This window comes from Cellulomonas sp. P5_E12, assembly GCF_054049315.1.
This window is the reverse complement of record NZ_JBFUMP010000015.1, coordinates 1-53,057: the sequence shown is the minus strand read 5'-3', so window position 1 is coordinate 53,057 and position 53,057 is coordinate 1. Positions and strand designations below refer to the sequence as shown.

Genomic DNA, 53,057 nt, shown 5'->3' with positions numbered 1-53,057 from the left:
GACATCGCGCTCGGCGACGACCTGCCGGCGTGGGTGGCGATGTTCCGGCACCGACCGCGGGTGGTCGTCCTGGCGCCGTCGGCGGCTGCCCTGCACGCGCGCGAGGCCGGACGGACCAAGACCGGCTACGGGACGTGGACCGTCGAGGAGCTCGACCGCGGGCTGCGCGACGGCACCCCGCGGATCGGGCTGTGGCTCGACACCTCCGACCAGACGGCGTCCGAGACCGTCGACGCGATCCTCGCGGGGCTGGCGCGGTGACCGCGCGGACGAGTGCCGGGATCCTGCTGTTCCGGCGGACGGCGGGTCTCGAGGTGCTGCTCGGGCACATGGGCGGACCGTTCTGGGCGCGCAAGGACGCGGGCGCGTGGACGATCCCGAAGGGGGAGCCGTCGCCCGGCGAGGACCCCTGGGTCACCGCCACCCGCGAGTTCGCCGAGGAGCTCGGGGTGCCCGCGCCCGACGGTCAGCCCATCCCCCTCGGGGACGTGAAGCAGGGCGGCGGCAAGGTCGTGACGGCGTGGGCGCTGGAGGGCGATCTCGACGCGTCGTCGATCGTGAGCAACCTGGTCGAGATCGCGTGGCCGCCGCGGTCGGGGCGGACGCTCCTGGTGCCGGAGCTGGACCGGGCGGGCTGGTTCGCGCCCGACGAGGCGCGGCGGCTCCTCGTGACCGCGCAGGCCGCGTTCGTGGACCGGCTGGAGGACGCGCTCAGGTGAGGTGATCGAAGGCCCCGTCGACCCAGCCGATGTGGCGGTCGGCCGAGCGGCGGACGACGTCCTTGGCGTCCGAGGCGATGACGTTGGTGAAGTTGCCGTAGAGCCGGTCGAACTCGAAGCGGTCGACGTGGTCCGCGACGCGGCGGGCGACCGCGCCGGACAGCGGCAGGTGGTTCGGGTAGCTGCGCATGAACGCCACGGACGAGCGGTCGGGGTTGGCGAAGACCGTGTCGCCCGTGAGGAGGACGCCCCTGCCCTCGGCGCCGGCCGACCAGTGCGCGATCGCACTGCCGGGGAAGTGGCCGCCGGGCTGGGACAGGGTCACGCCCGGCAGGATCTGTTCCTCGCCGGACCAGGTGCGGATGACCGGGTCGGGGCGGTTGACCCACCCGGCGTCGGCCTCCGCGACCAGCACCTCGGCGCCGCCGAGCGCGCGGCTCCACTCGACCTGCGCGCCGAACATGTGCGGGTGGCTCGCGGCGATGAACCGGACCGTGCCCGTCGCCGCGATCGCGTCGACCACGTCGTCGTCGAGGAAGCCGATCGGGTCCCACAGCAGGCTGCCCTCGGGCGTGACCAGCAGCTTCGACTGCTGGCCGATGCCGGCGGACGGGGTGCTCGTCACGGCGAACAGGTCGGGTTCGAGAGGGGCGATCGACGCCTTGTAGCCCTCCGCCCGGAGCTCGTCCAGCGTGGTCCAGCGCTGACCGGTGGCGGGCACCCACTGGCGTTCGTCGGCGCAGATCGCGCAGACGTCGAACTGCTCGGCGCTCTCGACGGCACACGTGGCGCAGATCCAGAAGGACATGTGCGTCACGCTAGCCGGAGGTAGAGGTCCCTGAGGAGGGCGATCTCCGCGCCGTGGTGGACGACCTCCTGGTTCATCCACCAGACGGTGTCGAGGAACAGGTCCTCCGGGTCGGAGCCGTTGGGATAGGTGCTGTAGCCGACGGTGTCGAGGGCGGCATCGTCTGCCCCGAGGAGCGTCGAACGCCACGCGTCGAGTGCCGCGGCGAGGTGGGCGATCGCGCCGGCGGCGGTGCCCTGCGGCTCGTCGGCCGCCTCGGTGTGCGTGTGGGAGCCGTCGGTGTGGTCCGCGCGCCCGGCCAGCGTCTTGGTCAGGTGGTTGATCCGCCAGCCGATGCTCGTGACCGGCGGCGGCCACGGGTGCGGGCGGCCGCCGTCGTGACCCCACTCGCCGGACCCGACGAGCCTCGTCGCGCCGAGCCCCCCCGGTCCGTCCACCTGCCGGCGGATCGTCCAGGCGCCCGGGACCGGCTCCCACAGGAGCTCGGCGTCGGTCAGGGGCGGGACCTCGACCTGCTCGCCGTCGCCGCTGTCCACGGTCGGGCCGGTGAGGCGGTGCAGGAGGCGCTCGCTGGCGAAGTCGTACTCGGCCAGCAGGGGGGCGAGGCGTGGGGGGACGGTCATGCCCTGACCGTTCACCCTGGGCTCGTCCGCCGCAACAGGATTCAGGACAGGCCCAGGGTCTTGAGGGTCGCAGGGTCGAGGGGCACCGAGTTGTCCGGGGTGGCGACGGCGCGGCCGTCCTCGACCGCGTAGAAGCCTTGGGCGATGTTCACCGGGGTCGGGGGCGCGTCGTCCCCGGGGTCGTCCAGCAGGATCACGTACTCGTCGCCGACCTCCAGCCCCAGCTGCACGACGTCGTCGCAGCGGGTGTAGGCGATCTCGAGGGACGAGCCGGGGGTCGCGTCGCCCTTCGAGGTCGCCGCGACGTCGACGGTCGCGGCGGTACTCGGGAAGCCCTGGGAGTCGTCGTCGGCCATCGCGGTGAACGTGCCCCGCACGATGAGGTCGGCGCTGGCCTCGAGCTCCGCGGTCGTGGCGTAGGAGGGGTAGTCGGCGGCGCACGACGCCCCGGACCCGCCCGGCACGCATGCCGAGACACTCAGGACGAGAACCACGGGGACGAGCAGGGCGGCGGTGCGCCTCACGCCGGCTTCACCACGCACCACTCGTTGCCCTCGGGGTCGAGCAGGACCTGGAACGAGCCGGCGGTGTCCACGTGGATCTCGCCGACCCGCGTCGCGCCCAGGGCCTCGGCCTGGGCGGTCGCCGCGGCGATGTCCGCGACCTCGACGTCCAGGTGGACCCGGTTCTTCACGACCTTGCCCTCGGGGACCTTCTGGAACGCGACGCGGGTCCAGCCGGGGGGGTCGACGTAGTGCCAGTCGTCGTCGCGACCTGCGGGTTCGCCACCCAGGACGTCGGCCCAGAACCGCGCGAGCGCCGGCGGGTTCGCGCAGTCGAAGACGACCTCGTCGATGCGTCCGATCATGCGGCGACCGTAGCGGTCCCCTCGAACTGCGTCCGGTAGAGCTCCGCGTACACGCCGCCGCGCGCGAGCAGCTCGGCGTGCGTGCCCTGGTCGATCACCCTGCCGGCCTCGACCACGACGATCGAGTCGGCCTGGCGGATGGTCGACAGGCGGTGGGCGATGACGATGCTCGTGCGGCCGACGAGGGCCTCGTCCAGCGCGGCCTGGACCGCGGCCTCGGACTCGGAGTCGAGGTGGGCGGTGGCCTCGTCGAGCACGACCACGTCGGGGGCCTTGAGCAGCAGGCGGGCGATCGCCAGGCGCTGCCGCTCGCCGCCGGAGAGGCGGTAGCCCCGGTCGCCGACGACGGTGTGGATGCCGTCGGGCAGGCTGGCGACGAGGTCCGCGATGTGCGCCTGCCGGAGCGCGCGCTCGATGTCGTCGTCGGTGGCCTCGGGCCGGGCGTAGCGCAGGTTCTCCGCGATGGTGTCGTGGAAGAGGTGCGCCTCCTGGCTGACGACGCCGACCGTGGCGCGCAGCGACGCGTGCGTGACGTCGCGCAGGTCGGTGCCGGCGACCCTGACCGAGCCGCGCGTGGGGTCGTACATGCGCGTGACCAGCTGCGAGATGGTCGTCTTGCCCGCGCCCGAGTGGCCGACGAGCGCGACCATGTGGCCGGCAGGCACGGAGAAGCTGATGTCGCGCAGCGTGTCGTCGATCGGCTCGTGGCGCAGGGTCGCGACGGACTCGAGGCTGGCCAGCGAGACCTCGTCGGCACCCGGGTAGCGGAAGCCCACGGCGTCGAGCTCGACGCTCGCGCCGCGCTCCTGCACCTGCGGCCGCAGGTCGACGGCGTCCGGCTTCTCCGCGACGGTCGGCTCCAGGTCGAGCACCTCGAGGACGCGCTCGAAGCTGACCAGCGCGGTCATCACGTCGACCTGGACGTTGGACATCGCGGTGAGCGGGCCGTACAGCCGTCCGAGGTAGGCGGTGAGAGCGACGACGACGCCGACGGTGAGCTGCCCGCGGATCGCCATGACGCCGCCGAGACCGTAGACGATCGCGACGGCGACGGACGCGAGAGTGGTGAGGCCGACGCGGAACCAGGTCGAGTACAGCGCGCGCGTGACGCCGATGTCGCGGACGCGGCCGACGTGGGCGGCGTAGTTCGCCGACTCCCGCTCCGGGTCCCCGAAGATCTTCACCAGGTGCGCCCCGGCCACGTTGAAGCGCTCGTTCATGATCTGCGCGGCGTCGGCGTTGAGCTCGTAGCTCTCGCGCGTGATCTTCGCGATCTTCTTGCCGAACCAGCGGGCGGGAAAGACGAAGGCGGGCAGCAGGACCAGGCTCAGCAGCGTCAGCTGCCACGACATGCTCAGCATCGCCGCGAGCACGAAGACGATGGTCAGCGAGTTGCTCACGACGTTCTGCAGGGTGCTGGTGAACGCCTGCTGCGCGCCGAGGACGTCGCCGTTGAGCCGCTGCACGAGCGCGCCGGTCTTGGCGCGGCTGAAGAACGCGAGCGGCATGCGCTGCACGTGGTCGAACACCGCGGTGCGCAGGTCGAGGATCAGGCCCTCGCCCACCTGCGACGACACCCAGCGGTCGGCGACGGACAGGCCGGCGCCGATGATCGCGAGGGCGGCGACGGCCGCCGCGATGCCCAGCACGAGGGCCGTATTGCCCTTGGCGATGCCGTCGTCGATGAGGTTCTTGAACAGCAGCGGGGTCACGGCGCCTGCGGCGGCCTCGAGGGCGATGAGGACGACGAAGACCGCGAGCTTGGCGCGGTACGGGCGCGCGAACTCGAGGATGCGCGTGAGGGTCTCGCGCGTGAGCTTGTGGTCCGAGACCGTGCGGTCCTTGGCGAAGCTGCGCATGTTGGGGCTTCCGGTGGCCATCGACACGGGCCCACCTCCTTCGTGGTGCCGCGCTGTGGGGTCTCCGCGCGGCCGATGCTGAGGTTAACTCACTATGTGCCTGGTTCACAACATGCGGTAACCTCACCGCCGTGGACGATTCGGGGGAGCTGCTCGAGCTGCTCTACGGCGTGCTCCGGGGCGTGCGGCGCGATGCCGCCGACCGGCTGGAGCTCCAGGGCACCACGCCCGGGCAGCTGCGCCTGCTACGGACGCTCGAGAAGTGCGACGGGCCGCGGCGGCTCGGGGAGCTCGCGGCGGCGTTGGACGTCGCGCCGCGGTCGGTGACCTCGAAGGTCGATCTCGCCGAGGAGGACGGCCTGGTCCGCCGGCTGCCCGATCCGACCGATCGGCGGGCGACCCTGCTGGAGCTGACCCCGTCCGGGCGTGCCCTGCTGACGGCGATCTCCGCGCAGCGGCACGAGGGCGCGGCGGAGCGGCTGGCGCGGTTGTCGCCCGACGAGCAGGCGGAGCTGCTGCGGATGCTCCGGGTGGTCGCGGGCCCATAGCGGGACGATCGGCCCGGTGGGCGGGCGGCGCACACGCCATCATGGGGTCGTGCCCAGGACGCCGGACGACGACGAGCTCGAGCTGATCCGTCGTTCCGGCGTGGTGCTGAAGGTCGGGCGGCTGAGCCTGTCGGCGGGCACCGGCGCGTACCGGGTCAAGGCGTCGATGGCGCGGGTCGCCCGTGCGCTCGGGATCCAGCGGCACGAGGCACACGTGACGCTCACCGAGATCACGACCACCTCGCACCGCGGCGCGAGCTTCCGCACCGAGGTGACCGAGGTGCGCAGCATCGGCGTCGACGTCGATCGGCTCGCGGGCCTGGAGCGCCTGGCCGGTCGGCTCGACACCGCCGGGACTGCCACGGTCGAGAACGTCACCGCCGAGCTGGACCGGATCGCCAGCAAGCCGCCGCTCTACCCGGTACCGCTCAACGCGTTGTGGGCAGCCATCGCCTGCGCGGCGTTCTCGTTCCTCAACAACGGGGGCGTCGTCGAGATCGCCGGCGTCTTCGTCGGGGCGTACCTGGGACAGGCGCTGCGGCGCACGATGCTGCACCGCAGGTTCAACCAGTTCGGCGTCACCATGCTCGCCGCGACCGTGGCGTGCCTCGGCTACCTCGGGTTCGTCACGCTGCTGCAGGCGGTGGGGGTCACGGGCGGCCGGCACGAGGTCGGGTACGTGTCGGCGGTGCTGTTCCTCATCCCGGGGTTCCCGTTGGTGACCGGCTTCCTCGACCTGGCCAAGCTGGACTTCTCGGCGGCGGTCGCCCGGTTGACCTACGCGCTGATGATCCTCACGTCGGCCGGGCTCGCCGTCTGGGCGCTGTCGCTCGTCGTCGGGCTCACGCCCGACCCGCCCAGCCCGGCGGCACTCAGCGGAGGGCCGTTGATCGCGCTGCAGCTCGTCGCCAGCTTCCTCGGGGTGCTCGGCTTCGCGCTCATGTTCAACAGCCCGTGGCGGATCGCGCTGGCGGCGGCGAGCGTGGGGATGGTCGCCAACGTGCCGCGCATCCACCTGGTCGAGGCGACGGTCCCGCCCCAGGCGGCGGCCGCCATCGCCGCGCTCGTGGTCGGGCTGCTCACCGCCGTCATCGCGCCGCGGCTCGACGTCCCGCGCATCACGGTGTACGTCCCGGCGGTCACGATCATGGTGCCCGGCGTGCTCGTCTACCGGGCGGTGTTCCACCTCTCCAACGGCGAGACCGTCGAGGCGCTCGACTACGGGGTGCAGGCCGCGCTCGTCGTCGCCGCGCTCGCCATCGGGCTGGCCGTCGCCCGGATGCTCACCGACCGCACGTGGGCGTTCGAGCGCTGATCAGACCTGCTGGGCGCGCTGCAGGCGGGCGTAGCGGCCGTCGGCGGCGAGCAGGTCGTCGTGGGTGCCGACCTCGACCACGCGGGCGTCGTCGAGGACGACGATGCGGTCGGCGGAGCGGATGGTCGACAGGCGGTGCGCGACGACGAGCGTCGTGCGGCCGCGCATGAGCCGGGCGAGGGCCTCCTTGACCGCGGCCTCCGACTCGGGGTCGAGCGCGGACGTGGCCTCGTCGAGGAGCAGGATCCGGGGGTCGCGGACCAGGGCGCGGGCGATGGCGATGCGCTGGCGCTGGCCGCCCGAGAGCCGGGCGCCGCGCTCGCCGACGACCGTGTCCCAGCCGTCGGGGAGGGCGTCGACGATCTCGGCGGCGTTGGCGTCGACGAGGGCCGCGCGCACGCGCTCGTCGGACACCTTGGGCATGCCGTAGGCGACGTTGTCGCGGATGGACCCCTCGAACAGCACCGACTCCTGCGGCACCACCGACACGTGTGTGCGGACCGAGCGCAGGTCGAGGTGAGCGGTGTCGACGCCGTCGAGGAGCAGGCGTCCGCCGGTGGGCCGAAGGAAGCCGAGCGCGAGGTTGAGCACGGTCGACTTGCCCGAGCCGGAGGGGCCGACGAACGCGACGGTCTGGCCGGCCTCGATGGTCAGCTCGATGCCGTCGAGGGCGTCGGCGGTGGCGTCGGGGTACCGGAAGTGCACGTTCTCGAGCGTGAGCCGACCCTCGACGTGCTCGACGCGACGCTTGCCCGAGTTCTCCTCGAGGTCGGGCTCCTGCATGACCTCGGCGATGGACCGGACCGACTCGAGACCCTTGGCGCCGATGGGCAGGAGCATGAGCAGGTTGGTCACCGAGCCGGTGATGAGCGCGAAGTACGAGCTGAGCAGCACCACCTGCCCGGCGGTGATGGTGATGAACCCCGTGATCGACACCCAGGCGGCGAGCACCAGGCACAGGACGCCGAGCAGCTGCAGGCTTACCCAGCTGAGCGACGCGAACCGGCCGTTGAGGACGTCGAGCCGGTAGCCGGCGGACCGGACGCCCTCGGCGCCGACCGCGACGCGCTCCTCGGCGGTGGCCTCCAGGCCGTGCGCGCGCGTGATCGGCATGAGGGTCGCCATCTCGCCGACGCGCGCGGAGAAGTGCTCGACCTCCCGGCGGAACGACTCGTTGCGCTCGCGCGACCGCTGCGCGAGCACGGCGCGCAGCAGCACGGCGAGCGGGATGGTCAGCGCGTAGACGGGCAGGAACTCGGGGACGGCCAGCGCCGTCATGACGATCGCGCCGAGCATCACCATGGTCGCGCTCAGCAGAGGATGCGCGATCTGCTGGAGCATCACCTCGACGTTCTCGACATCGCGGACCACCTTGGTCTGCACGATCGAGGCGCTGACCCGGGAGTGGAAGCCGATCGACAGGCTCTGCAGCCGGGCGGTCAGCCCGTTGCGCAGGTCGGCGCCGATCTGCCGGACCGCGCCCATGAAGAGCTTGGTCCACTGCACGTGGTTGGGGTAGTTCTGCAGCAGCGCCGCGACCGCGATCGCGGCCCACAGCCAGAGCTCGCTGGTCGGTCCCCCGGCGACCACGACGTCGATGACCTTGCCGGTGATCACGGGCATGAGCCAGAGCGGGATGTCCTTCAAGGTGAAGAACGCCACGGCGCTGAGGACCCGGCGGCGGTGGGCTCCGAGGAGCCGGAACACCGAGCGCACCGGGTGGGCGCCATCGATGTCGATCACGGCGAGGTGAGGGTGGGGGCCGTCGGTCACGGGTTCCATCGTGACATCCGCACCGGGCGGTGGATAGCGCCTTCCCGGTGGAAGAACGGATCGATTCGACACGGTGGTCGCGGGGGCGCGGTGGTGGGCTCCGTCGCGGTCGACGGATGTCCGGATCGCGCTACGTTGGCGTTGCCGAGGATCGCCTGGGTACCGCCCACCGCCGAGAAAGGGCTCTCCGCGTGCACGAGCCGCCCGGGAACCCGACCGCATGACCGTCTACCGCGACGCCCTCGGCGTGCCCCATGTCCGCGAGTCGGACCACCTGACGCTGGCGTACGAGCAGGGACTGGTCACGGCGCGCGACCGCGGGTGGCAGATCGAGGTCGGGCGGTGGCGGGCCGAGGGGCGGCTGGCCGAGCGGGTCGGGGCCGACGGGGTCGAGTGGGACCGGTTCGCGCGGCGCGCGCGGCTGGCCGACACGGCGCAGCGCGCCTACGCGGCGCTCGTCGACGGGGACCGCGCGTTCGTCGACGCGTACGTGGCGGGCGTGAACGCAGAACTCGTTCGACCCGTCGCCGAGCGGGCCGCGCTCGACGCGCAGTTCGGGACCGTGACGCCGCACGAGCCGTGGCCGGCCTGGGCTCCCCTCGGGATCATGCTCGTCAACCACGCCCTCTTCTCGATGTTCCCGCGGCTGCTGTGGAACGAGCACGTGCGCCTGACGCTCGGCGAGCCCGCGATCGACCTGTTCGAGGCGGGTGAGACCGCCTCGTCGGGCTCCAACGCGTGGGCGCTGCACGGGTCGCGGACGGCGTCCGGGAAGCCGCTGCTGGCGGGCGACCCGCACCGGATGATCGAGCTGCCGGGCGTGTATCAGCAGGTCAGGCTCGCGTGCGACGAGTTCGACGTGCTCGGCCTGGCGTTCCCGGGGGTGCCGGGCGTCCAGCACTTCGGGCACACCGGGACGGCCGCGTGGGGGATCACGAACGCGATCGCGCACCACGTCGAGGTCTTCCGCGAGCGGCTCTCCGACGACGGTCTGTCCGCGCTCGGGCCCGACGGCTGGGCGCCCGTGGCCCGGCGCACCGAGACGATCCGGGTCCGCGGTGGGGCGGCGCAAGCCGTCGAGCTGGTCGAGACCGACCGCGGGCCACTGGTGCTCGACGGCCTGAGCGTCCGGTTCCCGGCGCGCGTGGCCTCCGACGTCGGGTTCTCCTGCCTGCTGCCGCTGCTCCGGGCCCGGTCGGCGGGCGACGTCGCCGATGCGCTGCGGGGCTGGGTCGATCCGGTCAACCGCGTCCTGGCCGCCGACGTGGACGGGGCGGTGCTGAGCTTCGACGCGGGCCTCGTCGTGACGCGGTCTCCGCAGGATCGCCGGCTGCCGCACGACGCCTGGTCCGACGCCGCGCGACCGGCGCCGTGGCACCGGCCGGCCGATCCCGCGCCCGTGCTCGACGTGGCTGTGGACGCGAACGAGAAGCCCGCCGCCGCGGAGCGGGACCTCGGCCGCGCGTACGTCGCGCCGCACCGGGCGCGACGGATCCGGGCGCTGCTGTCCGAGACCCGCGCGTGGACGGCCGCCGACATGGCCGTGGTCCACGGCGACACCCTCCTGGGCAGCGCCGACGAGCTGCTCGGGTGGGTGCGTCGCGCCGAGGACCTCTCCCCGCCGGCCGCGGCGCTGCGCGACCGGCTGCTCGCCTGGGACCGGCACATGGCTGCCGATAGCGCCGACGCCGGAGCGTTCGCGGCGTGGCGGACCGAGGTCGCCGGTGTGCTCGCCGCACACCCGGCCCTCGCACCACTCCACCGGGCGCACGGGCGCGGCGTGCTCTTCGACCCCTCGCTCGCGGTGGCGGCTCGTATCGCCGACGCGCTGCCGCAGCTCCTGGCGGCGGAGACCTTCGGGATCGACGGGGTCGCGGTGGCGCGGGAGGCCCTGGATCGAGTCGCGACCTCAGCGGACGAATCCTGGGGCGACCGGCACCGCCTCCAGCCGGTCCCCGTGCTGTTCGGGTACCCCGGACCCGTGGTCGAGCCGGTCCCGCTGTCCGGTGACACCGACTGCGTGCGCTGCACCGCGAGCGTGCCTGGGGTGAGCGATCGGTCGTGGCGCGGGTCGGTGGCGCGGTGGGTGTGGGACCTCGAGGACCGCCGCCGCAGCCGCTGGGGTGTGCCGTTCGGCGCCTCGGGCGACCCCGACAGCCCGCACGCCACCGACCAGCTGGACACCTGGATGGCGGCGGGGTCGGTCGAGATCGTCACCGACTGGGACCAGCTCGAGGAGGAGCTCGGAGGTGACGCCGTACGTGAATGAAGACGTCGTCGCGCGGGCTGCAACGACGTCTTCGCGCACGTCCGTGGTCAGGGCAGCCAGGATCCGTCGCGCATCAGCCAGCGGCCGGCCAGCTCGTCCTCCTCGCGCCAGACCTGGATGGTCCGCGGGGTGAGCCGGAAGTACGGGTACGGGGCCGACAGCGCGCGCGGGTCGAACCCGGCCTTCGCGGCGAACTCGTCGCCGAGCTCGTCGGAGACCTCGGTCAGCACCTCCACCGTCGCCTGCACCAGCACGACGTCCCTGGTCAGGCCGATGCCCGCCTGCACCGACGGGTTGGCGGCGAGGTTCCGGGCGGTCGGGCTGGTGGCCGTCGTGGAGAGGATCAGCCCCTCGTCGTGCCACAGGAACGAGAGCGGCGTCAGGCGCGGCGCGCCCGTGTCGGTGTCGGTCGTCGCGACCCACGCGTCGACGTCGTGGCCGAGGCGGTAGAGGGCGTCCTGCCGGCGCTGCTCGCGGTTGCGGGTCACGGTGCCTCCTTCACGCGTTCCAGCAGGAGCAGGGCGATGTCGGTGACCTCGGGGACGCCGACGGTGTGGGACGCGGCGACGCCGTCGGAGAGCATCACCGTGCAGAACGGGCAGGCGGTCGCGACGACGTCGGCGCCCGTCGCGATCGCTTCCTCGGCCCGGACCGTGCCGATCCGGGTGCCGATCGACTCCTCCATCCACACGCGCGCACCGCCCGCGCCGCAGCAGAACGACTGCTCCCGGTTCCTCGGCATCTCGGCCAGCGCCAGGCCGGGGATCGCGCCGAGCAGCTCGCGCGGCGGGGCGTAGACCTGGTTGTGCCGGCCCAGGTAGCAGGGGTCGTGGTAAGTGACGGTTCGCTCGTCGGTCGAGGCCAGCGGGGTCAGGCGGCCGTCCGCGACCAGCGTGTTGAGCAGCTCGGTGTGGTGGACCACCTCGTAGCGGCCGCCCAGCTGGGGGTACTCGCGGGCGATGGTGTTGAAGCAGTGCGCGCAGGTCACGACGATCCGCTGCGCGCCGACCTCGTTCAGCATCTCGACGTTGGCGCTCGCCAGCATCTGGAACAGCAGCTCGTTGCCCGCCCGTCGCGCGGGGTCGCCCGTGCAGGACTCCCCGTCGCCGAGCACCGCGAAGCTCACGCCTGCCGTGTGCAGCAGCTCCGCGACGGCCTTCGTCGTGCGGATGGCCCGGTCCTCGTACGCGCCCGCGCAGCCGACCCAGAAGAGGTACTCGATCTCGGCCGCCGACTCCACGTCGACGCCGACCACCGGCACCTCGAAGTCCAGCCTCTTGGCCCAGTTCAGCCGGTTCCGCGCGGGCAGCCCCCACGGGTTGCCCTGCCGCTCGAGCTTGGTGAACGTGCCGCCCAGCTCCTTGGGGAACGCCGACTCCATGAGCACCTGGTAGCGCCGCATGTCGACGATGGCGTCCACGTGCTCGATGTCGACCGGGCACTGCTGCACGCACGCGCCGCACGTGGTGCAGGCCCACAGGGCGTCCGGGTCGATGACGCCCGAGCCCAGCAGGTCGAGGCCCTGGTGGGTCTCCGCCTGCAGGTACGGCGCCGTGGCGGCCGCGTGGTCCCGCAGCGCCAGCGTGACGAGCTTCGGCGAGAGCGGCTTGCCGGTCGCCCACGCCGGGCACTGGTCCTGGCAGCGGCCGCACTCGGTGCAGGTCGAGAAGTCGAGCAGGCCCTTCCAGGTGAAGTCCTCGATGGCGCCGACGCCCAGGCGGGCGTCGTCGGGCAGGTCCTCGAGCGCCTCCAGGTCGACGGGCTTGCCGGCGAGCTGCATGGGCTGCAGGGGTCCGAGCGCGACGCCCCCGCCGGGCTCGCGGCGCGCGTACACGTTGACGATCGCGAGGAACCGGTGCCAGGCGACCCCCATGGTGGGCTGCAGCCCGATGACGACGAACCACGACATCGACACGACGATCTTCACGGTCGCGACGACGACGATGGCGGCCTCCAGCGTCGTCGTCGCCACCCCGCTCCACGACGACCCGTACCAGGCGGTCAAGGGGAAGTGCCACGCGTCCTGCGTGCCCAGCGCGTACTCCAGGCCGCGGAGCACCAGCACGCACAGCACGACGACGAGCACGGTCGCCTCGACGAAGAAGGCCTGCGCCTGGTTCGACCCGAAGAACCGCGACCCGCGCTCGGTGGACCCGAGCCGGATCCGCAGGGTGATCAGGACCAGGATGCCGACGAGGGACGCCCACGCGATGGCCTCGATCGCCCACTCCAGCGGCAGGAAGTCGCCGATGAGCGGCAGCGTGAAGGACGGGTCCACCACCTGCCCGTACCCGGTGAGCAACGTGAGGAACAGCACCGCGAAGGAGACCATCACGACCCAGTGCGCGACCTTGACCACCGGTCGGTGCTGGAACCGCCCGTGCCCGAACACCTCGCGCGCCAGCGTCGCCAGGCGCGGGCCCACCGGGGCCCACCGGCCTGGGGAAGGCCGCCCGATGCGGACCGTCCGCACGATGGCGCCCGCGCCGCGCGCGAAGATCGCGACCCCGACGACGGTCGCGACGATCACGATGACCAGGCACACCACCTGCAGCGCATCCACGCCGCCACGGTAGCGGCGCGACGCCCCGCAGCCCGGGACTCTCGTCGGCGGCGCCCCGTGGGAGGAGCCGTGGGAAATCCGTTGGTAGAGTCTTGACCAAATCTTCAGTGCATCTCGGGGGCGCTTTCTCCAGGTTCTCGACGCGTGCCCGCACCTGCGCCTGACCATCGAGAACGACCGACCGACCCGACCGACCACCCGCCCTACAGGACGGAGCCGGACGTGCTGCTGCTGCTCGCCGTCAACCTGGCCGCAGCCGTCGTCGCGCCCCTGCTCGTCCGGTGGATGGGCCGCAAGGCGTTCTGGGTGCTGGCCCTCGCACCTGCCTCTGCGGCCGTCTGGGCGCTCAGCTGGACGTCGCAGGTGCAGGCCGGGAACGGGCCCGTCGAGCAGGTCGAGTGGATCCCCGTGCTGGGGCTGGAGCTCACGTTCCGGCTGGACACCCTGTCGTGGCTGATGACCCTCATCGTCGGCGGCGTCGGCGCCCTCGTGCTCGTCTACTGCTCGGCGTACTTCAAGACGAGCGCGTCGGGCCTCGGACGGTTCGGCGGCGTGTTCGTCGGGTTCTCCGGGGCGATGCTCGGCCTGGTCACGGCCGACGACATGCTGCTCATGTTCGTGTTCTGGGAGCTGACGACGGTGACGTCGTACCTGCTCATCGGCCACTACAACGAGCGCAAGGCGAGCAGGCGCGCGGCCATGCAGGCCATCGTCATCACGACCGCGGGCGGGCTGGCCATGCTGGTCGGACTCGTGCTGCTGGGCGAGGCGGCGGGCACGTACCGGCTGTCCGAGGTGATCGCGAACCCACCGCAGGGCACCCCGGCGGTGACCGTCGCGATCGTCTGCCTGCTCGCCGGCGCGATCACCAAGTCGGCGTTGATCCCGTTCCACTTCTGGCTGCCCGCGGCGATGGCCGCGCCCACGCCGGTGAGCGCGTACCTGCACGCGGCGGCGATGGTGAAGGCCGGCGTGTACCTGGTCGCGCGGTTCGCGCCGGCGTACTCCCTCGACCCGACGTGGCACTGGATCATCGTCGTGCTCGGCTGCGGGACCATGCTGCTCGGCGGGTACCGGGCGCTGCGGCAGCACGACCTCAAGCTCATCCTGGCGTTCGGCACGGTCAGCCAGCTGGGCCTGATCATCCTGCTGGTCGGGCTGGGCACGCGGGCGACGGCGCTGGCCGGGCTGGCGATGCTCGGCGCGCACGCGATGTTCAAGGCGGCGCTGTTCCTCGTCGTCGGCGTCGTGGATGCCGCCACCGGGACGCGCGACCTGCGTCGGCTCTCGGGCGTCGGCCGCGAGCTCAAGCTCACCGCGCTCGCGGGCGCGCTGGCCACGGCGTCGATGATCGGGCTCCCCCCGTTCGCGGGGTACGTGGCCAAGGAGGCGGGCCTCGAGGCGCTCGGCGACGACACCCTGATCCTGGTCGCCGTCTCCGTCGGCTCCGTGCTGACCGTCGCGTACGGTCTGCGGCTGTGGTGGGGCGCCTTCGCGACGAAGCCCGCCGTGGTGCCCGAGTCCCTCGAGGAGTCGACCGAGCCCGGGACGTCCCTCGGCGAGGCCGCGCACGACGACGCCCACCCGGCCGCCATCACCCACCCGTCGCTGCTGCTGGTGTGGCCGGCCATGATCCTCGCGGTGCTCGGGCTGGCCGTCGCGCTGCTGCCGCAGCTGGGCGAGCACCTGCTGCGGCCGTACGCCGACACGTACCCCGAAGGTCCGCCCGGGCACCTGGTCATCTGGGCAGGGTTCACGCCGACGTTCGTCCTCACGCTCGCGATCCTGCTGGCCGGCGCGCTGCTGTTCGTCGTCCGGGACCGCGTCGAGCGGTGGCAGTCCGGGGGCTACCGCGGGCCGGAGGCGGACGTGGTCTACCGGCGGTTCATGCGGCGGCTCGACGACGTCGCGGCCGACGTCACCGCGGTCACGCAGCGCGGTTCCCTGCCGCTCTACCTGGGCATGATCCTCGTCGTGTTCGTGCTCGCGGTCGGCACGACGACGCTGGTCAGCACCACGTTCCCGACCAGCTTCACGGTCTGGGACAACCCGGCGCAGCTGGTGTTCGCCGCCGGCACGATCGTCTCCGCGCTGCTGGTCGTCCGCGCGCGACGGCGGCTCAAGGCCGTCATCCTGCTGGGCATCGGCGGCTACTCGGTCGCCGGCCTGTACCTGCTGCACGGGGCCCCCGACCTCGCGCTCACGCAGGTGCTGGTGGAGACCGTCACGCTCGTCGTGTTCGTGCTCGTGCTGCGGCGGCTGCCCCCGTACTTCTCCGACCGGCCGCTCGCCGCCAGCCGCTGGGTCCGGCTGGCGCTCGGGCTCGCGGTCGGGCTGACCGTGGCCGGCGTCGCGCTCGTCGCGCCCGGCGCCCGGATGCACCTTCCCGTGTCCACGGACTTCGCCGAGGAGGCGGTCCTGTTCGGCGGGGGCAAGAACATCGTCAACGTGACGCTGGTCGACATCCGCGCCTGGGACACCATGGGCGAGATCTCGGTGCTGCTGGTGGCGGCGACCGGCGTCGCGTCGCTGGTCTTCCTGTCCCGACGAGCCGGCGCGATCTACCGGGCGCAGGACGCGCGCAAGGACCGTGCGGTGTGGGGCGGCACCGAGGACCCGATGGCCGAGCTGCGCCGGCCGGGCGGCGACGAGGCGCTGGTGGACGCCGGCGGGATCGTGGCCGACCGCGACGAGTCCGCCGTGCCGTCGAGCGCCGCCCGCGGGCAGGAGTGGCTGCAGGCTGGCCGGACGCTCGCGCCGCAGCGGCGGTCGGTCATCTTCGAGGTCGTCGTCCGCCTGCTCTTCCACACGATGATCGTCTACTCGGTCTTCCTGCTGTTCAGCGGCCACAACGCGCCCGGCGGAGGGTTCGCGGCGGGCCTGGTCACCGGGATCGCGCTCATCGTCCGGTACCTCGCGGGCGGTCGGTACGAGCTGGGCGAGGCCGCCCCGGTGCAGCCGGGTCTGCTGCTCGGGCTCGGGCTGTTCCTGTCGGCGGGCGTCGGGCTGCTCGCGCTGCTGGCCGGGGGCGAGGTCCTGCAGTCGTGGATCATCGACATCCACCTGCCCGTGATCGGGGACCTGCACCTGGTGACGTCGCTGTTCTTCGACATCGGTGTGTACCTGGTGGTCGTCGGCCTGGTGCTCGACATCCTGCGCAGCCTCGGGGCCGAGATCGACCGGCGCGCGGAGACCGGCGAGGACCCCGTGGCCGTCGACGCCGCCGGCGGTGCGATCGACAGCGACCGGGACGTGCCGTCGCAGGTCGAGGCGGGCGCCAAGCCCGCCAGCTGGGGCGGGGGCGTGCCGTGATCGACATGAGCCCCAACATCGTCCTCGTCGTCACCATCGGCGTGCTCTTCGCCGCGGGCGTGTACCTGCTGCTCGAGCGCAGCCTGTCCCGCGTGCTCATCGGCGTCATCCTCATCGGCAACGGCGCGAACCTGCTGTTCCTCGTGGCCGGCGGTGCGGCGGGCCGGCCGCCGATCGTCGGCGCGACGCCCGAGGGACAGATGAGCGACCCCCTGCCGCAGGCCATGGTGCTCACCGCCATCGTCATCACGCTCGGCATGACAGCGTTCCTGCTGGCGCTGGCGTACCGGTCGTGGCAGCTGCACCGGCACGACGAGGTGCAGGACGACGTCGAGGACCGCCGCATCGCCCGGCTCGCCGCGCTCGACGAGCTGGCGGTGACGGACTCCGACATGGCGTTCGGGGTCGAGACGCTGGACGAAGAGGCGGCGGAGGCTCGCGACGAGACGGACGAGGGCGCGCCCGCTCGCGCGCACGGGGGGACGTCATGAGCGACCTCACCTGGATCGTCCCGCTGCCGGTCGTCATCCCGCTGTCCGCGGCCGGCCTGGCGCTGGCGCTCTACCGCCGCCCGAACGTCCAGCGACTCGTGTCCGTGGTCGCCCTCAGCCTGGTGCTGGTGGCCAGCGTGACGCTGCTGATCCTTGCCGACGACGGCCCGCTGGTGGTCGACGTCGGCGGGTGGGCCGCGCCCGTGGGCATCGACCTGGTGGCCGACCGGCTGTCGGCCCTCATGCTCACCATCTCGAGCGCGGTCACCCTCTGCGTCCTGCTGTACTCGCTGGCACAGGGCGGCGAGGACGACGAGGAGTCCGCGCCCGTCTCGATCTACCACCCGACCTACCTCGTGCTGACCGCCGGCGTGGCCAACGCGTTCCTGTCCGGCGACCTGTTCAACATCTACGTCGGGTTCGAGATCCTGCTGGCCGCCAGCTACGTGCTCATCACCCTCGGCGGCACCGGCGAGCGCATCCGCGCGGGGACCATCTACATCGTCGTCGCGCTGCTGAGCTCGGTGCTGTTCCTGGTCGCCATCGCGATGATCTACGCCGCCTGCGGCACGGTGAACCTGGCGCAGCTGGCCCTCCGGCTGCCCGAGATCGACCCCGGCGTGCGGCTGGTCCTGCAGGTGCTGCTGCTGCTCGCGTTCGCCATCAAGGCGGCCATCTTCCCGCTGTCCGCCTGGCTGCCCGACTCCTACCCGACCGCCCCCGCGCCGGTCACGGCGGTGTTCGCGGGCCTGCTGACCAAGGTCGGCGTGTACGCGATCATCCGCACGCAGACCCTGCTGTTCCCCGACGGGCGCTTGGACGACGCCCTGCTGTGGGCCGCTCTCGCCACGATGGTGGTGGGCATCCTCGGCGCGGTCGCGCAGGACGACATCAAGCGACTGCTCTCGTTCACGCTGGTCAGCCACATCGGCTTCATGGTGTTCGGCGTCGCGCTGGCCACCGACCTGGGGTACACGTCCGCCATCTACTACGTCGCCCACCACATCACCGTGCAGACCGCGTTGTTCCTGGTGGTGGGCCTGGTGGAGCGTGCCGGCGGATCGACGTCGCTGACCAAGCTGGGCGGGCTTGCCAAGCTCACCCCGGTGCTCGCGATCCTCTTCTTCGTCCCCGCCATGAACCTGGCCGGCATCCCGCCCCTGTCCGGGTTCCTGGGCAAGGTCGGGCTGCTGGAAGCCGGTGTACAAGTGGGCACTCCGCTGGCGTACGTCCTGGTCATCGGCAGCGTGCTCACGTCCTTGCTCACGCTCTACGCGCTGGTGAAGGCGTGGAACAAGGCGTTCTGGCAGGTGCCGGAGACGCCGCGCCCGCCCGTGCGACTGCCGTTCGGCATGGTCGCCCCGACCGCCGCGCTGGTCGCCGTCGGCCTGCTGCTCACGGTCGCCGCCGGTCCCCTGTACGCCTACACCGAGCGCGCGGCCGTCTCGCTCACCGAGCAGACCCCGTACGTCGACGCCGTGCTGCCCGACGGCGAGCGCGGGCAGGGCGTGTCCGACGACGTAGCGGAGGACCACCCGTGAGCCTGCACCCGCGCCGACGAGCCTGGCGCACCCAGTGGGCGACGGTCGCCTGGTTGACCGTGGTCTGGGTGTTCCTGTGGGGCGACCTGTCCGTCGGCAACGTGCTGGCCGGCCTGCTCATCGCGCTGGCCGTGACCACCGGGCTGCGCATGGCACCCATCGAGTTCCACGGCCGGATCCGGCCGGTCGGGCTGGTCCGGCTGCTCGTGCGGTTCGCGGCGGACCTGGTCCGGGCGTCGTTCGAGGTGAGCCTCATCGCGCTGCGCCCTCGGTACGTGCCGCGCGGCGCGGTCATCGGCGTGCAGCTGCGCAGCCACTCGGACCTCTACCTGACCATGACCGGGGAGCTGGCCTCGCTGGTGCCCGGCTCGCTCGTCGTCGAGGCGCACCGGCTCACCGGGATGCTGTACCTGCACGTGCTCGACGTGCGGAGCAGCGGCGGGATCGAGGCGGCGCGGCAGGCCGTGCTCGACCAGGAGGAACGGGTGCTGCGGGCGTTCGCGTCCGACGAGGAGCTGGCCGCGGCCGGGCTGGGGGTGCGCGCATGACCGTCGTCGTCGCGATCTGCGCGGTGCTGCTCACCATCGGTTTCGGGCTGGCCGTGGTCCGGGCGGAGAAGGGTCCGTCGATGCTCGACAGGACCGTCGCGCTCGACATCGTGGTGACCACGATGATCGCGGCGGTGGCGATCTACGCGGCGGTCAACCGCCGCGTCGACGTGGTGCCCGTCCTCGTGGTGCTCTCGCTCGTCGGCTTCGTCGGGTCGGTGACCATCGCACGCTTCGCGTCCGTGGAGCCCGAGGGCGAGGGCCGCGTGCGGACGCGCGAGGAGATCGCCGCGCAGGAGGCCGAGCGGATGGACGCCGAGGACGATGCGGAGGAGAGTCGCCGCTCGGGGCGCCGCGAGGGTCCCGACGAGCACCATGGCGGCGGAGCCGAGGGAGAGGTCCGATGACGCAGGACCAGTGGACGACGGTCGCCGACGTGGCCTCCGCGGTCTGCCTGCTGGGCGGCGCGTTCCTCGCGTTCGCCGCCGGCGTGGGCGTGCTGCGGTTCCCCGACCTGCTGGCCCGCATGCACGCGGGCACCAAGCCGCAGGTGCTGGGCCTGATCCTCGTGCTCATCGGCCTCGCGCTGCGGCTGCGGTCCGGCGGGGCCGTCTGGGCGCTGGTGCTCGTGGCCGTGTTCCAGATGCTCACGGCACCCGTCGCGGCGCACATGGTGGGCCGGGCCGGGTACCGCACCGGGAAGGTCCGGCGGGACCTGCTGGTGGTCGACGAGCTCACCGACGACGTGGAGCGCGCGCAGGGTGGCGCCCGGACTGAGCGCCCCGGGTCATGATCACGCGCGACGTCGTCGTCGTCGGCTCGGGCCCCAACGGCCTGGCCGCGGCGGTCACGCTCGCCCGCGCGGGCCTGGCGGTCGAGGTCCTCGAGGCGCAGCCGACCGTCGGCGGCGGCGCCCGGACGCTCGACCTGGGACTGGCCGACGGGATCGTGCACGACGTCTGCTCGGCCGTGCACCCGATGGCCTGGGCGTCGCCCTTCTTCCGCGCGTTCGACCTGCCGGCGCGCGGCGTCGAGCTGCTGGTGCCCGAGGCGTCCTACGCGCAGCCGCTGCCCGGCGGTCGGGCGGGGATCGCGTACCGGGACCTGGAGCGGACGGTGGGCGCGCTCGGCGTGGACGGTCCGGCGTGGCGGTCGCTGGTCGGCACGCTCGACGCGGACTCCGCCGTGCGGGTCGCGCTGGGTGACAAGAGGTCGGTGCCCCTGGTGCACCCGTGGGCCGCGGCGAGGTTCGGGCTCGGGGTGCTCGAGCAGGGGACGCGCGCCTGGGACCGACGGTTCGTCGACGACGTCGCACCCGCCCTGCTCACGGGCGTCGCGGCCCACGCGATCGGCCTCCTGCCGTCGTTCGCCGCGGCGGGTACGGCGCTCCTGCTGGCCACCCTCGGGCACGGCGACGGCGGCTGGCCCGTCCCGCGCGGCGGCTCCGGGGCGATCACCGCGGCGCTCGTGGAGGACCTCGAGGCCCACGGCGGCACGGTCCGCACCGACCACCGGGTCCGCCGGTACGAGGACCTGCCGCTCGCGCACTGCTACGTCTTCGACACGACGCCCCGGGCGCTCGTGGAGGTGCTCGGCGACCGGCTGCCGCCGCGGACCCGGTCCGCGCTGGGGGCGTTCCGGTACGGCGACGCCGCGGCCAAGGTCGACTTCGTGCTCGACGGTCCGGTGCCGTGGGCGGTGCCCGACGTGGGGCTCGCCGGAACGGTGCACGTCGGCGGCACCCGCACGGAGATGGTCCGGGCCGAGGACTCGGTGGCGCGCGGCGAGCACGCGGAGCTGCCGATGACGCTGGTCAGCGACCCGACCGTCGTCGACGGTTCGCGGGCGGCGCACGGCCGTCGTCCGCTGTGGACCTACGCGCACGTGCCGAAGGGCTCGACCGTCGACGTCACCGAGGCCGTCACCCAGCACATCGAGCGGTACGCGCCGGGCTTCCGGGACGTGGTCGTGACGTCCCGCTGCACGCCGGCCGCGCACCTGAGCGACCACAACGAGAACTACGTCGACGGCGACATCTCCGCGGGCGCCGCCAGCATCGGCCAGCTGTTCGCACGCCCGACGCGTCGGCTGGACCCGTACTTCTCCGGCCGTGCCGGCGTCTACCTGTGCTCGGCGTCGACGCCGCCCGGCCCCGGCGTGCACGGACTGGGCGGCTGGTACGCGGCCAGACGCGTGCTGCGCGAGTTCGGCATCACCTCGATGCCGAACCTCAGCTGGTCAGGCTCAGGTCCGGCTTCTCGTCGACCTTCGCGGTGAACCGCGCGGTCCCGCGGGTGGCCAGCACCCGGGCCATCGCGACGAGCGCCCCGGCGACCCCGGCCGCGATGACGACCTCGGTCAGCGCGGCGTCGCCCTGGTCGTCGGCCTTCGGCGGCTTGTGACCGGTCCCCGCCTTCCACGCCAGGTTGAGCACCTGCTGGACGGCGAAGGCGGCTGCGATCGCCGCGACGGTACCGACGAGCTTGGCGATGAACGACTGCGTCTGCTTGGCGTCCGACATCTGATCCTCCGTGGGTGCGAGACGGGTCTGCGACGACCGTAGCCCGGCGCGCAGGTCCGTGCTGCTCAACAGCGGCGTAGGATCACCCGCGAACGACAGGGGAGCGTCGGACCCACGGGTCTGGACGCTGAGAGTGCGGACCACCGCAGACCCTCGAACCTGATCCGGTTGATACCGGCGTAGGGAGTCGGGCTTCTCAGTCCTCGCCGTCGGCCTTCGGTCGGCGCGCGCGGGCCCCCTCCTTTCTGACTGAGGAGGAGCATCACCCATGGCGAGGATCCACTCGCTCGTCGCAGCCGCCGCCGTTCTCGCGCTGGCAGGCTGCTCGGCCATCGGTTCCGGCGACCCGGGCCCCAGCTCGTCGGCCGGCACCGTCACGCTGGTCACGCACGACTCGTTCGTGCTGTCGGACGGAATCCTGGCCGACTTCGAGAAGCAGAGCGGCCTGAAGGTCGAGGTCGTGCAGCCCGGTGACGGCGGCACGCTGGCCAACCAGCTGGTGCTGACCAAGGACGCGCCGCTGGGCGACCTCACGTTCGGCGTCGACAACACGTTCGCGTCGCGCGTGGTGGACGAGGGCGTCGTCGCGAAGTCGTCGAACCCTGACGCCTTCGACGGCGCCCTGGTCCCGATCGACTACGGCGACGTCTGCATCAACGTCGACCACACGTGGTTCGCGTCGCACGGCCTCGCGGAGCCCGTGACCCTCGAGGACCTCACCAAGCCCGAGTACAAGGACCTGCTCGTCGTCCCCAACGCGGTCACCTCGTCGCCGGGCCTGGCCTTCCTGCTGGCCACGATCGGAGCGTTCGGCGACGACGGCTGGCAGGCCTACTGGACCGCCCTGAAGGCCAACGGCCTCAAGGTGGCGGAGGGCTGGTCCGACGCCTACTTCACGGACTTCTCGGGCGGCGGCGCCGACGGCCCGCGCCCGATCGTCCTGTCCTACGCGTCCTCCCCGCCGGAGACCGTGCCCGAGGGCGGCACCGAGCCGACCACCGGCGCGCTGCTGGACACCTGCTTCCGGCAGACGGAGTACGCGGGCGTGCTGGCCGGTGCCGCGAACCCGGAGGGCGCCCAGAAGCTGCTGGACTTCCTGCTCTCCGACGAGGTCCAGGACGACATCCCCGGGTCCATGTACATGTACCCGGTGAGCTCGACGGCGACGCTGCCCGACAACTGGGCGGCGTTCGCCCCGCTGGCGACGAACCCGTTCGAGGTCGCTCCCGACGACATCACGAAGAACCGCGAGGCGTGGCTGACCCAGTGGTCGGACACGGTGATCGGCTGACCATGGCCCTCTCGACGCTCGCCCGACCGGACGCCGCCCCCGCGGTGGCGTCCGGTCGAGCGCGCGTTGTCGCGTTCTGGTCGCTGGCGGTCGCCGTCCCGCTGCTGTTCCTCGGGCTGTTCTTCGCGTGGCCCGTCGCGGTGATGATCTCGAAGGGGTTCGTCGTCGACGGGCACCTGGACCTCAGCGGCTTCGCGGACGTGTTCTCCCGCCCGCGGACGTGGCGGATCGTCGGGCTGACGATCGCCCAGGCCACGCTCGGCACCGTGATCTCCGTGGGGCTCGGCGTGCCCGGGGCCTACGTGCTGTACCGGCACTCGTTCCGGGGCCGGGCCGCGGTGCGAGCCCTGGTCACGGTGCCGTTCGTGCTGCCGACCGTCGTCGTGGGCGTCGCGTTCCGGTCGCTGCTGGTCAGCGGCGGGCCGCTCGGGTTCCTGCACCTCGACGGCACGTTCGCCGCGATCGTCGCCGCCCTGGTGTTCTTCAACTACGCGGTCGTCGTGCGGGCCGTCGGGGGGCTGTGGGAGCGGCTCGACCCGCGCGCGGAGCAGGCGGCGCGCGCTCTCGGTGCCTCCCCGTGGCGCGCGTTCCGGACCGTGACGCTCCCGGCGCTGACGCCGGCGATCGCGTCCGCCGCCTCGCTGACGTTCCTGTACTGCGCGACCGCGTTCGGCACCGTCCTGGTGCTCGGCGGGCTGCGGTTCGGCACCATCGAGACCGAGATCTGGGTGCAGACGACCCAGTTCCTCGACCTGAAGGCGGCGGCCGTGCTGTCCGTGGTGCAGCTCGTCGTCGTCGCGGTGGTGCTGACCGTGGCCGGGCGGGCGCGCTCGCGGCGGGAGCGGGCGCTCTCGTTGAGCACCGCCGTGGAGACTGTCCGTCCCCTGCGCATGCGTCGGCCGGCCGGCATGCCCCCCGGCGACGGGCACGCGTTGACCCTCGTCGCCACGCTGGTGACCGCGGCCGTCGTGGCGCTGCTGGCGCTGCCGCTGGTCAATCTCGTGGTCCGCTCGCTGCAGACGCGGGACGGCGTCGGGCTGGACAACTACACGGCCCTCGGCACCACCGGTGGCGCGCTGACCGTGACCGTCTGGCAGGCCACCCTCAACTCCCTGCGGGTCGCGCTCGACGCCACCGTGCTCGCGCTGGTCGTCGGCGGGCTGGTGGCCCTCGTGGTGTCCCGACGACCCCGGCGGCCGGTCGGGCGGCGCGCGGTGGTCGGGCTCGACGCCCTGTTCATGCTGCCGCTCGGGGTGTCCGCCGTCACCGTCGGGTTCGGGTTCCTGCTCTCGATGCACCACCCGTTCGGGCTGCCGGTCGACCTGCGGACCAGCCCGGTGCTGGTGCCGATCGCGCAGGCGGTCGTCGCCGTCCCGCTGGTCGTGCGGACCGTGCTGCCGGTGCTGCGGGCCATCGACCCACGCCTGCGGGAGGCCGCCGCGACGCTGGGCGCCGGTCCCGGTCGGGTGCTTCGCACGGTCGACCTCTCCATCGCGACGCGGTCGCTGGGCCTCGCGGTCGGGTTCGCGTTCGCCGCGTCGCTGGGGGAGTTCGGCGCCACGTCCTTCCTCGCCCGGCCCGACCGGCCCACCCTGCCGGTCGTGATCTTCCGGCTCATCGGGCGCCCGGGCGCGGAGTCCTACGGCATGGCGCTCGCCGCGTCGGTGGTGCTCGCGGTGCTCACCGCGGGGATCGTCGCGGCCTGCGAACGACTGCGCGCCCCCGGCGCGGGAGGTGAGTGGTGAAGGGTCTGTCGCTCCGCGACGTCGTCGTCCGGTACTCCTCGGGCACCGCCGTCGACGGCGTCTCGCTGGACGTGGCGCCGGGATCCGTCGTCGCGCTGCTCGGCCCGTCCGGGTGCGGGAAGTCGTCGCTGCTGCGCGCGGTCGCCGGCCTCGAGCCGCTCGCCGGCGGCTCGGTCTCCTGGGACGGCGTCTCCCTGGCGGGCGTGCCCGTGCACCGGCGCGGGTTCGGGCTGATGTTCCAGGACGGGCAGCTGTTCGCCCACCGGTCCGTCGCGGGGAACGTCGGGTACGGCCTGCCGCGGGGGGCCTCGGTCTCCGCCCTGCTCGAGCTCGTCGGCCTGACCGGCTACGAGGACCGCGCGGTCGCGACGCTGTCCGGCGGCGAGCGCCAGCGGGTCGCCCTGGCCCGGGCGCTCGCACCGGAACCCCGGCTGCTCCTTCTCGACGAGCCCCTCTCCGCCCTCGACCGCGCCCTGCGCGAGCGCCTCGCCGTCGACCTGCGTGCCGCCCTCGTCGCCACCGGCACCACCGCCGTGTTCGTCACGCACGACCAGGACGAGGCCTTCGCCGTCGCCGACCTCGTCGCGGTGATGGCCGCCGGGCGGCTGCTGCAGGTCGACGAGCCCGCGTCGTTGTGGACCCGGCCGGCGACCCGCGAGGTCGCGTCGTTCCTCGGCTACGAGGCGTTCGTGCCGCTCGACAGCCCGGCGGCGGCCCCGCTGCGCGACGCGCTCGACGTCGCCCCGTCGTCGGCGACGCTGGCGCTGGCCGAGGGCGCGTTCGTCGTCGACCGTGCCGGCGTCGCGAAGGGCACGGTCCGGGGGATCTCGTCGCGGCGCGGGCGGTCCGAGGTCAGGGTCGAGGTCGACGGGATCGGCGTCGTCACCGCGCTCGGGCCCGTAGGCGGGCGGTGGTCCGTCGGCGACGTCGTGGTCCTCGGGGTCGAGCCCGACGCGCTCGCGGTGCTGCCGCTCGACTGATCGCGCGCGCGGCCCGCCCGGGCTACGGTCAGAAGATCCGCTGGGCTGGTCGAGTACCGAGGTGATGGCGATGACGCTGGAGCTCCGACAGATCGTGTCGATCGACATCGCGGCCCCGCTGGGCACCGTCTGGAAGCACCTGCGCGAGCCCGACCTGGTGCACCGCTGGTTCGGCTGGGACTACGACGGGCTGAACGCCGAGATCAAGCAGATCTTCGTCGACGGACCCACCGAGCGGCAGGACGTCGTCGGCGACGAGAGCATCCACGAGCTCCACTGGCCCCACCACGACACGCTCACCCTGCGCTCCGCCGTGCACGAGCCGCACCACACGCACCTGACCATCACCCGGCGCAGCCACCAGGGGACGTCGTCGTTCGACGGCATCCGCGACGAGATCGACGAGGGCTGGATCGCGTTCGCCCACCAGCTGCGGTTCGCGGTCACCGTGCACCCCGACCAGGAGCGCCGCACGCTCAGCAGCTTCGGGCTGCCCGCGGGCGAGCGCGACGACCGGCTGCTCGACCGTGCCGGGCTCGTCGGTGTGCGTGGTGTGCCCGTCGGTGGCCACGTGCAGGCTCGCCGGCCCGACGGCACGCTGCTGGGCGGCACCCTCGACTACGTGACGCCGCTGCAGATCGGGCTGCGGCTGCACGGGATCTCCGAGATGTACCTCGTGCTCATGGAGACGCCCGCCGCGCACACCCCGCCGCACGGCACCGTCGACGCGATCCTGTCGACGTACGGCCTGGACGACGTCACGTTCGGGCAGGTGCAGGAGCGCTGGGGCCGGTGGTGGTCGCAGGCGATCCCGCACGGCGTGCACGTCAGCTCAGCTTGAGCTGCCACTCCCCGGCGCCGCCCGCGGGCCGGAACCCGAGGGCCACGTTGATCGCGAGCATGTAGGAGTTCTCCTCGGCGTTCCACGTGCCGATGCGTCGCACGCTCGGCCGCTCGGCGGCGAGCCGCTGCAGGTTCGCCGTCTTGACCAGCATCCCGAGCCGCTTGCCGCGGTGCTCCTTGAGCACGAGCGTGTCGTGCTGGTGCACGAACTCGTCGAGGCTGGACACCGCCATGAAGGCCGTGAACGCGGCGAGCGTGTGCGTGGGCAGGTGCTCAGCCGCCAGCACCAGCAGCTCGAGTCCCCGTTCCTCGAACTGCTTCTCGGTCGTGCGGACCCGCTCCGCGTCCCAGACGTCCTCCTCGAGGTCCAGGCCGCCCAGCGGGACGTCGGTGCTCATCCGCGTGTTGAGCACGGCGAACTCGTCGACCCACTCCTCCGGCGCCGCGCCGCGCCAGCTCACGATGCCGTAGTCCGGGCCGGCCTTCGCCTCGGCCCGCGCGCGGTGCTCGGCGACGAACGCCGGGTCGAACGGCAGGTCGAACTGCGAGTACCGCGCGACCTGCTCGAGCGCGAAGCCGTGCTCCAGAGCGAACCGGGTGCCGGCGTCCGTCGTCGAGACGCGCCCGGAGCCCGTCGTGGCGGGCAGGGTGTCCGGACCGTCCGGCGGCTCGACCCGCTGGTCCGTCGACATCGTCAGGTTGGTCCGGCCGTCCGCGCGGACCGTCGCCACCGCCGCGTCGAAGAGGCTCGTGCCGATGCCCTCACCGCGATGTCCGGGCCGGACGCCGAAGTCGACGTGCGCGGTGTGGGTGTTGTCCTGCAGCGGCATGTTCACCAGGGCGAACCCGAGAACTCGGTCGGGGTCCGGCGTGTCGGCATCGTCGTCGCGCACGGCCACCCAGCGCGGCTTGCGGTCGTAGCGCTGGTCGTGCATCGACCCGAGGATCTCCCGGGCGGTGCGTTCGAAGTCCCGGTTGCCCCAAGCGTCGAGCAGGACCTCGTTCATCGCTGCCGTGTAGCCGTGCAGCAACCACGCCTCGGGTGCGTCGACGGTCTCGGAGACCGGCACCTCACGGATCGACCACGTCGTCATGGTCTCCACCATCCGCCGGTCTCGCGCGCGGCGCGAGCGCTTTTCGTCCCTCGCTACCCTCGCAGGATGGTGTGGCTCGAGATCGTCGGCTGGGCCGGCTCGCTGCTGGTCATCGTCTCGCTCATGCAGGCCAGGGTGCTGCGCTTCCGCGTGCTGAACCTGGCCGGGGCCCTGATAGCCACGGTCTACAACACCATCCTCGGCATCTGGCCGTTCGCCGTCATGAACGGCGTCATCGCCGTGATCGACGTCTACTGGCTGGCCCGGCTGCAGCGCGAGCGGCACGACGAGCAGGTCTACGGCGTCCTCGAGGTGCCGGCCGACGACGCCGTCCTGCGCCACCTCCTCGACGAGCACGCCACCGACATCGCCCGCTTCCACCCGACCTTCGCCGCCACCGACGCCGCCCCGTCGGCCGCGTTCGTCGTCGTGCGCGGCGACGAGCTCGTCGGCGCCGTCGTCGTCCGGTCCGCCGGCTCCGGCGTCGGCCGGGTGGACCTCGACTACGTGACCCCGCGGTACCGGGACTTCACGCCCGGGGAGTTCGTGTACCGGGACAGCGGCGTGTTCGCGGCGCACGGATTCCGCCGGCTCGTGATCGGCGGCCAGGGCGCTGTCGAGTCGCGCGCGTACCTGACCCGGGTCGGCTTCCACGAGACCGCCGACGGCTGGGAGCGCGAGGTCGCCACGGCGGCGTGACGCTCCTGGCGATGGCGGTGCGGGATGTCCGGGTCGGGGACGCGCCCGGTGACCTCCGCCGTGCGGCCGAGCGCAGCACCAGCCGCACCCCGGATCTCCACCGTTGCCGTCGGCACGCCCTCGACCTCCCGCGTCAGCGACCGCCGCACCGCGTGCCTCTCGCGCGGCGGTGCCTTGCCTTCGCTCCGGCCCGTTCTGGCGGGCGCGCCCGCGCCCTGTCGCGTTCCCTCGTGCACCCGCGCCCTGTCGCGTTCCCTCGTGCACCCGCGCCCGCTGCGGCCCGTTCCCGCGTGCTCGCCCGCGCCCCGGTGTCTTCCTGCCCGTCGGCTCCAGCCGGCTCTTCGCGTGCTCGCCCCCGCTCCGCTGCCCACCGGTCCCATCTGTGGCGGGTACTGTCCCCCGCGTCAGATCCGTATGGCCGGTAGCATGAGTTCGGACGCCCGAACTTTGCGAGGTGAGCATGCACGACAGCGCGACCGACAGCGCGGTCCTCCCGGCGCCCGCGCCGAGCCCGCCTCGCATCCGTCGTGCCCCCCTGCTCCTCGGCCCCGCGTTCGTGGCGGCCATCGCGTACGTCGACCCCGGCAACGTCGCCGCCAACCTCACCGCCGGCGCCCGCTACGGATACCTGCTGCTCTGGGTGCTCGTCGTCGCCAACGCCATGGCCGTCCTGGTCCAATACCAGTCGGCCAAGCTCGGGCTGGTCACGGGCGAGTCGCTGCCGGGCGTGCTCGGGAGGCGGATGAGCCGCGGTCCGCGGATCGCGTTCTGGGCGCAGGCGGAGCTCGTCGCGGCGGCCACCGACATCGCGGAGGTCGTCGGCGGGGCCATCGCGCTGCAGCTGCTGTTCGGCGTGCCGCTGCCGATCGGCGGGCTCATCGTCGGCGTCGTCTCGATCCTGCTGCTGGCCACGCAGAACCGGTACGGGCAGCGCCGGTTCGAGTACGTCATCGTCGGCCTGCTCGCGATCATCAGCGTCGGGTTCCTGGCCGGCCTGTTCGTCTCCCCTCCGTCGGCGGCCGGCATCCTGTCGGGCCTGGTCCCCCGCTTCGAGGGCACCGACTCCGTGCTGCTCGCGGCCTCGATGCTCGGCGCGACCGTCATGCCACACGCGATCTACGTGCACTCGGCGCTGGTCCGGGACCGACACGGCCGGGCGTCGGGCGCCTCGCTCACCAAGCTGCTGCGCGCGACCCGCTGGGACGTCGGTTCGGCGCTCGCGGTCGCGGGCGTCGTCAACATCGGCCTGCTGCTGCTGGCGGCGTCGGGCCTGCGCGGCGTGCCGGGCACCGACTCGATCCCCGGCGCGTACGACGCGATCGTCGCCGCGCTTGGCATCGGCATCGGCATCGCCTTCGCCGTCGGGCTGCTGGCGTCGGGCCTCGCGTCCACGTCCGTCGGCGCGTACGCGGGCGCCACGATCATGGAGGGCCTGATCCATCGTCGGATCCCCCTGCTCGTCCGCCGGGTGGTGACGCTGATCCCCGCGATCGTCCTGCTGGCCGTCGGCGCCGACGCCACCTGGACCCTCGTGCTCTCGCAGGTGGTACTGAGCTTCGGCATCCCGTTCGCGGTCATCCCCCTGGTCACCCTCACCCGCTCCCGGTCGGTCATGGGCCCCCACCGCAACGGCCCCTGGCTCCACGCGACGCTCCTGCTGGTGGTCACGCTGGTGATCGCCCTGAACGTCACCCTGCTGACCCTCCTGCTCTTGGGCTGACGGCCCCGAGCGGTCGAACTCGTGACTCCCAGTCGAACTCGCCGGTTCAAACTGGCGAGCTCGACGCGGAGTCACGAGTTCGACTGCTTAGCCACGCAGGTCGCGGCGTGGGCGGAGGGCTGACGCGACCGCTCGGGGGATCAGCGGCAGCAGGCGGCGGGTCAGCGTGCGGCCGGCCAGATCCTCTTTGGTCACCCTGATGGCTCGCCAATCGGCCTCGAGCAGGGCGTCGTGACGGCGCTTCTCTTTGATGAACGCCTCGGTAGCTTGGCCTTGGTACTTCGGCCGCCCGTCGTACTCCAGAAGTAGTCGCCACTCCTCCCAGCCCATGTCGGACCAGAACGTCCCGAGCCGGGTCGTCACCGGGACCTGAGTCAATGGCGCGGGGAAGCCGTCGCGGAGGACGACGAAGCGAGCGGCCGACTCACCCGGCGACTCCGCGCCATCATCGGCCAGCGCGATGAGTGCCCGCGCGCGGGTCACGCCGCGTCGCCCGGTGTGCGCGACGAGGAGCTCGTCGATCACGGCACGGTTCGCTCCTGCTCGCAGGGCTGCGTCGGCGACGACGAGTCCATGTAAAGGGGGCAGGGACGATGCGCAGTCGACGACGGTGCGCTCGAGCGAGGTGACCGGCAGTCCCATCGTGATGGTGCGCTCGGCATCGGTCAGCACGCCCGAGTGGTACGCGACGTGCGGGTCCCGACCCGCACCGGCTGTGTGAAGCCGCGTGACGTGGGTCCTGCTCGGCGTGATCCAAAGAGGCAGACCCCAGACGAGCGCGGCCGATTCGTGGCTGAACCAGTGGGGTGCCGTAAGGCGCTGGTGGATGCCGATCACCCGTCCAAGAGCAATCTCTCGACTCCGTGAGGGGCCGGCCGCTGGGTCGCTCGGCAGATAGATGCCTCGGCTCACGTTCTCCCACTCCCCTGAGCTGCTCCGCGCGCGGACGACGCTCGGCGGGTGGTCGCGCGCCAGCTGGACGGGTGGGAGTGTCGGGAGAAGGGGTCGTGGTCGGTCGTGCGCACGCCGGCTCATGCCCAGGAGACTCCCGACACGAGCGCGCACGTGACCGCGCTCTGCACGATCTGTGCACGGGCAACTGCGGGTCGCCCACCTGTGGGCGGCTCGATGTGCAAGCGCCGAACTCGTGACGCCGAGTCGATCTCGCCAGTTCAAACCGGCGAGACCGACTCGAACTCACGAGTTCGACGGAGTCTCTTCCAGCGCTGCGAGGCGGGATTCCAGGTGGGTGCGTTCCGTCGGGTTCGTCACCAGCGTGAGGGCGGCGCGGTACGCCACGGCGGCCGCGTCGCGGTGGCCCGCGCGGGCCAGGAGCTCGGCGCGGACCGCGGGCACGCGGTGGTGGTGGGGGAGGGCGTCGTCGAGGCCGTCGAGCAGCGCCAGGCCGGCCTCCGGGCCCGAGGCCTCCGCGACGGCGACCGCGCGCGCCAGGCGGACGACCGGGGAGCGGGTCAGCGCCTCGAGCTGCGCGTACAGGGCGGCGATCACGGTCCAGCGGGTGTCGGCGGCCGTCGGGGCGGTCGCATGCTCGGCGGCGATGAGTGCCTGGAGGCGGTACTCCTGCGCGAGCCGGGTCTGGTGGCCAGGGGCGGACGCGGGAGCGGGTGCCCCCGCGGCGGCGGCGGACGTGGGGGCGGTGGACCCGGAAGCAGGGGCGGACCTGGCAGCGGGGGCGGAAGCAGCGGACCTGGACGCAGGGGCGGACGTGGCAGCGGGGCCGGCGGCGGTGGACCCGGAAGCAGGGGCGGACGCGGCATCGGGGGCTGGAGCGGGGGTCGAGAGGGACGAGAGGAGGGCGACGCCCTCGGCGATCTCGTCGCGGTGCCAGCGGCTGCGGTCCTGGTCGGGCAGCAGGACGAGGGCGCCGGTGGCGTCGAGGCGGGTGTCGCGGCGGGAGTGCTGCAGGAGCAGGAGGGCCAGCAGAGAGCGGACGACCGCGCGGCCCGGCAACAAGCCGTCGAGGACGCGGAGCAGCCGGATGGCCTCGTCGCCGAGGTCGACGCGCAACGGAGAGTCGCCGACGCCCGGGTGGTAGCCGGACGTGAAGGCCAGGTAGACGACGGTCGCGACGACGTCCAGCCGCTCGTCCAGGTGGGCAGGGGCGGGCGTCGCGAAGGGGATGCCGGAGGAGGCCAGGCGCTTCTTCGCGCGAGTCAGGCGGGCGGCCATGGTCGACTCCTGCACCAGCAGCAGGCGGGCGATCTCGGTGGTCGTGAGGCCGACGACGAACCGCAGGGTCAGCGCGACGCGGTCGTCGGGGGCGATCGCCGGGTGGCAGCAGGCGAAGATCAGGCGCAGCTGCTCGTCGGCCACGTGGGCGCCGGGGTCGACGACGGCCGCGGCGGCGGCGCGCATCTCGTCGTCGACCACCATCAACGGTTCCTTTCGTCGGACCACCGCCTCGGACCGGAGGCGGTCGAGCACGCGCCGGCGCGCGGCGGTGAGCAGCCACGCGCCGGTGTTCGTCGGCACCCCGTCCACCGGCCAGTGCCGGGCGGCCGCCTCGAAGGCGTCGGAGACCGCGTCCTCGGCGAGGTCGGGTCGGGCGTACTGCCCGATGAGCAGGCCGATCAGCCGCGACCAGTGCGACCGCCAGGCGTCGGCGAGGGCGTCGTCGGAGTCGGACGAGAGGGAGATGCTCACCAAGCCGGCCGTACCTCGAACGTTCCGACCGCGGGCAGCGTCTCCAGCACCGCGTCGAGGTCCGACGCCTCGAGCACCCGGATCCCGGTCAGCTCCGATGCCGGCCCCTCGAACGTGCCGTCCCGCAGGGTGCGGTCCTGCACCGACGTCGCCGTGTCCACGGACCCCAGTGTGATGCCACCGGCGGGCAGCGTCGCGGACCCGTAGGCGAGGACGACGAATCTCACGACGCCGTCAGCGCGTCGTCGCCGTCGACGGGGACGCCGTCGACGAACTCCACCGTCGGCCGGATCTCGACGGACTCGCCGTTGAGCACGAGCGCGGACACCGCCTCGGTCAGGGCCTCCAGCGAGGTGCGGGCGACCAGGTAGAAGCCGCCCAGCTGCTCGGCGGTCTCGGCGTAGGGGCCGTCGGTGACGACCACCCCGGCGCGGCCGTCCGACCGCAGCGAGCGCGCCCGGGCGGCCGCGCCGAGGGCCCGCGTCGAGACGATCTCCCAACCCCGGTCGGCGCACAGCTGCTGGAAGCCGCTGTGGGCAGCCCACGCGCGCTCGCGCTCCTCGTGGGTGAGTGCGGCGTCCCGGGCGTCGTCCCGGTACAGCACCACGGTGAACTCGGCCATGTCAGCTCCTGCTGGTCGGAGGGGCGCCTGGTGCGTCCCGCTGCCCCGATGACGGGCGGACGGCGGACGGATCGACAGATCAGACCTCCGCGATCTCGCGGACCTCGATCGTGTACTCGGGGAGCAGCATCGCGTGCTTCAGCACGGACTCGCGGTCGGGGGCGGTGACGAGGTAGAACCCGCCGAGCTGCTCGACCGTCTCCGCGAACGGTCCCTCGGTCACCGTCGAGTCGTCGCCCGAGCGCCGCAGCGTCACCGCTGTGGCCACCGGCTGCAGGGCCTCGCTGGCCAGGAACGTGACGCCGAAGTCGGCGGCCCGGTCGGCGTAGTCGCCGTGCTCGCGGTAGTACTGGGCCTTCGTCGCCTCGTCGGCCACCTCCCAGTACCCCTCGGTCGCGTACAGGAGCACGAGGAAGGTCGTCATGGCTCGTGCACCACGACGGGACGCAGCTCGGCGCCGCCGCCGTCGGTGAGCAGCAGCTCGCCGGTGAGCCTGGCCAGACCCTGCACGTCGTCGGTCTCGATGACGTAGTAGCCGCCGAGGTGCTCCGCGAGCTCGACGAACGGCCCGTCGGTGACGGTCAGCGCCCCGCCGTCGGCGCGGACGGTCACCGAGCTCGTCGAGAAGCCGAGCTCCTCGCCGCCGACGATCTTGTACCCGCGCTCGCCGCACGCGTCCGAGTACGCCCCGTGCTCGGCCATGATGCGGTCGCGGACCTCGGGCGACGCGTTCTCCCAGAACGCCTCGTCGCCCCACAGCAGAACCATCCACCGGTCGGTCATGTCGTCGGCTCCCTCGTCGGTCCCACCTTGCCCGTCGAGGTCATGACGCGCGAGGGTTCCGGAAATCGACAGTCCCTTGACAGGCAAGTGAGTGCTTGCCTATAAAGAGGATGTGGCAGCCGACGTCTTCAAGGCCCTTGCCGACGCCACGCGCCGCGCGATCCTCGACGAGCTCCAGGACCGGGACGGGCAGTCGTTGTTCGAGCTGTGCACGCGGCTGACCATGCGGCACGGGCTCTCTTCGACGCGGCAGGCCGTCTCGCAGCACCTCGACGTCCTCGAGGAGGCCGGACTCGTGGTCGTCCGTCGCGAGGGTCGCTACAAGTTCCACCACCTCGACACCGGGCCGCTGCGGGAGATCACCGCGCGGTGGCCGGTTCCCGACGAAGGAGAGTCCCCATGATCCGCATCACCGTGACCAGCGTGTTCGTCGACGACCAGAGCGCGGCGCTCGACTTCTACACCCGGGTGCTCGGGTTCGTGGTGAAGAACGACATCCCGCTCGGCGGCGAGGACCGCTGGCTGACCGTCGTCTCGCCGGCGGCCCCCGACGGCGTCGAGCTGCTGCTGGAGCCCAGCGGGCACCCGGCGGTGGGTCCGTACAAGGCTGCGCTGGTGGAGGACGGCATCCCGGCGACGTCCTTCGGCGTCGACGACATCCAGGCGGAGTTCGAGCGGCTCACCGCGCTCGGCGTGCGGTTCGTGCAGCCGCCGACGGACATGGGGCCGGTGATCGTCGCGACGCTCGACGACACCTGCGGCAACCTCATCCAGCTCGCGCAGATGACCTCCGCCTCCTGATCGACAGGCCGCCGCCCGCGTGTTTCGGTGGACCGATGAGGACTGCGGTGGTGACGGGCGGCGGGACGGGCATCGGGCGCGCGGTGGCGCGGAGGCTGGCTGCCGACGGGGACGACGTGGTGATCGTCGGCCGGCGGCGCGAGGTGCTCGAGGAGACGGCCGCGGGCGCGATGCGGGTGGAGGTCGCCGACCTGCGCGACCCGGCCGAGGTCGCCGCGCTCGCGGACCGGCTGGGAGCGGTGGACGTCCTGGTGCTCAATGCAGGTGGCTCGCTCGAGGCCCGGGACAAGAGCCTGCAGGCAACGGCCGACCTGTGGACCGAGGAGTTCCGGCTCAACGTCCTCACCACGGTGCTGCTCGGCGAGGCGCTGCTGCCCGCGATGCCGCGCCCCGGCGGCCGGATCGTCGCGATGAGCTCGGTGGCGGCCCTGCGCGGAGCCGGCTCGTACGGCGCGGCCAAGGCGGCGATCAACTCCTGGGTGACCGGGACCGCCGCACGCGTGGCCGCCGACGGCATCACGGTGAACGCCGTCGCGCCGGGGTTCGTGCCCGACACGGAGTTCTGGGGCGATCGGCTCGACGACGCGGAGTACGAGCGGAGGCTCGCGCGCGTGCCGATGGGCCGGCCAGGGACCGTCGACGAGATCGCGGCCGCGGTCGCCTACCTCGCCTCGCCCGACGCGGGCTGGACCACCGGTCAGGTGCTCGGCGTGCACGGCGGGGCGGTGCTGGCACGGCTCTGAGAGTGATGTATCGCTAGGGGTTGTCAAAGATCTATCGACGATATATCGTTACGTTGTCCGGTCGAGATCACGCGCCTCCCGGATCCGCTGGCGGCCACCTCGGCCCCGCGGCCCACATCGTCAAGGAGACACCTCATGCGACACCCCCACCACTACTCCGACGGCCGTCTCACCGGCCCCCAGCTCGACACCGACCCGACCGCCCCGCGTGGTCGCGACCGTCGCCGTCGCGGCGACTTCCCGGAGGCCCCCTACGAGGAGGGCTTCGACCCCCGGCGCGGCGGCCCCCGCGGCGCCTACCCGCACGAGCACCACGAGCACCACGAGCACGGCGGGCACCGCGGCTTCGGCCCCGGCGGACCGCGCGGCTTCGGCGGTCCCGGCTTCGGCGGCGGTCCCGGTGGCCGCGGCCCCGGTCGACGGGCCGGGCGCGGGGACATCCGCGCCGCGATCCTGCTGCTCCTCGCCGAGGAGCCGATGCACGGCTACCAGCTGATCCAGCAGATCGGCGAGCGGTCGGGCGGCACGTGGCGGCCCAGCCCGGGCGCCATCTACCCGGCGCTCAACCTGCTCGAGGACGAGGGGCTCATCGCCATCACGTCCGAGTCGGGCCGCAAGATGGCCACGCTCACCGAGGCGGGCGGCACCTACGTCACGCAGAACGCCGAGCAGCTGGGCACCCCGTGGGAGGACGCCGCGAGCCGGCCGGCCTCGCCAGGCCGTGCCCTCCGCGGCGCCCTCGAGGCGCTCGCCGCCGCCGCCCACCAGGTGGCCCGCACGGGCACCGACGCGCAGGCCACCAGGGCGCTCGAGGTCCTCGACCGCGCGCGCCGGGACCTGTACCTGGTCCTGGCCGGTGAGCCGACGTCGGTCCCGGACCCCTCCCCGGAGGCCTGACCTCCGACTCTGCGAGGCGTTCCGCCCCACGACGTCCGCACTCGACTGGGTCCCGACCTTCACGAGTGCGGACGTCGCGCACGGATGTACCGCAACGTCCGCACTCGGCTGGGTTCCGGCCCGCACGAGTGCGGACGTTGCTCGTCTCCGCCGCCCCCGGCCAGCTCCCGGCGCATGACGAGATCGGGCTACACCGGCATCGCGAACCGCGCGTGCACGCCCGGGGAGTACAGCACCGAGTCCGGCGGCCGGTCCGCGACGCCTGACAGCCCGCCGGCCGCGACCAGCTCGTCGTCCAGCGACACGAGCGACGCCCGCCGCAGCGGCCACGGCTCGTGCTCGTTGGGCACGAACCGGGTCCGGCCGCGCAGCACGGTGTGCATGCCCCAGCGGGCGGTGAGGAAGTCGGCGAGCGGGTCGTCGGCGATGACCTCGCGCGAGGGCCGGACCACGATCCGCGACGACGGACGCGTGCCCGTCAGCCGGGTCGAGCGGTAGTCGATCGCCTCGCCTGTCCGCCGGATCGACATCCGCGCCCACTGGTACGGCACGTTCATCACCGCCCGCGCGCCGAGCACGGTCAGCACGCGCGACGCCTCGAGCGACCGGAACAGGACCCCGCGGCGTCCGTCGTCGTCGACCGTGTAGAGCCGCACGTTGATCTCGGGGAAGTCGCCGATGTAGGGCAGCGGCGGCCCGGGGACCAGGGTGAACCGCTCCATCCGGAACGCGATCAGGCCGACCCACGACGAGCCGTCGAACTCGTCGGGCCGCGTGCCGGGCGGCAGCAGCGGCGCGACGGCGTCGGCACCCACCCGCCAGTGCAGGAAGCTGACCCGCACCCAGTCCTGCGACAGGATCACGCGCCCGGCGAGCGCCGGCGCGACGGGCTGGATCGGGTCCACCCCGCCACCGTAGGGCGGGGCGGCGAGAACGGCAGTTCGCCGCGAGAACGGCAGGTCGAAGTGACGTTCTCGCGGCGAAGTGACGTTCTCGGCTGTGCGGGAGGTGCCTGGGCTCAGCTCGCCGGGATCGTCGCCGTGTCGATGACGAAGCGGTAGCGGACGTCGCTGTTGACCACGCGGTCGTAGGCCTTGTCGACGTCGTCGGCGGTGATGGTCTCGATCACCGAGCCGATCCCGTGCTCGGCGCAGAAGTCGAGCATCTCCTGGGTCTCGCGGATGCCGCCGATGTTGGACCCGGACAGGTTCCGACGAGCACCCGTGAGCGAGAAGACGCGGAACGACTGCTTGTTCTCGGGCAGCCCGACGAACACGAGCGACCCCTCGAACCGGAGCAGCGACAGGTACGCGTCGACGTCGATGTCCGCGCCGACCGTGCTGATGATGAGGTCGAACGACCGGCGCAGGTCGCGGAAGGTCTGCTTGTCGCTCGTCGCGTAGTAGTGGTCGGCGCCCAGCGCGAGGCCGTCGGCCTGCTTGGACAGCGACTGGCTGAGCACGGTGACCTCGGCGCCGAGCGCGTGCGCGAGCTGCACGCCCATGTGCCCGAGCCCGCCCATGCCGACGATGGCCACCTTCGACCCCGGGCCGGCGCCCCAGTGCTTGAGCGGCGAGTAGAGCGTGATACCGGCGCAGAGCAGGGGCGCGGCCACGTCGAGCGAGATCCCCTCGGGGATGCGCAGCGCGTAGCTCTCGTCGACGACGATCTGCGTCGAGTAGCCGCCGTACGTCGGCGAGCCGTCGTAGGCCTTGGAGTTGTACGTGCCGACGTTGCCCTTCAGGCAGAACTGCTCCTCGCCGGCCAGGCACATCTCGCACTCGCGGCAGGAGTCGACGAAGCAGCCGACGCCGGCCCGGTCGCCCACGGCGTGCTTGGTGACGCCGGACCCGACTGCGGAGATGACGCCCGCGATCTCGTGCCCGGGCACCATCGGGAAGGTGGCCTTGCCCCACTCCTCACGCGCCTGGTGGATGTCGGAGTGGCAGATGCCGGCGTAGGCGATGTCGATGAGGACGTCGTGCTCACCCAGCTCGCGGCGCTCGATCGTGCCGCGCTCGAACGGGGCGCCGGCGGACGGGGTGAGCAGGGCGGGGACGGTCAGGGACACAGCGGACTCCTCGAAGACGTGCGGGTGGCTGGTCCCATCATGCGCCAGCGGCGATCCAGGTGCGTGTCAGCGTCTGCACCGCGGACCCGTCGAGGTCGGCCAGCTTGGTCCCGACGAAGGTCCGGGCGCCGGGGGACGTCTGCACGCGGACGGGCGGGTCCTCGTCCATGAGCAGCTCGACCAGCAGCGCGGCGACGTCGTCGGCCGGCTGGGCGTGCGCGAACGCACCGGCGGTCCGCTCGAGGTACGCGGCGAGCAGCGGCCCGTAGGCCTCGTCGCCCGCCGACGGCCGCCCGACGTTGGCGACGAACTCGCTGGCCACGGCCCCGGGCTCGACGATGACGACGGACACGCCGACGGCGGCGGCCACCGGCGCGAGGCTCTCGAGGAACCCCTCGACCGCGAACTTGGCCGCGCAGTAGGCGTCGTTGAACGGCTGGCCGACGACGCCGCCGACGCTCGAGACCGTCAGCAGCCGACCGCCGGACGCGCGCAGGTGCGGCAGCGCCGCCTGCGTGAGCGCGACGACCCCGAAGTAGTTGAGCTCCATGCACGACCGGAACGCGTCCATGCCGAGGGTCTCGGCGGTGCCCACCTGCCCGGCGCCGGCGTTGTTGACGACGGCGTCGAGCGAGCCGTGGTCGGCGACGACGGCGGCGACCACGGACGCCACCGCGTTGTGATCGGTGACGTCCAACGCACGGAGATCGAGCGGGAAACCGGCTCCGCGCTCGCGCAGCGCGCCGGCCTTCGACAGGTCCCGCATCGTCGCGACGGTGGTCCACCCCGCGTCCGCCGCGGCGAGCGCGGTCTCGAGGCCGATGCCGGTCGACGTGCCGGTGATCAGGACGGTGGGCATGGGGACCTCCGGGGACGACGAGGGCGGGCGGAACCATCCTCCGCCCGCCCGTGCCCGTGCGCTCAGGCGTCCTGCGCGAGCCCGACCGTGTGGCCGTCGGCGTCCTTCAGGGTCGCGACGACGCGTCCGCCGCCCACGGGCGTCGCGTCCTGGATCACGGTGGCGCCGGCCGCGACGAGCGCGTCCCGCCTCGCCTCGAGGTCGGAGACGTGCCAGTAGTAGACCGGTCCCGCGCTCACGTCGCCGTTCGGGTTGAGGCCGAAGTGCTGGCCGGCCACCTCGAAGCCGACGTAGTACGGCTGGTCGTGCGCGGGCTCGACGCCCAACAGCTCGGTGTAGAACGCCTTCGACGCGGCGAGGTCGCTCACCGGGACGACGATGGTCTTGATGCCTTCGGTCATGGTCCTGCTCCTTCTGCTCGTGGGCCCCCAGAGGCCGCTCTCACGCTACTGACGGACCGGGCGCCTGCAACGTGACGCCCGACCGGAGGACGACCTCGATCTCCGCCGCGCGGCTGAGGTGGCGGGGTGGGTGCAGCGGCCACGATGACGCCATGACGACAGCCGTGCTCGGCGACGCACCCCCCGACGCGACCTCCCGGTGGCGCGAGTGGGTTCCGTCGATCGCCGCCGCATCGCTGGTCGCGGGATTCCTGCTGATCACCCCGCGCGTCGTCGCGTACACGACCATGCCTGGCGGCGGGACGTCCTGGTCGACGCCGGGCGGCGCGGACCAGTTCACCGTGGTCGCCGGCCTCAGCGTGGTCGTCGGCGTCGCGCTGGGACGTCGGTGGCCGGTGTGGGGGACTGCGCTCACGTTCCTGCCGTTCCTCCAGGTGCCGTGGAACGGGGGGTTCGCGTGGGGCTGGTGGCTGGGCATCCTGGCAGTGGCCGCGCTCGCGGCGCTCGATGGTCTCCGACGCGCGATCGTGCCGACGACCGCAGCCCTGCTCGTCGCGGTCTGGTACTGCGGCACCGAGACCCCCGCATACCTGCCGATCGGACCGGTCACCTCGGGATCCGGCTCGACCTACGAGTGGGTCACCCTGGCCATCTACACGTTCTGGCTTCTGGCGGTCGTCGGCGTGGCGGCTGCCTTCGGCACGGCCCAGCGCTCACGGCGACGGGAGGCCGGTGCGGCCGTGACCGAGCAGCACGCCCTCCAGATCGAGTCGCTGGCCGGCGAGCGCGCGAGGTTAGCCCGGGACCTGCACGATGTCGTCGCGCACCACGTCTCTCTGGTCGCGGTCCGCGCGGAGTCGGCGCCGTACCTGCACCCGGGCCTGAACGACGACGCCCGCGAGGTCCTCGCGGCGATCGCCCTCGACGCCCGCGAGGCCTTGACCGAGCTCCGGCAGGTGCTCGTCGTCCTGCAGCGCACGTCCGACGAGGGCGACCGCACCCCGCAGCCGACGGCGTGCGACGTCGACACCCTGGTGGCGAGCGCGGTCGCGGCGGGCCAGTCGGTCGAGATGTACGGGGCCTGGCGCGACGTCCCGCCGGCGGTGGGGTACGTGATGTACCGCGCGGTGCAGGAGGGGCTGACGAATGCGCGCCGGCACGCGCCGGGTACCACGACGACGCTCACTCGGACGCAGACCGAGGACACCGCGGGGTTCCTCTTGAGCAACCCGGCGAGCGGCGACACGAAGGAAGGTCGCGGACTGATCGGCATGCGCGAACGCGTCGAGGCGCTCGGTGGCACCATGACGGCCGTGATCGACGACGAGAAGTTCGTGCTCGAGATCGTGGTCCCCACGTGACCAGGGTGGTCGTCGCCGACGACCAGCCGGTCGTGCTGCAGGGCTTCGCCGCGATCATCGGCGCCGCGAGCGACCTTGAGGTGGTCGGTGCCGCGAAGGACGGCCGCGAGCTGCTCGAGCTGGTCGCCCGGGAGGAACCCGACGTCGCTGTGGTGGACGTCCGCATGCCGGTGCTCGACGGCATCGCGGCGACGGCGCAGATCAGCGCGCGCCACCCGGGCACACGCGTGCTCATCCTCACCACGTTCGACCTCGACGAGTACGTCTACGACGCCCTGCGCGCGGGAGCCAGCGGCTTCCTCCTCAAGGACGTGCCGGCCGCCCGGCTGGTCGAGGCGGTGCGGGCGGTGGCCGACGGCTCGATGCTGCTGGGCCCCACCGTCACGCGGCGGCTGGTCGAGGACTTCACGGCCCGGACGCCCGAGCGCAGACCCGCCAAGGGCATCGCCGACCTCACCCCGCGCGAGCTCGAGATCCTCCGCGCGGTCGCCCGCGGCATGTCCAACGCGGAGATCGCCGCCGAGCTGTGGATCGCGGAGCCCACGGTGAAGTCCCACGTGTCCGAGGCCCTACGCAAGCTCGGCTGCCGCGACCGGGTCCAGCTGGTGATCGCCGCCTACGAATCGGGACTCGCCTGACGGCGCCCGGCGTACAGGAGATGGCCGGCGGTGCCGAGCGTGCTCGGGTCCTGCGCCAGCGCGACCAGCCGGTCCAGCAGGCGCAGGTAGGTCGTCGGCTGCTCGACGCGCAGGGCCTCGAACCCGTCCTCGACCCCGGTGAGGAACCCGTGGGTCGACGCAAGGAGCGCGGTCTCGAACCCGTGCGACTCGAAGAACGGCGCCACGGCGGACGGCTCGACGCCGTAGACGTGCGTGAACCGCCCGGCCACCGCGTTCTCGAAGATCCCGTCGTCGAGCAATCGGTCCAGGACGGCCGGGTCCTCGAGCTGCCAGCGTTCGTCGGCCAGCGACAGCAGCCGGCGCAGCGAGGTGTAGCGCGGCATCAGCGCGGCGGCGACGAGGCCGCCCGGCCGTGTCACGCGCGCGAGCTCTCGCGCCGCCTGCGCGCGGTCGGCGGCGGTGGTCAGGTGGTACATCGGCCCGAGGGACAGGACGGCGTCGAACGTGTGGTCGGGCCAGCGCGAGAGGTCACGGGCGTCGATCTCGACGACCTCGCGGACCGTGCCCGCCGGCAGCGAGGTCGCGGCGATCTCGAGCAGCTCGGGGGAGAGGTCGGCCAGCGTGACGTCCCAGCCGAGCTCGGCCAGCCAGACGGAGTACGGACCCGTCCCGCCGCCCAGGTCCAGCGCCCGCCCGGGGGTGCCCAGGTGGGGCTCGAGCAGCCGGGTGGTCAGCACGCGCTCGAGGAGCCCCTCCGCGGAGAGCAGCCGGTCGCGCTCGTGCACGCGCCGGTCGGCGTAGTACGCCCGGACCGCCTCGACGTCCATCAGCGCCGCTTCGCGAGCGCCAGCACGCCCCACCCGAGGTACGGCCGGCGGTAGGTCACGTACCGCAGGGGCGCGGTCGACAGCTCCTCGCGGAACGCGGGCGCCAGCGGGTCGTCGGGGTGCTCGTCGAGGAACCGCCGCACGTTCAGCCACTGCGCGGCGACGTACCGGTCCCAGCTGGCCTCGTCGGCGAGCACCATCTCGACCAGGTCCCAGCCGGCCTCGAGCACCTGCGACACCAGCCCCGGCAGCGTCAGGAAGTCGCCGATCGCCCGCGCCTCCTCCGGCGGCTCGGTGCGCCAGAACGGCTCGCCGACGAGCGCGATCCCGCCGGGCTTCAGCGACCGCTCCAGCAGGGCCAGGGTGCCGACGACGCCGCCGCCGATCCACGTCGCGCCGACGCAGGCCGCGACATCGACCCTCGCCGAGGACACGTAGTCCGAGGCGTCCGACTCGACGAACGAGACGTCGACGCCGAGGGCGGCCGCCCGCGCCCGAGCCGCCTCGACGAACGGCGGGTTGAGGTCGACGCCGGTGCCGACGACGCCGTGGTCCCGCGCCCAGGTGCACAGCAGCTCACCCTTCCCGCACGCGAGGTCGAGCACGGTCGCACCCGGTTCGAGGTGCAGCGCGCGGCCCAGGGTCGCCAGCTGCTCGTCGGTGAACGGGTCGAGGATCCGGTGGCTGCTCTCGCGGATGGCGTGGTGGCGCAGGGCGTCGCTCATGGCCCGGACGCTACGACCGGCCTGTGCCGCGGGCGAGACCATTACTCAGATGACCGAGGCAAGTGGCACAGTGGCGGCATGGCAGCAGGCAGACGGCTGGTCCCGGCGCTCGTCTACGCCGCGCTCGCCGCTGCCATCATCAGCTCGCTCGGCCTGCTGCTGGTCCCCACGATCGCCGCCGCGTTCGGCATCTCGGTCAGCACGGCGCAGTGGACCCTGACCCTCAACCTGCTGGTCGGCGCCATCGCGACGCCGGTGCTGGGGCGGCTGAGCGACGGGCCGCACAAGAAGCGCATCCTGCTGGTCACGCTCGTGGTGATCCTGGTCGGCTCCGTGCTGGCGGCCACGGCGCCGACGTTCGGCGTGCTGCTTGCCGGCCGCGCGCTGCAGGGCCTCTCGTTCGCGATCACGCCGATGACGATCGCGCTGGCCCGGCGCTACTCGCCGCCCGAGAAGGTCCAGGCGGGGATCGCGTCGCTGTCCGTCACCGTGGCTACCGGGATCGGCCTGGGCTACCCGCTGACGGGGATCATCGCCGACTCGTTCGACTGGCGGTGGGCGTTCTGGTTCGCGGCGGCGTTCGTCGTCTCGGCCATCGTCGTGGTCGTGCTCGTCGTGCCCGCGGGTCCCGACGACCGCGGCCTGCGGCAGCGGTTCGACACCCTGGGCGCGGCGCTGCTGGGCGTGGGCCTCGCGTCGTTGCTGCTGGGCATCAGCGAGGGACCGAACTGGGGCTGGGGGTCCGCGACGACGCTGGCGGTCCTCGCCGGCGCCGTCGTCGTGCTCGCCGTCTGGGTGTGGCGGGAGGTCGCGACGGACCATCCGCTCATCCGGCTCGACCTGTTGCGCCGGTCGGACGTGCTGCTGGCCAACGCGACCGCGCTGAGCATCGGCATGGCGATGTACATCGGCGTCTCGGTGATCAGCCTCGTCGCGCAGGCGCCGACGTCGACCGGCTACGGGGTCGGGCTGCCGCTGTTCTGGGCGGGGTTCGTCATGCTGCCCATCTCCGTGGGCAGCCAGGCGGCCAGCCGCGTCGCCCGTGCGCAGGCGCACCGGCTCAGCTTCACGGTGCTGCTGCCCATCGGAGCCGCGTTCGTCACGGTCGCCAACCTGCTGCTGCTCGTCGCGCACGACCAGCTGTGGGAGCTGCTGCTCGGCATGCTGCTCATCGGAGTCGGCATCGGCACCACGTACGCGGCCATGCCGGGCTTGATCGCCCGCGGGGTGGCCGCGCAGGAGCTGGGCAGCGCCGTGTCGTTCAACCAGGTGCTGCGGACGGTCGGCGGATCCGTGGGCGCGGCGGTCGCCGGCGCCGTGATCGCCAGCCACCTGGGTCCGGACCTGCACCCGACCGCCGACGGGATCGAGCTGACGTTCGTCATCAGCACGATCGCGTGCGCTCTCGTGTTCCTCGGCCTGGCCACGCAGGCCGTGCTGTCGATCCGGCGCGCGCGCCGGACGGCCGCGCACCTGGCGGACGTCGTCCACGAGATCCAGGAGCACGAGCCGCACGACGCGACGCCGGAGCCAGAGCGCGACGAGGTCTTCGACGCGCCCTGAGCGGCTCAGCGGTCGCGGTAGCGGACCGCCTTCGCCAGCGCGGCGCGCATGCCGTCGGCGTCGTAGGGCTGCACGTACGCGGGCTGGTCGCGCTCGGCGCGCCAGCCCTCGGCCAGCTCCCCGGCGTCCACGACGTCGAAGCCGAGCTGGTCGATCAGCGCGGACACCGTGGCCTTGGCGTTGGCGTCGTCGCCCGCGATCGAGAGCGCGCGGCGGTTCGGAGTTCCCGCGAGGACGCCCTTCGAGGCGAGGTCGGTGAACGCGATGTTGTTGAACGCCTTCACCACGTGGGAGCCGGGCAGGTGGCTCTGCAGCAAGCCGGAGACGGTGGTCGACTCGTTGTCGAGGACCTCGATCTGGCCGTCGCGCTGCGGGTAGTAGTTGTTGGTGTCGATGACGATCTTGCCGACGAGGGGCTGCACGGGGACGTCCGGAACGTTCTTGGTCGGGATGGTCACGACGACGATGTCGCCGGCCTCCGCCGCCTCCGCCGCGGTGGCGGCGCGCGCCCGGTCGCCCAGCTGCTGGACGAGGTCTGTGAGGGTCTCCGGTCCGCGCGAGTTGCTGACGACGACGTCGAAGCCGTGGTCGATCGCGAGCTGGGCCAGGGTGCCGCCGATGTGTCCGGCGCCGATGAATCCGATGGTGGTCATGGGCAGCGCAACCTCCGCCTCGACCCCCGTGTTCCCGCGTAGCCTCGACGAGTGACCCGCTCCACACCGCACCCGTGGCACGGCTCGCCCGTCGCGGGCGCACCCACGGTCGTCGTCGGCGTGATCCCGGGTCAGAAACCTGTCGTGGTGCAGCGCGCCGCCGCGCTCGCGGCCCCCCTGGGTGCCTCGCTGCTCTGCCTCTGGTCGGACCCGGCGCGCACGTACGTCGCCGAGGAGCCGGACGGCACGCTGGTCACCACCCCGTTGGACCCGGACCACGCGGACAGCAGCGAGGGCGACGGCGTCGCGGAGCGCGCGCTGGCGGCCGAGCTCGAGCAGCACCTCGACGGCGTCGACGTGCCGTGGCGGTTCGTCTACACGGTGGGCGAGGCGTCACGAGCCCTGGCCCGGGTGGCGCGGGAGTCGGGGGCGACCCTGATCGTCATCGGCAGCCGTCGGCCGGGCATCGGCGGCTGGATGAACCACCTCATCGGCGGCTCGACCGCCGGACACCTCGCGCACACGCAGCCGCTCCCGGTCACGATCGTCCCGCAGACACCTCAGGAGCCGACAACGTGACCCGACCCGCCCACCTCGACCCGCGTCTCGTCGCGGTCGTCGCGGTCGGTGGTGCGGTCGGCACGACGGCGCGCTGGGCGCTGACGCAGGCGGTCGGGACCTCGAGCTCAGGGTGGCCCACCGCGACGTTCGTCGAGAACCTCCTCGGGTCCTTCCTCCTCGGTGCCCTGCTCGAGGCCCTGCTGCGGCGCGGGTCGGAGTCACCGCGAGGTCGGCTGGTGCGCCTCGGCGCGGGCACGGGCGTGCTCGGCGGGTTCACCACGTTCAGCAGCCTGGCGATCGAGATGGAGCGGCTGATCGCCGGCGGTCAGGTGACGATGTCGCTGCTCTACGGCGCCCTCAGCGTGGTCCTCGGCCTGCTGGCGTGCATCGCCGGGATCGCGCTGGCGGCCCGGCACCACCACTGGCGGCAGGCGCGATGACCGTCCTGCTCATCGCCGTGCTCGGCGGCATCGGTGCCGCGACCCGGTTCGTCGTCGACGGGTCGGTGCGCGGCCGGTGGACCCGGGTGTTCCCGCTGGCCACCCTCGTCGTCAACGTCACCGGGTCCCTGCTCATCGGCCTGCTCAACGGCGCGCACCTCTACCACGGGCTCGGCCCCACCTGGCTGGCGGCCGCCGCCACGGGGTTCTGCGGCGGGTACACCACGTTCTCGACCGCCATGGTGGAGACCGTCCGCCTGATCCAGGCCGGGGAGCTGCGGAGGGCGACGGTGAACGCGGTCGGCTCGCTGGTGCTCTGCCTCGCGGCCGCGGCGCTGGGCGTCGCGCTGATGGCGATCTAGCCAGCGGAGCACGATCGTGCTATTCATGACCGTGTGAGCAAGGGCGACGAGACGCGGCAGGCGGTGATCGACCAGGCGGTCGAGATCGCCGGCCGCCTGGGCGTCGCGGGCCTCACCATCGGCACGCTCGCCTCCGCGACCGGCATGTCGAAGAGCGGCCTCTACGCGCACTTCCGGTCCAAGGAGGCCCTCCAGCTCGCGGTCCTGGCGAGCGCGCGCGGGCACTTCGTGGACGAGGTGATCCGCCCCGCGCTCGCCGCTCGGCGTGGTGAGCAGCGGGTCCGGGTGCTGTTCGAGCGGTGGCTGGTGACGTCGACCGGTGGCTCGGCGGGCTGCCTGTTCGTCTCCGCGGCCACGGAGTTCGACGACCAGCCGGGCGCGGTCCGCGACCAGCTCGTGCGCGACCACTGGGACCTGCTCGACTCGCTCGCGCAGATGTACCGCTCCGGGGCCAAGGACGGCGCGTTCCGTGACGACCTGGCGCCCGAGCAGTTCGCCCACGACATGAACGGCCTGATGCTCGGCCACTTCCACGCGTGCCGGCTGCTGGAAGACCCGGCAGCCGAGGCTCGCACCCGCTTCACCTTCGAGCGGCTGCTGCAGTCGCTCCTCGTCACCGACTGATTCAGGGGTTCCTGTCATGACCGCACCATCGGCCAAAAAAAGCACGACCGTTCGTACGCAACTGGCCCCCATCCCGGGGTGGATCCGGTCGACGGTGGGTGCCCTCGATCGGGTCGCGCCGGAGCTCGTCGCCCGCGGCGCGCTGCGGCTGTGGTGCCGGCCCGCCCGGGCGAAGCACCGGCAGGCGATCCCGGGCGGCACCGCGTTCCGCGTCGGCCCGATCGTGGGGCAGATCTGGGGCGACGGCCCGACCGTCTACCTCGTGCACGGGTGGGGCGGCCACCGCGGCCAGCTCGCCTCGCTCGTCGAGCCCTTGGTCGACGCCGGCCTGCGGGTCGTCGCCTACGACGCCCCCGCGCAGGGTTCGTCGGGGGCCGGGCAGCTCGGTCGTCGGCGCACGACGCTGCCCGAGATGATGTCGGCGCTCGACGCCGTGATCGCGGCGCACGGCCCGGCCCACGCGGTGGTCGGGCACTCGCTGGGCGCGGCGGCCAGTGCGCTCGCGGTGCTCGACGGCACGTCGACGGAGCGGATCGTGCTGGTCACACCGCTGGCCGACCCCAGCACCTACACCGTCGGCTTCGCGCATGCCCTCGGCTTCAGCGAGCAGACCCGGCACCGGTTCGTCGTGCGGATGGAGACGCTCGCGGGCCGCCGGCTGGCCGACCTCGACATCCCGGTCCGCGCGGCGAACGCGTCCCGGGCCCTGCCGGCCGTGCTGATCCTCAGCGACCGCGACGACAAGGAGGCCGACCACGAGGACGGCGCCCGCATCGCCCGTGCCTGGCCCGGCGCCGAGCTGGTGCTCAGCGAGGGACTCGGGCACCGGCGGATCCTGCGCGACGAGGAGACGATCAAGCGGATCGTGGCGTTCGCGTCGGACTAGTCGTCGGGCACGAGCAGGGCGCTGACCGGCGTCGGGCAGGCGTCCCCGCGCCACGCCTCGAGGCCCTCGCGGACCGCGAAACCGGCGATGACCAGGGCCGCGACCGGGTCGGCCCACGCCCAGCCGAGGGCGCTGCTCAGCACCAGGCCGACGAGCAGCACCGCGGACAGGTACGCGCAGATCAGGGTCTGCTTCGAGTCGGCCACGGCCGACGAGGAGCCCAGCTCACGACCGGTCCGGCGCTCGAACCACGAGAACACGGGCATGATCACCAGGCTCACCGCGGCCAGCACGATGCCGACGGTCGAGGGCTCGGGCGACGACGCGCCCACGAGCGTCCGCACCGAGTCGACGGTCACGACGAGGGCGAGCCCGAAGAACGACACGGCGATGAGGCGCAGGGCGGTGCGCTCGCGCGCCTCGGGATCGGGCGCGGCGAACTGCCAGGCGACGGCCGCGGCGGACAGCACCTCGACCACCGAGTCGAGCCCGAAGGCGATGAGCGCCGAGGACGACGCCACCCGGCCGGCCGCGAGGGCGATGACCGCCTCGACCACGTTGTACGCGATCGTCAGCGCGACGACCCACCGGATCCGCCGCTGGAGGACCTCGCGCCGGGTCACGAGCACGTGCAGCCGCCGGGTCCGCAGCACGTCGGGTCGACCGCGACGACGAGCCGCAGCAGGTCGTCCAGCGCCGGTGCGAGGTGGGCGTCGGCCAGGCGGTACCAGGTGCGCCGACCGTCGGGGATCGCCTCGACCAGGCCGCAGCCGCGCAGGCACGCCAGCTGGTTGGACATGACCTGCCGCGAGACGCCGAGAGCGTCGGCGAGGTCGGACGGGTACGCGGGGGCCTCGCGCAGCGCGAGGAGCACGCGCGTGCGGGTCTCGTCGGACAACGCGTGCCCGAGACGCGCGAGCGCGGCGGTGTGCGTCAGCGTGACGGTCTCCATCGCGAGAGAGTACAGCGATCCCTGAACTCCGTATTTGCGTATCTACGCAATAATGGGTGAATGCTCCGCGCCTTGACCCACCCCGTCTACCGCCGGCTGTTCGCCGCTCAGGTGGTCGCGCTGACGGGGACGGGCCTGGCGACGGTCGCGCTCGGCCTGCTGGCCTACGACCTCGCGGGAGCCGACGCCGGCGCCGTGCTCGGGACCGCGTTCGCCATCAAGATGCTCGCGTACGTGGTCGTCGCGCCCGTCGCTGCCGTCGTCGTGGCTCGCCTGCCGCGGCGCGCGGTGATGATCGGGTCGGACGTCCTGCGCCTGGTCGTGGCGCTCGCGCTGCCGTTCGTCGGCGAGGTCTGGCAGGTGTTCGTCCTGATCTTCGTCCTGCAGGCGGCGTCGGCCACGTTCACGCCGACCTTCCAGTCGGTGATCCCGCAGGTGCTTCCCGACGAGGACGACTACACCGCGGCGCTGTCGCTGTCCCGCTTGGCGTACGACCTCGAGGCCGTCCTCTCGCCCGTGCTCGCGGCCGCGCTGCTGCTCGTCGTGCCGGCGGACGCGCTGTTCGTCGGGACCGCGGCCGGGTTCGCCGGGTCCGCGCTGCTGGTGGGCTCGGTCGTCCTGCCGCGCAGTCCGGTGCCGTCGGCCGCGCCGTTCACGGCGCGGGTGCGCCGTGGGGCGGAGATCTTCGTGGGGACCCCGGCGCTGCGACCGGTCCTCGCGCTCAACCTCGTCGTGGCGGCCGCCGGCGCGTTCGTCCTGGTGCAGACCGTCGTGATCGTCCGCAGCGTGCTCGGGCTGGGCGACGGGGTCGTCGCGCTGGTGCTCGCCGCCAACGGCCTGGGGTCGGTGACCGCGGCGCTGGCGCTCCCGCGCGTGCTCCGTCGGCTCCCGGAGCGCCGGGTCATGCTCGGCGGCGCGGTCGTCCTCTGCGTCGCGACCGCCGCGGTCCCGCTCGCGCTGCACCACCTCGCGGCCGTCTGCGTGCTGTGGGTGCTGGTCGGGCTCGGCTGGGCGGCGGTCGAGACCCCCGTCGGGCGACTGATCCGCCGAGAGGTGCCGGCCGAGCACCTGCCCGCCGCGTTCGCCGCCCAGTTCTCCCTCTCGCACGCGTGCTGGCTGCTCACCTACCCGCTGGCCGGCTGGCTCGGCGCCGCCGGCCTCACGCTCGCGGCGGTGGTCCTCGCGGTCGTCGCGACGGCGGCAACCATCACCGCGACGGCGCTCTGGCCCGTCCGGGTGCTGAGCCTGCGATCATGACCCCGATGGTCACCACCCCCGCCGACGCCGACCTCGACCACGCGGTCGATATCCTGCGCCTGCTCGCGGACCGGACGCGCCTGGCGGTCCTGGCGATGCTGGACGGCGGCGAGATGTCGGTGAGCGCGCTCGCCGAGGCTCTCGACCGGCCGGCCCCCGCCGTGTCGCAGCACCTGGCCAAGCTGCGCGCCGGCCGCCTGGTCACCGCTCGTCGCGAGGGCACGACGATCTACTACTCGCAGGCGAACGAGCACGTGTCCGCGCTGGTCATCAACGTGCTGCAGCACACCGAGCACACCCTGTACCCGGTGCCGCCGCACCATCGCTAGAGGCGCTTCTCGACGAGCACGACGTCCCGCCACTGGTCGGCGCGCGGCCCGTAAGTCATCCGGCCCAGCCGTTCTCGCGTACCGACGACGCGGAACCCGGCGGCGGCGTGGACCGCGAGGCTGGTCTCGTTCTCGGGGAAGATGCCGGACTGCACGGTCCAGATCCCCTTGTCGCGGGCGTCGTCGACCAGCGCGTCCAGCAGGGCCCGGCCGATGCCGCGGCCCTGGGCGGCCGGGTCGACGTACACCGAGTGCTCGATCACCCCGGCGTACGCGCAGCGGTCGGAGACGGCGGACGCCGCGGCCCAGCCGACGACGGCGCCGTCCTCGTCGAGGGCCACGAGCCGATGGTCGGGCAGCTTGCCGGCGTCGAACGCCTCCCAGGAGGGCGGCGTGGACTCGAAGGTCGCGTGCCCGGTGGCGATGCCCGCCGCGTAGATGCGCTCGACCGCGGGCCAGTGCTCGGCCGTCATCGGGACGATGGTCATGCGGCCGCGCCGGCGGTCAGGTGCGTGCCCAGCTGGTGCGTGACGGCCTCGAGCGCGCCGGGGACGAGGGCGTAGTAGGCCCAGACCCCGCGCTTGTCCCGCGTGATCAAGCCCGCGTCGACGAGCACCTTGAGGTGGTGCGAGACGGTCGGCTGGCTCAGGCCGACGGGGTCGGTGAGGTCGCAGACGCAGGCCTCGGAGCCGTCGTGCGCGGCGATCAGCGACAGCAGCCGAAGCCGCGCAGGGTCGGCGAGGGCCTTGAGCACCCGGGAGAGGTCCACGGCCGCCTGCTCGGTGATCGCGGCGCGGGTGCGCGGCGAGCAGCAGGCGGCGGGGACGACGGGCAGCAGATCGAGGGCCATGGAACCCAGTATGGCCCAGACATTGACAGGTGTCGATGTCTGGGTCCATCGTACATATCGATGATTGTCGATGCCTGAGGAGGCGGACGAGATGGACGACGTGCGGGAGCAGGTGCGGCAGCGGTACGCGCTCGCTGCGGTGCAGGCCGACGGGTGTTGCAGCGCGGGCAGCTGCGCGCCGGGCTCGATCGAGGTCGACGAGAGGTTCGGTGCCGGCCTGTACAGCGCGCAGGACGCGGTGAGCCTCCCGCCCGAGGCGCTCGCCGCGTCGCTGGGCTGCGGCAACCCGCTCGCCGTGGCGGAGCTGCGCGCCGGTGAGCGCGTCCTCGATCTGGGCTCGGGCGGGGGGATCGACGTGCTGCTGTCGGCTCGTCGCGTCGGCCCGACGGGCTTCGCCTACGGGGTCGACATGACCGACGAGATGCTCGACCTGGCCCGCGCGAACGCTGGTCGCGCCGGCGCGACCAACGTCGAGTTCCTGCGCGGCACCATCGAGGACCTGCCGCTGGGCGACGCGGTCGTCGACGTCGTCATCTCCAACTGCGTGGTCAACCTGTCCACGGACAAGCAGGCGGTCCTGGCCGAGGCGTATCGCGTGCTCGTGCCAGGCGGTCGGGTCGGCATCTCGGACGTCGTCGCCGAGGACCACCTCACGCCGCAGGAGCGCGCCGAGCGCGGGTCGTACGTCGGTTGCATCGCCGGGGCGCTGTCGCGCACGGAGTGCCTCGACGGCCTCGTGGCCGCCGGCTTCACCGACGCCGAGGTGACCTTCACCCACCAGGTCGCGGACGGCATGCACGGTGCCGTCATCCGCGCCCGCAAGCCGTCCCCGCAGGAGTAGCCATGCACCCGGAGCTGTTCGCCCTCGTCCACCAGGAGCGCGAGAGGGAGCTCGAGGCCGACCTGCGCCGCCGGCTCGCCCTCCGCGAGCGCGCACTGGCGCCCGCGCCGCGACGCCCGGGTCCCGGGCTGCTCGTGCGGGTCCGGCGAGCCGTCGCCGCGCGTCAGGCGCCGCCGTCGACGATCTGCTGCGCCACCGCCTGACCGGACGCGACCGCGCTCACCCCGCGTGGGTG

61 protein-coding genes and 1 riboswitch (1 of these 62 running past the window's edge) are annotated in these 53,057 nt (G+C 72.9%); of the genes, 34 read left to right on the top strand and 27 right to left on the bottom strand.

Going from position 1 to position 53,057, the window contains the following annotated elements; translation table 11 throughout:
- A protein-coding gene (locus ACXJKA_RS13295) for an AAA family ATPase (protein ID WP_456825679.1) crosses the window boundary here: on the top strand, positions 1-261 show its 3' portion. Its footprint begins 255 nt before the window's first position; only the last 261 of its 516 coding nucleotides appear in the window; the start codon falls outside the window, past its left edge; the stop codon is at positions 259-261.
- Positions 258-719, top strand: coding sequence for an NUDIX domain-containing protein (locus ACXJKA_RS13290; RefSeq protein WP_456825678.1), 462 nt, complete (start codon positions 258-260; stop codon positions 717-719). The genes ACXJKA_RS13295 and ACXJKA_RS13290 overlap by 4 nt, the downstream gene beginning before the upstream one ends.
- On the opposite strand, the gene ACXJKA_RS13285 is transcribed toward ACXJKA_RS13290, so the two are convergent.
- The 5 genes from ACXJKA_RS13285 to ACXJKA_RS13265 are packed head-to-tail and all read right to left on the bottom strand — an operon-like array spanning position 712 to position 4,898.
- Positions 712-1,527 carry a hydrolase gene (locus tag ACXJKA_RS13285; protein ID WP_456825677.1) on the bottom strand — a complete coding sequence of 272 codons (816 nt, stop codon included), beginning with the start codon at positions 1,525-1,527 and terminating at the stop codon, positions 712-714. The two genes, ACXJKA_RS13290 and ACXJKA_RS13285, sit on opposite strands and share 8 nt — an antisense overlap.
- Positions 1,528-1,532: 5 nt before the next feature.
- Complete coding sequence (locus ACXJKA_RS13280; RefSeq protein ID WP_456825676.1) at positions 1,533-2,150, bottom strand: DinB family protein; 618 nt, start codon at positions 2,148-2,150, stop codon at positions 1,533-1,535.
- Positions 2,151-2,191: 41 nt separating this feature from the next.
- Positions 2,192-2,674, bottom strand: a complete 483-nt coding sequence (locus ACXJKA_RS13275) for a hypothetical protein (protein WP_456825675.1) — start codon at positions 2,672-2,674, stop codon at positions 2,192-2,194.
- Positions 2,671-3,018: a VOC family protein gene (locus ACXJKA_RS13270; protein ID WP_456825674.1), complete on the bottom strand. Its 348-nt coding sequence runs from the start codon at positions 3,016-3,018 to the stop codon at positions 2,671-2,673. Before ACXJKA_RS13270 ends, ACXJKA_RS13275 begins: the two co-directional genes overlap by 4 nt.
- Complete coding sequence (locus ACXJKA_RS13265) at positions 3,015-4,898, bottom strand: ABC transporter ATP-binding protein (RefSeq protein WP_456825728.1); 1,884 nt, start codon at positions 4,896-4,898, stop codon at positions 3,015-3,017. Before ACXJKA_RS13265 ends, ACXJKA_RS13270 begins: the two co-directional genes overlap by 4 nt.
- Positions 4,899-5,008: 110 nt before the next feature.
- Between ACXJKA_RS13265 and ACXJKA_RS13260 the strand changes: the two genes are divergently transcribed.
- Both ACXJKA_RS13260 and ACXJKA_RS13255 read left to right on the top strand, forming a co-directional pair.
- Positions 5,009-5,425, top strand: a complete 417-nt coding sequence (locus tag ACXJKA_RS13260) for a MarR family winged helix-turn-helix transcriptional regulator (RefSeq protein ID WP_456825673.1) — start codon at positions 5,009-5,011, stop codon at positions 5,423-5,425.
- 49 nt (positions 5,426-5,474) lie between these two features.
- A complete protein-coding gene (locus ACXJKA_RS13255) occupies positions 5,475-6,740 on the top strand; it encodes a threonine/serine ThrE exporter family protein (RefSeq protein WP_456825672.1) in 1,266 nt (421 codons plus the stop codon).
- Here ACXJKA_RS13255 and ACXJKA_RS13250 read toward each other — a convergent pair whose 3' ends face one another.
- The gene (locus ACXJKA_RS13250) at positions 6,741-8,513 is read right to left on the bottom strand and encodes an ABC transporter ATP-binding protein (RefSeq protein ID WP_456825671.1); all 1,773 of its coding nucleotides are present in this window, start codon (positions 8,511-8,513) and stop codon (positions 6,741-6,743) included.
- Between the two features lie 220 nt (positions 8,514-8,733).
- Between ACXJKA_RS13250 and ACXJKA_RS13245 the strand changes: the two genes are divergently transcribed.
- Positions 8,734-10,782 carry a penicillin acylase family protein gene (locus ACXJKA_RS13245; protein WP_456825670.1) on the top strand — a complete coding sequence of 683 codons (2,049 nt, stop codon included), beginning with the start codon at positions 8,734-8,736 and terminating at the stop codon, positions 10,780-10,782.
- Positions 10,783-10,829: 47 nt separating this feature from the next.
- Here the strand turns inward: ACXJKA_RS13245 and ACXJKA_RS13240 are convergent, their stop codons facing one another.
- Entirely contained in the window at positions 10,830-11,270 is a 441-nt protein-coding gene (locus tag ACXJKA_RS13240; RefSeq protein ID WP_456825669.1) for a pyridoxamine 5'-phosphate oxidase family protein, read from the bottom strand.
- The gene (locus ACXJKA_RS13235) at positions 11,267-13,345 is read right to left on the bottom strand and encodes a (Fe-S)-binding protein (RefSeq protein WP_456825668.1); all 2,079 of its coding nucleotides are present in this window, start codon (positions 13,343-13,345) and stop codon (positions 11,267-11,269) included. The genes ACXJKA_RS13240 and ACXJKA_RS13235 overlap by 4 nt, the downstream gene beginning before the upstream one ends.
- A gap of 222 nt (positions 13,346-13,567) precedes the next feature.
- Here ACXJKA_RS13235 and ACXJKA_RS13230 point away from each other — a divergent pair, with 222 nt between their 5' ends.
- Genes ACXJKA_RS13230 through ACXJKA_RS13200 form a run of 7 tightly spaced genes read left to right on the top strand, consistent with a single transcriptional unit; the run spans position 13,568 to position 21,514 of the window.
- The gene (locus tag ACXJKA_RS13230) at positions 13,568-16,657 is read left to right on the top strand and encodes a Na+/H+ antiporter subunit A (RefSeq protein WP_456825667.1); all 3,090 of its coding nucleotides are present in this window, start codon (positions 13,568-13,570) and stop codon (positions 16,655-16,657) included.
- Between the two features lie 5 nt (positions 16,658-16,662).
- Positions 16,663-17,148, top strand: a complete 486-nt coding sequence (locus ACXJKA_RS13225; protein WP_456825666.1) for a Na(+)/H(+) antiporter subunit C — start codon at positions 16,663-16,665, stop codon at positions 17,146-17,148.
- On the top strand, positions 17,145-18,689 hold the full coding sequence (locus ACXJKA_RS13220; RefSeq protein ID WP_456825665.1) for a Na+/H+ antiporter subunit D: 1,545 nt from the start codon (positions 17,145-17,147) through the stop codon (positions 18,687-18,689). The genes ACXJKA_RS13225 and ACXJKA_RS13220 overlap by 4 nt, the downstream gene beginning before the upstream one ends.
- On the top strand, positions 18,686-19,237 hold the full coding sequence (locus ACXJKA_RS13215; protein WP_456825664.1) for a Na+/H+ antiporter subunit E: 552 nt from the start codon (positions 18,686-18,688) through the stop codon (positions 19,235-19,237). The genes ACXJKA_RS13220 and ACXJKA_RS13215 overlap by 4 nt, the downstream gene beginning before the upstream one ends.
- Positions 19,234-19,644: a monovalent cation/H+ antiporter complex subunit F gene (locus tag ACXJKA_RS13210; RefSeq protein ID WP_456825663.1), complete on the top strand. Its 411-nt coding sequence runs from the start codon at positions 19,234-19,236 to the stop codon at positions 19,642-19,644. The genes ACXJKA_RS13215 and ACXJKA_RS13210 overlap by 4 nt, the downstream gene beginning before the upstream one ends.
- Positions 19,641-20,030 carry a monovalent cation/H(+) antiporter subunit G gene (mnhG, locus tag ACXJKA_RS13205; RefSeq protein WP_456825662.1) on the top strand — a complete coding sequence of 130 codons (390 nt, stop codon included), beginning with the start codon at positions 19,641-19,643 and terminating at the stop codon, positions 20,028-20,030. The genes ACXJKA_RS13210 and mnhG overlap by 4 nt, the downstream gene beginning before the upstream one ends.
- Positions 20,027-21,514: a phytoene desaturase family protein gene (locus tag ACXJKA_RS13200; RefSeq protein WP_456825661.1), complete on the top strand. Its 1,488-nt coding sequence runs from the start codon at positions 20,027-20,029 to the stop codon at positions 21,512-21,514. The genes mnhG and ACXJKA_RS13200 overlap by 4 nt, the downstream gene beginning before the upstream one ends.
- On the opposite strand, the gene ACXJKA_RS13195 is transcribed toward ACXJKA_RS13200, so the two are convergent.
- A complete protein-coding gene (locus ACXJKA_RS13195; protein WP_456825660.1) occupies positions 21,468-21,758 on the bottom strand; it encodes a DUF4235 domain-containing protein in 291 nt (96 codons plus the stop codon). The two genes, ACXJKA_RS13200 and ACXJKA_RS13195, sit on opposite strands and share 47 nt — an antisense overlap.
- Before the next feature lie 87 nt (positions 21,759-21,845).
- A riboswitch (TPP riboswitch) is annotated at positions 21,846-21,961 on the top strand.
- 65 nt (positions 21,962-22,026) lie between these two features.
- Here ACXJKA_RS13195 and ACXJKA_RS13190 point away from each other — a divergent pair.
- The 4 genes from ACXJKA_RS13190 (at position 22,027) to ACXJKA_RS13175 (ending at position 26,615) form a co-directional block, all read left to right on the top strand.
- Positions 22,027-23,049 carry a thiamine ABC transporter substrate-binding protein gene (locus ACXJKA_RS13190; protein WP_456825659.1) on the top strand — a complete coding sequence of 341 codons (1,023 nt, stop codon included), beginning with the start codon at positions 22,027-22,029 and terminating at the stop codon, positions 23,047-23,049.
- Between the two features lie 2 nt (positions 23,050-23,051).
- On the top strand, positions 23,052-24,794 hold the full coding sequence (locus tag ACXJKA_RS13185) for an ABC transporter permease (RefSeq protein WP_456825658.1): 1,743 nt from the start codon (positions 23,052-23,054) through the stop codon (positions 24,792-24,794).
- A complete protein-coding gene (locus tag ACXJKA_RS13180) occupies positions 24,788-25,774 on the top strand; it encodes an ABC transporter ATP-binding protein (protein ID WP_456825657.1) in 987 nt (328 codons plus the stop codon). The genes ACXJKA_RS13185 and ACXJKA_RS13180 overlap by 7 nt, the downstream gene beginning before the upstream one ends.
- Positions 25,775-25,844: 70 nt before the next feature.
- Positions 25,845-26,615 (top strand): hypothetical protein, encoded by a 771-nt coding sequence (locus tag ACXJKA_RS13175; RefSeq protein WP_456825656.1) that lies wholly within the window; start codon positions 25,845-25,847, stop codon positions 26,613-26,615.
- On the opposite strand, the gene ACXJKA_RS13170 is transcribed toward ACXJKA_RS13175, so the two are convergent.
- Entirely contained in the window at positions 26,602-27,711 is a 1,110-nt protein-coding gene (locus ACXJKA_RS13170) for a GNAT family N-acetyltransferase (RefSeq protein ID WP_456825655.1), read from the bottom strand. The genes ACXJKA_RS13175 and ACXJKA_RS13170 overlap by 14 nt on opposite strands.
- 66 nt (positions 27,712-27,777) lie before the next feature.
- Here ACXJKA_RS13170 and ACXJKA_RS13165 point away from each other — a divergent pair, with 66 nt between their 5' ends.
- Together ACXJKA_RS13165 and ACXJKA_RS13160 are read left to right on the top strand one after the other, a co-directional pair.
- Positions 27,778-28,410: a hypothetical protein gene (locus ACXJKA_RS13165; RefSeq protein ID WP_456825654.1), complete on the top strand. Its 633-nt coding sequence runs from the start codon at positions 27,778-27,780 to the stop codon at positions 28,408-28,410.
- A 460-nt stretch (positions 28,411-28,870) separates the two neighbouring features.
- Positions 28,871-30,130 (top strand): Nramp family divalent metal transporter, encoded by a 1,260-nt coding sequence (locus ACXJKA_RS13160; RefSeq protein WP_456825727.1) that lies wholly within the window; start codon positions 28,871-28,873, stop codon positions 30,128-30,130.
- 87 nt (positions 30,131-30,217) lie between these two features.
- On the opposite strand, the gene ACXJKA_RS13155 is transcribed toward ACXJKA_RS13160, so the two are convergent.
- From ACXJKA_RS13155 to ACXJKA_RS13130, 6 genes are all read right to left on the bottom strand, one after another.
- Positions 30,218-30,967 (bottom strand): hypothetical protein, encoded by a 750-nt coding sequence (locus ACXJKA_RS13155; RefSeq protein WP_456825653.1) that lies wholly within the window; start codon positions 30,965-30,967, stop codon positions 30,218-30,220.
- A 360-nt stretch (positions 30,968-31,327) separates the two neighbouring features.
- Positions 31,328-32,788: an RNA polymerase sigma factor gene (locus ACXJKA_RS13150; RefSeq protein WP_456825726.1), complete on the bottom strand. Its 1,461-nt coding sequence runs from the start codon at positions 32,786-32,788 to the stop codon at positions 31,328-31,330.
- 2 nt (positions 32,789-32,790) lie between these two features.
- Positions 32,791-33,021, bottom strand: a complete 231-nt coding sequence (locus tag ACXJKA_RS13145; protein WP_456825652.1) for a hypothetical protein — start codon at positions 33,019-33,021, stop codon at positions 32,791-32,793.
- Complete coding sequence (locus ACXJKA_RS13140) at positions 33,018-33,416, bottom strand: YciI family protein (RefSeq protein ID WP_456825651.1); 399 nt, start codon at positions 33,414-33,416, stop codon at positions 33,018-33,020. Before ACXJKA_RS13140 ends, ACXJKA_RS13145 begins: the two co-directional genes overlap by 4 nt.
- A gap of 79 nt (positions 33,417-33,495) precedes the next feature.
- Positions 33,496-33,840: a YciI family protein gene (locus tag ACXJKA_RS13135; protein ID WP_456825650.1), complete on the bottom strand. Its 345-nt coding sequence runs from the start codon at positions 33,838-33,840 to the stop codon at positions 33,496-33,498.
- Positions 33,837-34,199, bottom strand: a complete 363-nt coding sequence (locus ACXJKA_RS13130; protein ID WP_456825649.1) for a YciI family protein — start codon at positions 34,197-34,199, stop codon at positions 33,837-33,839. The genes ACXJKA_RS13135 and ACXJKA_RS13130 overlap by 4 nt, the downstream gene beginning before the upstream one ends.
- 112 nt (positions 34,200-34,311) lie before the next feature.
- Here ACXJKA_RS13130 and ACXJKA_RS13125 point away from each other — a divergent pair, with 112 nt between their 5' ends.
- The 4 genes from ACXJKA_RS13125 to ACXJKA_RS13110 all read left to right on the top strand — a co-directional run bounded on the left by ACXJKA_RS13125 (position 34,312) and on the right by ACXJKA_RS13110 (position 36,640).
- Complete coding sequence (locus ACXJKA_RS13125) at positions 34,312-34,602, top strand: ArsR/SmtB family transcription factor (RefSeq protein ID WP_456825648.1); 291 nt, start codon at positions 34,312-34,314, stop codon at positions 34,600-34,602.
- Complete coding sequence (locus tag ACXJKA_RS13120) at positions 34,602-35,000, top strand: VOC family protein (protein WP_456825725.1); 399 nt, start codon at positions 34,602-34,604, stop codon at positions 34,998-35,000. The genes ACXJKA_RS13125 and ACXJKA_RS13120 overlap by 1 nt, the downstream gene beginning before the upstream one ends.
- 35 nt (positions 35,001-35,035) lie before the next feature.
- Complete coding sequence (locus tag ACXJKA_RS13115; protein ID WP_456825647.1) at positions 35,036-35,743, top strand: SDR family NAD(P)-dependent oxidoreductase; 708 nt, start codon at positions 35,036-35,038, stop codon at positions 35,741-35,743.
- 135 nt (positions 35,744-35,878) lie between these two features.
- Positions 35,879-36,640: a PadR family transcriptional regulator gene (locus ACXJKA_RS13110; protein WP_456825646.1), complete on the top strand. Its 762-nt coding sequence runs from the start codon at positions 35,879-35,881 to the stop codon at positions 36,638-36,640.
- 188 nt (positions 36,641-36,828) lie between these two features.
- Here the strand turns inward: ACXJKA_RS13110 and ACXJKA_RS13105 are convergent, their stop codons facing one another.
- The 4 genes from ACXJKA_RS13105 to ACXJKA_RS13090 form a co-directional block, all read right to left on the bottom strand.
- Entirely contained in the window at positions 36,829-37,545 is a 717-nt protein-coding gene (locus ACXJKA_RS13105) for a YqjF family protein (RefSeq protein WP_456825645.1), read from the bottom strand.
- Positions 37,546-37,658: 113 nt separating this feature from the next.
- Entirely contained in the window at positions 37,659-38,711 is a 1,053-nt protein-coding gene (locus ACXJKA_RS13100) for an NAD(P)-dependent alcohol dehydrogenase (RefSeq protein WP_456825644.1), read from the bottom strand.
- Positions 38,712-38,748: 37 nt separating this feature from the next.
- Complete coding sequence (locus ACXJKA_RS13095) at positions 38,749-39,570, bottom strand: SDR family NAD(P)-dependent oxidoreductase (protein WP_456825643.1); 822 nt, start codon at positions 39,568-39,570, stop codon at positions 38,749-38,751.
- A gap of 62 nt (positions 39,571-39,632) precedes the next feature.
- Positions 39,633-39,971 carry a VOC family protein gene (locus ACXJKA_RS13090; protein ID WP_456825642.1) on the bottom strand — a complete coding sequence of 113 codons (339 nt, stop codon included), beginning with the start codon at positions 39,969-39,971 and terminating at the stop codon, positions 39,633-39,635.
- Between the two features lie 152 nt (positions 39,972-40,123).
- Between ACXJKA_RS13090 and ACXJKA_RS13085 the strand changes: the two genes are divergently transcribed.
- Together ACXJKA_RS13085 and ACXJKA_RS13080 are read left to right on the top strand one after the other, a co-directional pair.
- Positions 40,124-41,332: a sensor histidine kinase gene (locus ACXJKA_RS13085; RefSeq protein ID WP_456825641.1), complete on the top strand. Its 1,209-nt coding sequence runs from the start codon at positions 40,124-40,126 to the stop codon at positions 41,330-41,332.
- Positions 41,329-41,970: a response regulator gene (locus ACXJKA_RS13080; RefSeq protein ID WP_456825640.1), complete on the top strand. Its 642-nt coding sequence runs from the start codon at positions 41,329-41,331 to the stop codon at positions 41,968-41,970. The genes ACXJKA_RS13085 and ACXJKA_RS13080 overlap by 4 nt, the downstream gene beginning before the upstream one ends.
- On the opposite strand, the gene ACXJKA_RS13075 is transcribed toward ACXJKA_RS13080, so the two are convergent.
- Both ACXJKA_RS13075 and ACXJKA_RS13070 read right to left on the bottom strand, forming a co-directional pair.
- Positions 41,949-42,779: a class I SAM-dependent methyltransferase gene (locus ACXJKA_RS13075; protein WP_456825639.1), complete on the bottom strand. Its 831-nt coding sequence runs from the start codon at positions 42,777-42,779 to the stop codon at positions 41,949-41,951. The two genes, ACXJKA_RS13080 and ACXJKA_RS13075, sit on opposite strands and share 22 nt — an antisense overlap.
- Positions 42,779-43,504, bottom strand: a complete 726-nt coding sequence (locus ACXJKA_RS13070) for an SAM-dependent methyltransferase (protein WP_456825638.1) — start codon at positions 43,502-43,504, stop codon at positions 42,779-42,781. The genes ACXJKA_RS13075 and ACXJKA_RS13070 overlap by 1 nt, the downstream gene beginning before the upstream one ends.
- 78 nt (positions 43,505-43,582) lie before the next feature.
- On the opposite strand from ACXJKA_RS13070, the gene ACXJKA_RS13065 reads away from it, so the two are divergent.
- Positions 43,583-45,067, top strand: a complete 1,485-nt coding sequence (locus tag ACXJKA_RS13065; RefSeq protein ID WP_456825637.1) for an MFS transporter — start codon at positions 43,583-43,585, stop codon at positions 45,065-45,067.
- Positions 45,068-45,072: 5 nt separating this feature from the next.
- On the opposite strand, the gene ACXJKA_RS13060 is transcribed toward ACXJKA_RS13065, so the two are convergent.
- Positions 45,073-45,720, bottom strand: a complete 648-nt coding sequence (locus ACXJKA_RS13060) for an NADPH-dependent F420 reductase (protein ID WP_456825636.1) — start codon at positions 45,718-45,720, stop codon at positions 45,073-45,075.
- 51 nt (positions 45,721-45,771) lie between these two features.
- Here ACXJKA_RS13060 and ACXJKA_RS13055 point away from each other — a divergent pair, with 51 nt between their 5' ends.
- The 5 genes from ACXJKA_RS13055 to ACXJKA_RS13035 all read left to right on the top strand — a co-directional run bounded on the left by ACXJKA_RS13055 (position 45,772) and on the right by ACXJKA_RS13035 (position 48,593).
- Positions 45,772-46,299: a universal stress protein gene (locus ACXJKA_RS13055; protein ID WP_456825635.1), complete on the top strand. Its 528-nt coding sequence runs from the start codon at positions 45,772-45,774 to the stop codon at positions 46,297-46,299.
- Positions 46,296-46,721, top strand: a complete 426-nt coding sequence (locus tag ACXJKA_RS13050) for a fluoride efflux transporter FluC (RefSeq protein ID WP_456825634.1) — start codon at positions 46,296-46,298, stop codon at positions 46,719-46,721. The genes ACXJKA_RS13055 and ACXJKA_RS13050 overlap by 4 nt, the downstream gene beginning before the upstream one ends.
- Positions 46,718-47,083 carry a fluoride efflux transporter CrcB gene (gene crcB, locus ACXJKA_RS13045; protein WP_456825633.1) on the top strand — a complete coding sequence of 122 codons (366 nt, stop codon included), beginning with the start codon at positions 46,718-46,720 and terminating at the stop codon, positions 47,081-47,083. Before ACXJKA_RS13050 ends, crcB begins: the two co-directional genes overlap by 4 nt.
- 33 nt (positions 47,084-47,116) lie before the next feature.
- Positions 47,117-47,707, top strand: coding sequence for a TetR/AcrR family transcriptional regulator (locus ACXJKA_RS13040; RefSeq protein ID WP_456825632.1), 591 nt, complete (start codon positions 47,117-47,119; stop codon positions 47,705-47,707).
- 94 nt (positions 47,708-47,801) lie between these two features.
- Positions 47,802-48,593, top strand: coding sequence for an alpha/beta hydrolase (locus ACXJKA_RS13035; protein ID WP_456825631.1), 792 nt, complete (start codon positions 47,802-47,804; stop codon positions 48,591-48,593).
- Here ACXJKA_RS13035 and ACXJKA_RS13030 read toward each other — a convergent pair.
- Together ACXJKA_RS13030 and ACXJKA_RS13025 are read right to left on the bottom strand one after the other, a co-directional pair.
- Positions 48,590-49,246, bottom strand: coding sequence for a cation diffusion facilitator family transporter (locus ACXJKA_RS13030; RefSeq protein WP_456825630.1), 657 nt, complete (start codon positions 49,244-49,246; stop codon positions 48,590-48,592). The genes ACXJKA_RS13035 and ACXJKA_RS13030 overlap by 4 nt on opposite strands.
- Entirely contained in the window at positions 49,213-49,545 is a 333-nt protein-coding gene (locus ACXJKA_RS13025; RefSeq protein WP_456825629.1) for an ArsR/SmtB family transcription factor, read from the bottom strand. Before ACXJKA_RS13025 ends, ACXJKA_RS13030 begins: the two co-directional genes overlap by 34 nt.
- A gap of 60 nt (positions 49,546-49,605) precedes the next feature.
- Here ACXJKA_RS13025 and ACXJKA_RS13020 point away from each other — a divergent pair, with 60 nt between their 5' ends.
- Both ACXJKA_RS13020 and ACXJKA_RS13015 read left to right on the top strand, forming a co-directional pair.
- Positions 49,606-50,802, top strand: a complete 1,197-nt coding sequence (locus ACXJKA_RS13020) for an MFS transporter (protein ID WP_456825628.1) — start codon at positions 49,606-49,608, stop codon at positions 50,800-50,802.
- Positions 50,799-51,131, top strand: coding sequence for an ArsR/SmtB family transcription factor (locus ACXJKA_RS13015; RefSeq protein ID WP_456825627.1), 333 nt, complete (start codon positions 50,799-50,801; stop codon positions 51,129-51,131). Before ACXJKA_RS13020 ends, ACXJKA_RS13015 begins: the two co-directional genes overlap by 4 nt.
- Here ACXJKA_RS13015 and ACXJKA_RS13010 read toward each other — a convergent pair.
- Both ACXJKA_RS13010 and ACXJKA_RS13005 read right to left on the bottom strand, forming a co-directional pair.
- Entirely contained in the window at positions 51,128-51,619 is a 492-nt protein-coding gene (locus tag ACXJKA_RS13010; protein WP_456825626.1) for an N-acetyltransferase family protein, read from the bottom strand. The genes ACXJKA_RS13015 and ACXJKA_RS13010 overlap by 4 nt on opposite strands.
- On the bottom strand, positions 51,616-51,981 hold the full coding sequence (locus tag ACXJKA_RS13005; protein WP_456825625.1) for an ArsR/SmtB family transcription factor: 366 nt from the start codon (positions 51,979-51,981) through the stop codon (positions 51,616-51,618). The genes ACXJKA_RS13010 and ACXJKA_RS13005 overlap by 4 nt, the downstream gene beginning before the upstream one ends.
- Before the next feature lie 91 nt (positions 51,982-52,072).
- Here ACXJKA_RS13005 and arsM point away from each other — a divergent pair, with 91 nt between their 5' ends.
- A complete protein-coding gene (gene arsM, locus ACXJKA_RS13000; RefSeq protein ID WP_456825724.1) occupies positions 52,073-52,822 on the top strand; it encodes an arsenite methyltransferase in 750 nt (249 codons plus the stop codon).
- A gap of 2 nt (positions 52,823-52,824) precedes the next feature.
- The gene (locus ACXJKA_RS12995) at positions 52,825-53,025 is read left to right on the top strand and encodes a hypothetical protein (protein ID WP_456825624.1); all 201 of its coding nucleotides are present in this window, start codon (positions 52,825-52,827) and stop codon (positions 53,023-53,025) included.
- Positions 53,026-53,057 lie beyond the last annotated feature (32 nt).

What these genes read in the sequence shown, in the direction of transcription:
- ACXJKA_RS13285 (WP_456825677.1), bottom strand. Translation starts at nt 1,527, where the DNA reads ATGTCCTTCTGGATCTGCGCCACGTGTGCCGTCGAGAGCGCCGAGCAG.
- ACXJKA_RS13280 (WP_456825676.1), bottom strand. Translation starts at nt 2,150, where the DNA reads ATGACCGTCCCCCCACGCCTCGCCCCCCTGCTGGCCGAGTACGACTTC.
- ACXJKA_RS13270 (WP_456825674.1), bottom strand. Translation starts at nt 3,018, where the DNA reads ATGATCGGACGCATCGACGAGGTCGTCTTCGACTGCGCGAACCCGCCG.
- ACXJKA_RS13265 (WP_456825728.1), bottom strand. Translation starts at nt 4,898, where the DNA reads ATGGCCACCGGAAGCCCCAACATGCGCAGCTTCGCCAAGGACCGCACG.
- ACXJKA_RS13245 (WP_456825670.1), top strand. Translation starts at nt 8,734, where the DNA reads ATGACCGTCTACCGCGACGCCCTCGGCGTGCCCCATGTCCGCGAGTCG.
- ACXJKA_RS13225 (WP_456825666.1), top strand. Translation starts at nt 16,663, where the DNA reads ATGAGCCCCAACATCGTCCTCGTCGTCACCATCGGCGTGCTCTTCGCC.
- ACXJKA_RS13220 (WP_456825665.1), top strand. Translation starts at nt 17,145, where the DNA reads ATGAGCGACCTCACCTGGATCGTCCCGCTGCCGGTCGTCATCCCGCTG.
- ACXJKA_RS13210 (WP_456825663.1), top strand. Translation starts at nt 19,234, where the DNA reads ATGACCGTCGTCGTCGCGATCTGCGCGGTGCTGCTCACCATCGGTTTC.
- mnhG (WP_456825662.1), top strand. Translation starts at nt 19,641, where the DNA reads ATGACGCAGGACCAGTGGACGACGGTCGCCGACGTGGCCTCCGCGGTC.
- ACXJKA_RS13200 (WP_456825661.1), top strand. Translation starts at nt 20,027, where the DNA reads ATGATCACGCGCGACGTCGTCGTCGTCGGCTCGGGCCCCAACGGCCTG.
- ACXJKA_RS13195 (WP_456825660.1), bottom strand. Translation starts at nt 21,758, where the DNA reads ATGTCGGACGCCAAGCAGACGCAGTCGTTCATCGCCAAGCTCGTCGGT.
- ACXJKA_RS13190 (WP_456825659.1), top strand. Translation starts at nt 22,027, where the DNA reads ATGGCGAGGATCCACTCGCTCGTCGCAGCCGCCGCCGTTCTCGCGCTG.
- ACXJKA_RS13185 (WP_456825658.1), top strand. Translation starts at nt 23,052, where the DNA reads ATGGCCCTCTCGACGCTCGCCCGACCGGACGCCGCCCCCGCGGTGGCG.
- ACXJKA_RS13175 (WP_456825656.1), top strand. Translation starts at nt 25,845, where the DNA reads ATGACGCTGGAGCTCCGACAGATCGTGTCGATCGACATCGCGGCCCCG.
- ACXJKA_RS13170 (WP_456825655.1), bottom strand. Translation starts at nt 27,711, where the DNA reads ATGACGACGTGGTCGATCCGTGAGGTGCCGGTCTCCGAGACCGTCGAC.
- ACXJKA_RS13165 (WP_456825654.1), top strand. Translation starts at nt 27,778, where the DNA reads ATGGTGTGGCTCGAGATCGTCGGCTGGGCCGGCTCGCTGCTGGTCATC.
- ACXJKA_RS13160 (WP_456825727.1), top strand. Translation starts at nt 28,871, where the DNA reads ATGCACGACAGCGCGACCGACAGCGCGGTCCTCCCGGCGCCCGCGCCG.
- ACXJKA_RS13140 (WP_456825651.1), bottom strand. Translation starts at nt 33,416, where the DNA reads ATGGCCGAGTTCACCGTGGTGCTGTACCGGGACGACGCCCGGGACGCC.
- ACXJKA_RS13135 (WP_456825650.1), bottom strand. Translation starts at nt 33,840, where the DNA reads ATGACGACCTTCCTCGTGCTCCTGTACGCGACCGAGGGGTACTGGGAG.
- ACXJKA_RS13130 (WP_456825649.1), bottom strand. Translation starts at nt 34,199, where the DNA reads ATGACCGACCGGTGGATGGTTCTGCTGTGGGGCGACGAGGCGTTCTGG.
- ACXJKA_RS13115 (WP_456825647.1), top strand. Translation starts at nt 35,036, where the DNA reads ATGAGGACTGCGGTGGTGACGGGCGGCGGGACGGGCATCGGGCGCGCG.
- ACXJKA_RS13110 (WP_456825646.1), top strand. Translation starts at nt 35,879, where the DNA reads ATGCGACACCCCCACCACTACTCCGACGGCCGTCTCACCGGCCCCCAG.
- ACXJKA_RS13095 (WP_456825643.1), bottom strand. Translation starts at nt 39,570, where the DNA reads ATGCCCACCGTCCTGATCACCGGCACGTCGACCGGCATCGGCCTCGAG.
- ACXJKA_RS13090 (WP_456825642.1), bottom strand. Translation starts at nt 39,971, where the DNA reads ATGACCGAAGGCATCAAGACCATCGTCGTCCCGGTGAGCGACCTCGCC.
- ACXJKA_RS13085 (WP_456825641.1), top strand. Translation starts at nt 40,124, where the DNA reads ATGACGACAGCCGTGCTCGGCGACGCACCCCCCGACGCGACCTCCCGG.
- ACXJKA_RS13075 (WP_456825639.1), bottom strand. Translation starts at nt 42,779, where the DNA reads ATGGACGTCGAGGCGGTCCGGGCGTACTACGCCGACCGGCGCGTGCAC.
- ACXJKA_RS13070 (WP_456825638.1), bottom strand. Translation starts at nt 43,504, where the DNA reads ATGAGCGACGCCCTGCGCCACCACGCCATCCGCGAGAGCAGCCACCGG.
- ACXJKA_RS13065 (WP_456825637.1), top strand. Translation starts at nt 43,583, where the DNA reads ATGGCAGCAGGCAGACGGCTGGTCCCGGCGCTCGTCTACGCCGCGCTC.
- ACXJKA_RS13060 (WP_456825636.1), bottom strand. Translation starts at nt 45,720, where the DNA reads ATGACCACCATCGGATTCATCGGCGCCGGACACATCGGCGGCACCCTG.
- crcB (WP_456825633.1), top strand. Translation starts at nt 46,718, where the DNA reads ATGACCGTCCTGCTCATCGCCGTGCTCGGCGGCATCGGTGCCGCGACC.
- ACXJKA_RS13025 (WP_456825629.1), bottom strand. Translation starts at nt 49,545, where the DNA reads ATGGAGACCGTCACGCTGACGCACACCGCCGCGCTCGCGCGTCTCGGG.
- ACXJKA_RS13020 (WP_456825628.1), top strand. Translation starts at nt 49,606, where the DNA reads ATGCTCCGCGCCTTGACCCACCCCGTCTACCGCCGGCTGTTCGCCGCT.
- ACXJKA_RS13015 (WP_456825627.1), top strand. Translation starts at nt 50,799, where the DNA reads ATGACCCCGATGGTCACCACCCCCGCCGACGCCGACCTCGACCACGCG.
- ACXJKA_RS13010 (WP_456825626.1), bottom strand. Translation starts at nt 51,619, where the DNA reads ATGACCATCGTCCCGATGACGGCCGAGCACTGGCCCGCGGTCGAGCGC.
- ACXJKA_RS13005 (WP_456825625.1), bottom strand. Translation starts at nt 51,981, where the DNA reads ATGGCCCTCGATCTGCTGCCCGTCGTCCCCGCCGCCTGCTGCTCGCCG.
- arsM (WP_456825724.1), top strand. Translation starts at nt 52,073, where the DNA reads ATGGACGACGTGCGGGAGCAGGTGCGGCAGCGGTACGCGCTCGCTGCG.
- ACXJKA_RS12995 (WP_456825624.1), top strand. Translation starts at nt 52,825, where the DNA reads ATGCACCCGGAGCTGTTCGCCCTCGTCCACCAGGAGCGCGAGAGGGAG.